This window comes from Cupriavidus consociatus (assembly GCF_017814975.1).
Lineage (GTDB): Bacteria > Pseudomonadota > Gammaproteobacteria > Burkholderiales > Burkholderiaceae > Cupriavidus > Cupriavidus consociatus.
Map to the genome: position 1 here is coordinate 55,339 of NZ_JAGIQA010000019.1, position 55,673 is coordinate 111,011.

At 67.8% G+C, this 55,673-nt stretch carries 54 protein-coding genes, 1 tRNA gene and 2 riboswitches (2 of these 57 only partly in view); of the genes, 33 read left to right on the top strand and 22 right to left on the bottom strand.

From position 1 onward, the window contains the following. From J8I82_RS24100 to J8I82_RS24120, 5 genes are all read right to left on the bottom strand, one after another. A protein-coding gene (locus tag J8I82_RS24100; protein WP_209761374.1) for an NAD(P)/FAD-dependent oxidoreductase crosses the window boundary here: on the bottom strand, window positions 1–730 show its 5' portion. The gene continues 536 nt to the left of window position 1, outside the view; 730 of the gene's 1,266 nt are visible here — the first part of the coding sequence; the start codon lies at window positions 728–730; its stop codon lies off the left edge, out of view. Between the two features lie 12 nt (window positions 731–742). Further along, complete coding sequence (locus J8I82_RS24105; RefSeq protein ID WP_209761375.1) at window positions 743–1,111, bottom strand: c-type cytochrome; 369 nt, start codon at window positions 1,109–1,111, stop codon at window positions 743–745. A 161-nt stretch (window positions 1,112–1,272) separates the two neighbouring features. Next, on the bottom strand, window positions 1,273–2,112 hold the full coding sequence (locus J8I82_RS24110) for a BON domain-containing protein (protein ID WP_209761376.1): 840 nt from the start codon (window positions 2,110–2,112) through the stop codon (window positions 1,273–1,275). A 63-nt stretch (window positions 2,113–2,175) separates the two neighbouring features. Then, window positions 2,176–2,763, bottom strand: coding sequence for a phosphoheptose isomerase (locus J8I82_RS24115; RefSeq protein ID WP_209761377.1), 588 nt, complete (start codon window positions 2,761–2,763; stop codon window positions 2,176–2,178). 53 nt (window positions 2,764–2,816) lie between these two features. Then, a complete protein-coding gene (locus tag J8I82_RS24120; protein ID WP_209761378.1) occupies window positions 2,817–3,212 on the bottom strand; it encodes a YraN family protein in 396 nt (131 codons plus the stop codon). A gap of 15 nt (window positions 3,213–3,227) precedes the next feature. On the opposite strand from J8I82_RS24120, the gene rsmI reads away from it, so the two are divergent. Then, window positions 3,228–4,136 carry a 16S rRNA (cytidine(1402)-2'-O)-methyltransferase gene (gene rsmI, locus J8I82_RS24125; RefSeq protein ID WP_209761379.1) on the top strand — a complete coding sequence of 303 codons (909 nt, stop codon included), beginning with the start codon at window positions 3,228–3,230 and terminating at the stop codon, window positions 4,134–4,136. A gap of 115 nt (window positions 4,137–4,251) precedes the next feature. On the opposite strand, the gene J8I82_RS24130 is transcribed toward rsmI, so the two are convergent. Further along, complete coding sequence (locus tag J8I82_RS24130; protein ID WP_209761380.1) at window positions 4,252–5,016, bottom strand: septal ring lytic transglycosylase RlpA family protein; 765 nt, start codon at window positions 5,014–5,016, stop codon at window positions 4,252–4,254. A gap of 295 nt (window positions 5,017–5,311) precedes the next feature. Here J8I82_RS24130 and J8I82_RS24135 point away from each other — a divergent pair, with 295 nt between their 5' ends. The 3 genes from J8I82_RS24135 to J8I82_RS24145 all read left to right on the top strand — a co-directional run bounded on the left by J8I82_RS24135 (window position 5,312) and on the right by J8I82_RS24145 (window position 7,065). Further along, window positions 5,312–5,962 carry an MBL fold metallo-hydrolase gene (locus J8I82_RS24135; RefSeq protein ID WP_209761381.1) on the top strand — a complete coding sequence of 217 codons (651 nt, stop codon included), beginning with the start codon at window positions 5,312–5,314 and terminating at the stop codon, window positions 5,960–5,962. A gap of 4 nt (window positions 5,963–5,966) precedes the next feature. Then, window positions 5,967–6,623 carry an exonuclease gene (locus J8I82_RS24140; RefSeq protein ID WP_209761382.1) on the top strand — a complete coding sequence of 219 codons (657 nt, stop codon included), beginning with the start codon at window positions 5,967–5,969 and terminating at the stop codon, window positions 6,621–6,623. A 208-nt stretch (window positions 6,624–6,831) separates the two neighbouring features. After that, window positions 6,832–7,065, top strand: coding sequence for a hypothetical protein (locus J8I82_RS24145; RefSeq protein WP_029046620.1), 234 nt, complete (start codon window positions 6,832–6,834; stop codon window positions 7,063–7,065). A gap of 81 nt (window positions 7,066–7,146) precedes the next feature. On the opposite strand, the gene arsC is transcribed toward J8I82_RS24145, so the two are convergent. Next, window positions 7,147–7,506: an arsenate reductase (glutaredoxin) gene (arsC, locus tag J8I82_RS24150; protein WP_209761383.1), complete on the bottom strand. Its 360-nt coding sequence runs from the start codon at window positions 7,504–7,506 to the stop codon at window positions 7,147–7,149. Between the two features lie 180 nt (window positions 7,507–7,686). Here arsC and J8I82_RS24155 point away from each other — a divergent pair, with 180 nt between their 5' ends. Beyond that, window positions 7,687–8,262 (top strand): GNAT family N-acetyltransferase, encoded by a 576-nt coding sequence (locus J8I82_RS24155; protein ID WP_209761384.1) that lies wholly within the window; start codon window positions 7,687–7,689, stop codon window positions 8,260–8,262. A gap of 110 nt (window positions 8,263–8,372) precedes the next feature. Here the strand turns inward: J8I82_RS24155 and J8I82_RS24160 are convergent, their stop codons facing one another. Beyond that, a complete protein-coding gene (locus tag J8I82_RS24160) occupies window positions 8,373–9,641 on the bottom strand; it encodes a M20/M25/M40 family metallo-hydrolase (RefSeq protein WP_209761385.1) in 1,269 nt (422 codons plus the stop codon). Between the two features lie 53 nt (window positions 9,642–9,694). Beyond that, window positions 9,695–10,972: an allantoate amidohydrolase gene (locus J8I82_RS24165; RefSeq protein ID WP_209761386.1), complete on the bottom strand. Its 1,278-nt coding sequence runs from the start codon at window positions 10,970–10,972 to the stop codon at window positions 9,695–9,697. A 399-nt stretch (window positions 10,973–11,371) separates the two neighbouring features. Here J8I82_RS24165 and J8I82_RS24170 point away from each other — a divergent pair, with 399 nt between their 5' ends. The 6 genes from J8I82_RS24170 to J8I82_RS24195 all read left to right on the top strand — a co-directional run bounded on the left by J8I82_RS24170 (window position 11,372) and on the right by J8I82_RS24195 (window position 18,437). Beyond that, window positions 11,372–12,778, top strand: a complete 1,407-nt coding sequence (locus tag J8I82_RS24170) for a C4-dicarboxylate transporter DctA (protein WP_209761387.1) — start codon at window positions 11,372–11,374, stop codon at window positions 12,776–12,778. A 48-nt stretch (window positions 12,779–12,826) separates the two neighbouring features. Continuing rightward, entirely contained in the window at window positions 12,827–13,519 is a 693-nt protein-coding gene (locus J8I82_RS24175; protein WP_209761388.1) for a GntR family transcriptional regulator, read from the top strand. Window positions 13,520–14,133: 614 nt separating this feature from the next. Then, window positions 14,134–14,937 (top strand): SDR family oxidoreductase, encoded by an 804-nt coding sequence (locus J8I82_RS24180; protein ID WP_209761389.1) that lies wholly within the window; start codon window positions 14,134–14,136, stop codon window positions 14,935–14,937. Between the two features lie 51 nt (window positions 14,938–14,988). Further along, the gene (locus J8I82_RS24185) at window positions 14,989–15,774 is read left to right on the top strand and encodes an enoyl-CoA hydratase-related protein (RefSeq protein ID WP_209761390.1); all 786 of its coding nucleotides are present in this window, start codon (window positions 14,989–14,991) and stop codon (window positions 15,772–15,774) included. Between the two features lie 98 nt (window positions 15,775–15,872). Next, window positions 15,873–17,534, top strand: coding sequence for a long-chain-fatty-acid--CoA ligase (locus J8I82_RS24190; RefSeq protein WP_209761391.1), 1,662 nt, complete (start codon window positions 15,873–15,875; stop codon window positions 17,532–17,534). A gap of 30 nt (window positions 17,535–17,564) precedes the next feature. Beyond that, complete coding sequence (locus J8I82_RS24195) at window positions 17,565–18,437, top strand: crotonase/enoyl-CoA hydratase family protein (protein WP_209761392.1); 873 nt, start codon at window positions 17,565–17,567, stop codon at window positions 18,435–18,437. Here the strand turns inward: J8I82_RS24195 and J8I82_RS24200 are convergent. The 3 genes from J8I82_RS24200 to J8I82_RS24210 all read right to left on the bottom strand — a co-directional run bounded on the left by J8I82_RS24200 (window position 18,401) and on the right by J8I82_RS24210 (window position 20,730). Further along, window positions 18,401–18,775 carry a DUF2784 domain-containing protein gene (locus J8I82_RS24200; protein WP_209761393.1) on the bottom strand — a complete coding sequence of 125 codons (375 nt, stop codon included), beginning with the start codon at window positions 18,773–18,775 and terminating at the stop codon, window positions 18,401–18,403. The genes J8I82_RS24195 and J8I82_RS24200 overlap by 37 nt on opposite strands. A gap of 20 nt (window positions 18,776–18,795) precedes the next feature. Beyond that, window positions 18,796–19,716 carry a LysR family transcriptional regulator gene (locus J8I82_RS24205; RefSeq protein ID WP_209761394.1) on the bottom strand — a complete coding sequence of 307 codons (921 nt, stop codon included), beginning with the start codon at window positions 19,714–19,716 and terminating at the stop codon, window positions 18,796–18,798. 63 nt (window positions 19,717–19,779) lie between these two features. After that, on the bottom strand, window positions 19,780–20,730 hold the full coding sequence (locus tag J8I82_RS24210; protein WP_209761395.1) for a LysR family transcriptional regulator: 951 nt from the start codon (window positions 20,728–20,730) through the stop codon (window positions 19,780–19,782). A 363-nt stretch (window positions 20,731–21,093) separates the two neighbouring features. On the opposite strand from J8I82_RS24210, the gene J8I82_RS24215 reads away from it, so the two are divergent. Then, the gene (locus tag J8I82_RS24215) at window positions 21,094–22,398 is read left to right on the top strand and encodes an MFS transporter (protein WP_209761396.1); all 1,305 of its coding nucleotides are present in this window, start codon (window positions 21,094–21,096) and stop codon (window positions 22,396–22,398) included. 41 nt (window positions 22,399–22,439) lie between these two features. Continuing rightward, window positions 22,440–23,654, top strand: coding sequence for a M20 aminoacylase family protein (locus J8I82_RS24220; RefSeq protein ID WP_209761397.1), 1,215 nt, complete (start codon window positions 22,440–22,442; stop codon window positions 23,652–23,654). A 28-nt stretch (window positions 23,655–23,682) separates the two neighbouring features. On the opposite strand, the gene J8I82_RS24225 is transcribed toward J8I82_RS24220, so the two are convergent. Then, on the bottom strand, window positions 23,683–24,429 hold the full coding sequence (locus J8I82_RS24225) for a hypothetical protein (RefSeq protein WP_336620908.1): 747 nt from the start codon (window positions 24,427–24,429) through the stop codon (window positions 23,683–23,685). Between the two features lie 279 nt (window positions 24,430–24,708). Between J8I82_RS24225 and gcl the strand changes: the two genes are divergently transcribed. The 7 genes from gcl to J8I82_RS24260 all read left to right on the top strand — a co-directional run bounded on the left by gcl (window position 24,709) and on the right by J8I82_RS24260 (window position 32,744). Further along, the gene (gene gcl, locus J8I82_RS24230) at window positions 24,709–26,493 is read left to right on the top strand and encodes a glyoxylate carboligase (protein WP_209761398.1); all 1,785 of its coding nucleotides are present in this window, start codon (window positions 24,709–24,711) and stop codon (window positions 26,491–26,493) included. Between the two features lie 86 nt (window positions 26,494–26,579). Next, a complete protein-coding gene (gene hyi, locus J8I82_RS24235; protein ID WP_209761399.1) occupies window positions 26,580–27,362 on the top strand; it encodes a hydroxypyruvate isomerase in 783 nt (260 codons plus the stop codon). Window positions 27,363–27,443: 81 nt separating this feature from the next. After that, complete coding sequence (locus J8I82_RS24240) at window positions 27,444–28,364, top strand: 2-hydroxy-3-oxopropionate reductase (protein WP_209761400.1); 921 nt, start codon at window positions 27,444–27,446, stop codon at window positions 28,362–28,364. A 67-nt stretch (window positions 28,365–28,431) separates the two neighbouring features. Continuing rightward, a complete protein-coding gene (locus tag J8I82_RS24245) occupies window positions 28,432–29,754 on the top strand; it encodes a glycerate kinase type-2 family protein (protein ID WP_209761401.1) in 1,323 nt (440 codons plus the stop codon). 74 nt (window positions 29,755–29,828) lie between these two features. Next, window positions 29,829–31,292 carry a pyruvate kinase gene (pyk, locus tag J8I82_RS24250; protein ID WP_209761402.1) on the top strand — a complete coding sequence of 488 codons (1,464 nt, stop codon included), beginning with the start codon at window positions 29,829–29,831 and terminating at the stop codon, window positions 31,290–31,292. Between the two features lie 256 nt (window positions 31,293–31,548). Further along, window positions 31,549–32,418 carry a KPN_02809 family neutral zinc metallopeptidase gene (gene ypfJ, locus J8I82_RS24255; protein ID WP_209761403.1) on the top strand — a complete coding sequence of 290 codons (870 nt, stop codon included), beginning with the start codon at window positions 31,549–31,551 and terminating at the stop codon, window positions 32,416–32,418. 86 nt (window positions 32,419–32,504) lie between these two features. Beyond that, the gene (locus J8I82_RS24260; protein WP_245180041.1) at window positions 32,505–32,744 is read left to right on the top strand and encodes a hypothetical protein; all 240 of its coding nucleotides are present in this window, start codon (window positions 32,505–32,507) and stop codon (window positions 32,742–32,744) included. Window positions 32,745–32,891: 147 nt separating this feature from the next. Here J8I82_RS24260 and J8I82_RS24265 read toward each other — a convergent pair whose 3' ends face one another. From J8I82_RS24265 to J8I82_RS24275, 3 genes are all read right to left on the bottom strand, one after another. Beyond that, window positions 32,892–33,305, bottom strand: coding sequence for a hypothetical protein (locus tag J8I82_RS24265; protein ID WP_209761404.1), 414 nt, complete (start codon window positions 33,303–33,305; stop codon window positions 32,892–32,894). Window positions 33,306–33,582: 277 nt separating this feature from the next. Beyond that, window positions 33,583–34,035 (bottom strand): nucleoside diphosphate kinase regulator, encoded by a 453-nt coding sequence (rnk, locus tag J8I82_RS24270; RefSeq protein WP_209761405.1) that lies wholly within the window; start codon window positions 34,033–34,035, stop codon window positions 33,583–33,585. A gap of 481 nt (window positions 34,036–34,516) precedes the next feature. After that, window positions 34,517–34,978 carry a Cd(II)/Pb(II)-responsive transcriptional regulator gene (locus J8I82_RS24275; RefSeq protein WP_209761406.1) on the bottom strand — a complete coding sequence of 154 codons (462 nt, stop codon included), beginning with the start codon at window positions 34,976–34,978 and terminating at the stop codon, window positions 34,517–34,519. Window positions 34,979–35,141: 163 nt separating this feature from the next. On the opposite strand from J8I82_RS24275, the gene J8I82_RS24280 reads away from it, so the two are divergent. After that, window positions 35,142–35,522 carry a hypothetical protein gene (locus J8I82_RS24280; RefSeq protein WP_245180042.1) on the top strand — a complete coding sequence of 127 codons (381 nt, stop codon included), beginning with the start codon at window positions 35,142–35,144 and terminating at the stop codon, window positions 35,520–35,522. A 147-nt stretch (window positions 35,523–35,669) separates the two neighbouring features. After that, on the top strand, window positions 35,670–36,548 hold the full coding sequence (gene htpX / locus J8I82_RS24285; RefSeq protein ID WP_135706121.1) for a protease HtpX: 879 nt from the start codon (window positions 35,670–35,672) through the stop codon (window positions 36,546–36,548). Between the two features lie 25 nt (window positions 36,549–36,573). Here the strand turns inward: htpX and arfB are convergent, their stop codons facing one another. Next, window positions 36,574–36,978 (bottom strand): alternative ribosome rescue aminoacyl-tRNA hydrolase ArfB, encoded by a 405-nt coding sequence (arfB, locus tag J8I82_RS24290; RefSeq protein WP_209761407.1) that lies wholly within the window; start codon window positions 36,976–36,978, stop codon window positions 36,574–36,576. 445 nt (window positions 36,979–37,423) lie between these two features. Then, window positions 37,424–37,499 (bottom strand) — tRNA-Arg (locus J8I82_RS24295). Between the two features lie 458 nt (window positions 37,500–37,957). Here J8I82_RS24295 and J8I82_RS24300 point away from each other — a divergent pair. Then, complete coding sequence (locus tag J8I82_RS24300) at window positions 37,958–38,842, top strand: c-type cytochrome (protein WP_209761408.1); 885 nt, start codon at window positions 37,958–37,960, stop codon at window positions 38,840–38,842. A gap of 66 nt (window positions 38,843–38,908) precedes the next feature. Here the strand turns inward: J8I82_RS24300 and hemN are convergent, their stop codons facing one another. Next, window positions 38,909–40,405 carry an oxygen-independent coproporphyrinogen III oxidase gene (gene hemN / locus J8I82_RS24305; RefSeq protein ID WP_209761409.1) on the bottom strand — a complete coding sequence of 499 codons (1,497 nt, stop codon included), beginning with the start codon at window positions 40,403–40,405 and terminating at the stop codon, window positions 38,909–38,911. 188 nt (window positions 40,406–40,593) lie between these two features. Here hemN and J8I82_RS24310 point away from each other — a divergent pair, with 188 nt between their 5' ends. Further along, window positions 40,594–41,667, top strand: coding sequence for an ABC transporter substrate-binding protein (locus J8I82_RS24310; protein ID WP_245180043.1), 1,074 nt, complete (start codon window positions 40,594–40,596; stop codon window positions 41,665–41,667). On the opposite strand, the gene J8I82_RS24315 is transcribed toward J8I82_RS24310, so the two are convergent. Beyond that, window positions 41,653–42,786: a sensor histidine kinase gene (locus J8I82_RS24315; RefSeq protein WP_245180058.1), complete on the bottom strand. Its 1,134-nt coding sequence runs from the start codon at window positions 42,784–42,786 to the stop codon at window positions 41,653–41,655. The two genes, J8I82_RS24310 and J8I82_RS24315, sit on opposite strands and share 15 nt — an antisense overlap. Window positions 42,787–42,791: 5 nt before the next feature. Further along, window positions 42,792–43,547, bottom strand: a complete 756-nt coding sequence (locus tag J8I82_RS24320; protein WP_209761411.1) for a response regulator — start codon at window positions 43,545–43,547, stop codon at window positions 42,792–42,794. 258 nt (window positions 43,548–43,805) lie between these two features. Between J8I82_RS24320 and J8I82_RS24325 the strand changes: the two genes are divergently transcribed. Further along, window positions 43,806–44,294, top strand: coding sequence for a hypothetical protein (locus J8I82_RS24325; RefSeq protein WP_209761412.1), 489 nt, complete (start codon window positions 43,806–43,808; stop codon window positions 44,292–44,294). 222 nt (window positions 44,295–44,516) lie between these two features. Here the strand turns inward: J8I82_RS24325 and J8I82_RS24330 are convergent, their stop codons facing one another. Continuing rightward, the gene (locus J8I82_RS24330; protein ID WP_209761413.1) at window positions 44,517–46,613 is read right to left on the bottom strand and encodes a UvrD-helicase domain-containing protein; all 2,097 of its coding nucleotides are present in this window, start codon (window positions 46,611–46,613) and stop codon (window positions 44,517–44,519) included. A gap of 280 nt (window positions 46,614–46,893) precedes the next feature. Here J8I82_RS24330 and J8I82_RS24335 point away from each other — a divergent pair, with 280 nt between their 5' ends. The 8 genes from J8I82_RS24335 to J8I82_RS24370 all read left to right on the top strand — a co-directional run. Then, window positions 46,894–47,121 carry a YMGG-like glycine zipper-containing protein gene (locus J8I82_RS24335; protein WP_209761414.1) on the top strand — a complete coding sequence of 76 codons (228 nt, stop codon included), beginning with the start codon at window positions 46,894–46,896 and terminating at the stop codon, window positions 47,119–47,121. A 104-nt stretch (window positions 47,122–47,225) separates the two neighbouring features. Further along, window positions 47,226–47,312: riboswitch (glycine riboswitch) on the top strand. Window positions 47,313–47,333: 21 nt separating this feature from the next. Then, window positions 47,334–47,458: riboswitch (glycine riboswitch) on the top strand. Between the two features lie 94 nt (window positions 47,459–47,552). Continuing rightward, a complete protein-coding gene (gcvT, locus tag J8I82_RS24340; protein ID WP_209761415.1) occupies window positions 47,553–48,680 on the top strand; it encodes a glycine cleavage system aminomethyltransferase GcvT in 1,128 nt (375 codons plus the stop codon). A 99-nt stretch (window positions 48,681–48,779) separates the two neighbouring features. Further along, entirely contained in the window at window positions 48,780–49,160 is a 381-nt protein-coding gene (gene gcvH, locus J8I82_RS24345) for a glycine cleavage system protein GcvH (RefSeq protein ID WP_133097832.1), read from the top strand. 99 nt (window positions 49,161–49,259) lie between these two features. Further along, a complete protein-coding gene (gene gcvP, locus J8I82_RS24350) occupies window positions 49,260–52,190 on the top strand; it encodes an aminomethyl-transferring glycine dehydrogenase (RefSeq protein WP_209761416.1) in 2,931 nt (976 codons plus the stop codon). A 150-nt stretch (window positions 52,191–52,340) separates the two neighbouring features. Continuing rightward, window positions 52,341–53,717, top strand: coding sequence for an L-serine ammonia-lyase (locus J8I82_RS24355; RefSeq protein WP_209761417.1), 1,377 nt, complete (start codon window positions 52,341–52,343; stop codon window positions 53,715–53,717). A gap of 120 nt (window positions 53,718–53,837) precedes the next feature. Beyond that, the gene (locus tag J8I82_RS24360; RefSeq protein WP_209761418.1) at window positions 53,838–54,575 is read left to right on the top strand and encodes an MBL fold metallo-hydrolase; all 738 of its coding nucleotides are present in this window, start codon (window positions 53,838–53,840) and stop codon (window positions 54,573–54,575) included. 26 nt (window positions 54,576–54,601) lie between these two features. Then, entirely contained in the window at window positions 54,602–55,075 is a 474-nt protein-coding gene (locus J8I82_RS24365; RefSeq protein WP_209761419.1) for an OsmC family protein, read from the top strand. Window positions 55,076–55,085: 10 nt separating this feature from the next. Next, window positions 55,086–55,673 carry the 5' portion of an alpha/beta hydrolase gene (locus tag J8I82_RS24370; protein WP_209761420.1) on the top strand. 246 nt of this gene lie beyond the right edge of the window, so 588 of the gene's 834 nt are visible here — the first part of the coding sequence; its start codon is at window positions 55,086–55,088; its stop codon lies off the right edge, out of view.

A 55,673-nucleotide genomic window follows, 5' to 3' on the forward strand; every position in this document is an offset into this window, starting at 1 on the left:
GGTATTCGACCATGCCGGCATACTGCCCCGCCCATACCTTGCGGAACAGGCCGGCCTTGGAGGTGATGTCCGGGTTGGCGTCCAGGACCAGCACCTTGCTGCGCGGCTTGTGCTGCTTGAAATAGTGCGCCACCTGGCAAACCCGCTCGTATGGGCCGGGCGGGCAGCGGTACGGCGCGGTGGGGATGGTGATGGCGTAGGTGCCGCCGTCGGGCATCGCCTCCAGCTGGCGGCGCAGCGCCACGGTCTGCGGGCCGGCCTTCCAGGCGTGCAGCACCTGGTCGCCGCCGGGCCGCTTCAGGCCGGGCAGCGCATCGCTCATCAGCTCGATGCCGGGGGACAGCAGCAGACGGTCGTAGGGCAACGTGCGGCCGCCCGCCAGCCGCACCGTGCGCTTGCCGGGATCGATGGCGACGGCCGTGTCGCGCACCAGCTTCACGCCGTGGCGGCGCACCAGCTGGTCGTATGGCAGCGTGAGGTCGGACAACTGCCGGCTGCCGCCAATCACCAGGTTGGACAGCGGGCAGGAAATGAACGCAGGATTGGGTTCGACCAGCGTGACCTCGATGGCGTTGCCGCTCCACTCGCGCAGGTAGCGCGCGGCGGTGGCGCCGCCGTAGCCGCCGCCGACCACCACCACCCTGGCCGGCGCCGCGGCCCTCGCCGCGCGCATGCCCATCGAGCCCAGCACCGCGGCGCCGGCGGCGCCCAGGAAATGTCGTCGTTGCATGGCGCTCTCCCCTCAACGCACGTTGACGAACCAAGCCGCGATCGCGGCGAGCTGTTCGTCGGTGTAGCCCTTGGCGATCTGGTGCATCACCGTGGCCGGTCGGGCCCCGGAACGGAACGCCTGCATCTGCGCCAGCAGTTCGGCTTGCGGGCGCCCTGCCAGCGACGGGATGGTGCTGCCTTCAGGCGCGCGGCCCGACGGACCGTGGCAACTGGTGCAGGCCGCGGCATGGATGCGCACGTACTGTGCGGCAGGGGCGGCGGGTGCTGCGGCAGGGGCGGAGGCCGCAAGGTCCGCCGACAGCGCGGCGTGGGCGCCGCATAGCGCCGATGCCAGCAATGCCAGCCGCACGAACACAGCGGGCCGGGGGATGGTTGTCATGGTCTCGCTCCGTGTGGGGTGCCGGGCGCTGGCATCGGCAAGATGCCGGCGGGCGTGGCAACCGTATCACATCGGAAGCGGACGGTGTGCGGTGGAAACCGCAGAAAGAAAAACGGCGCCCGCATGTGCGGACGCCGCGGCGCAATGGCGAGCCAGCCAGCTCAGGGCAGGCTCCGGCCCGGCGGCAGCGCAACCGGCGAGGCCACCGGCGAACTCACCGGGGTGGTGGTCGCCTGGCTGGGCGTGCTGGCCGGCGCATCGGCCGGTCCGCCCACGCCGGGCACGGACTGCACCGGCGCCGGCGTGCCGACGTTGCCATCGTAAGACGGGTTCTGCGAGGTCGAGGCCGAATCCAGGCGCGCGCGCTCGGCGTCATTGACGTAGTCGAACGCCTTGACCACCTTGGTCACCCCGGAGGCATTGCGCGCCACGTCGGTGGCGCGGTCGCCTTCCTGCTGGGTCACCACGCCCAGCAGGTAGACCACGCTCTTCTCGGTGGTGATCTTGATCGAGTTCGACGGCACGCCCTCCGCGGTCATCAGCAGCGTCTTGACCTTGCTGGTCAGGTACGCGTCCTGGCTCTGCGTCATGAAGCCGGGCGAACTGACCACCTCGAGCTCGTTGATTACCACGCGCGCATTCTGCAGGCCGCGCACGTACTGCTCGACCTGCTGCTTGACGCTGTCGTTGCTGGCCTCGCCGGTGAGCAGCACCTTGCGGTTGAACACGGTCACGTTGACGCGGGCCTGGCCGCTGTAGCGCGAGTTGATGGTGCTCTCCGCTTCCATCTGCAGGCCGCGGTCGACGGTCTGCGTGGCGGTCGGGCGCCGGTCGGTGGCCATGGCCACGCCGGTGCCCATGGCGCCGGCGATCACGGGGAAGCAGCCGGCCAGCTGCGTGGCGGAAACCAGCACCGCCGCCGCGGTCAGCGTGGCGCGAAGGATGCGGCCGGCGCCGGCGGCGCTGGTCCGGGTTTCAGGCGTAGTGGGCAGGTTGGTCATGCGGTCCTTGCTGTGGCTGGATGTTGGAAATGGGGGCGTCAGTGAGGGAGAAGACGAGCGGGCTCAGGCTTCCCCGAGCAATGCCTCGTCAATGCCGTCGCACAGGCAATGCAGCGTGAGCAGGTGCACTTCCTGGATGCGCGCGGTGCGCTCGCTCGGCACGCACAGGTGGATGTCGAATTCGTCGAGCAGGCCGCCGATGACGCCGCCGCCCTTGCCGGTCAGCGCAATCACGGCCATCTCGCGCTGGCGCGCCGCCTCGATCGCGGCGATCACATTGGCAGAGTTGCCCGAAGTGGAAATCGCCAGCAGGATGTCGCCGGGCACGCCCAGGGCTTCGACCTGCTTGGAAAACACCTTGCTGAAGTCATAGTCGTTGCCGATCGCGGTCAGGATCGAGCTGTCGGTGGTCAGCGCGATCGCCGCCAGGCCCGGGCGCTCGCGCTCGAAGCGCCCCACCAGCTCGGCGGCGAAATGTTGCGCATCGGCGGCCGAGCCGCCATTGCCGCATGCCAGGATCTTGTTGCCGCTGGTCAGCGCGCCCACCATGCGTTCCACGGCGGCGTCGATATAGGGGGCCATTACCGCCGCGGCCTGTTGCTTGGTCTCGGCGCTGTCTAGGAATTGTTGCTGGATACTCTCGATACTCATGGCTCTGTGGCCTTTCATTGGCAGTTGCACGCTCGGTTGCGCGCCAGCGCGCATTATGAACCAGCCGCCGCGGCGTCCAGGTCAAAGGCGTGCTGCAGCCAGTCCAGACGCCCCGGCTCCAGCGCCACCACGTCGAAGCGGCACGGTGGCAGCTGCGCCAGCGTCGCGAGGTAGTGAGCCGCGGCCAGCAGCACGCGGCGCTGCTTGGCCGGCGTGACGCTGGCCGCGGCGCCGCCGAAGCCGCGTCCGCTGCGCTGGCGCACCTCCACGAACACCAGTGTGCCGTCCGGCGCGCGCATCACCAGGTCGATCTCGCCGCCTTTGCAGCGATAATTGCGGACCACGGGCTGCAGGCCCTGGCGCCGCAGGTGCGCCAGCGCCCGGTCCTCCGCGCGCAGCCCGCGCGCCTGCGCGCTGCTCGGCTGCGTGGTGGATTTGAATGATGGCATCGACGGAAGTTCTCAATGAGTGACTGGATCTCGCTGGCGGCCAGCCAGTCGTACCCGGGTGGCACGCTGTATGTCGTGGCCACGCCCATCGGCAATGTCGCGGACCTGTCTCTGCGGGCGCTGCATGTGCTCGGCCTGGCCGACGCGGTAGCCTGCGAAGACACCCGCAATACCGGCCAGCTGCTGACGCGCGTGGGCCTGCAGCGGCCGCTGGTGGCCGTGCACGAGCACAACGAGCGCGAGGCCGCCGGCCGCATCGCCGCGCGGCTGGCCGCTGGCGAGCGTATCGCCTATGTCTCGGACGCCGGCACGCCGGGCATTTCGGACCCGGGCGCGAGACTGGTCGAGGCAGTGCGCGCCGCCGGCCACCCGGTGGTGCCGCTGCCCGGTCCAAGCGCGGCGGTGGCCGCGCTGTCGGTGGCGGGCGACATGCTCGATACCGGCGAAGGCCGCTTCACCTTTGTCGGCTTCCTGCCGAGCAAGCCCAAGGCGCGCGGCGAGGCCATCGCGCGGCTCGCCGCGCTGGACCATGCCTGGGTCTGCTACGAGGCGCCGCACCGCATTGCCGACACGCTGGCCGCGCTTGCCGCCGGACTGCCGGGCGAGCGCCGGCTGCTGATCGGGCGCGAATTGACCAAGCTGTTCGAGGACATCGCGGTGGTGACGGCGGCGCAGGCACAGGCATGGCTGGCGGCCGACCCGAACCGGGCCAAGGGTGAATTCGTGCTGGTGGTGGAAGGCGCCGGCGGCGACGCGGCCGCGGATGGTGCGCCCGATGCCGAGGCGCAGCGCGTGCTCGGGCTGTTGCTGGCGGAACTGCCGGCCAAGCGCGCCGCCAAGCTGGCGGCCGCGATCACCGGCGCGAGCACCAACGCGCTCTACCAGCTGGCGCTGGCGCAACGATCCGGCGATAGCGGCGACTGAAATTGCTGCTGAGGCGCCCCCTGGGGCCGCCCGGGCGACGACGCCGACGGGCCGGTGCGGGGAAAGTAACGGAGAGGTGTCAGCGCGCGGTGGCATGCATCGGGCGCTGCCGGTCTCAGCGGCGCTTGCGCTTGACCGTCTTGCCGCTGGCCTTGGTTGCCCTGCGCGCCTTGGCGGGCGCCAGCGAGTTGGCGAGTTCGGGCACTGAGACGTCGTCGTCACCACTGCCATCGCCGGCCTCGGTGCCGCCGGCATCGAACTGCGGGCCCAGCGCCGCGACTTCGGTGCGCGTCAGCCGGCGGATCTCGACGTTGACGGCGCCACGCTCGACGAAGCCGAGCCTGCGCGCGGCGCCGTAGGACACGTCCAGCACGCGGTTGCCGTGGTACGGACCGCGATCGTTGATGCGCAGCACAGCGACCTTGTTGTTGCGCAGGTTGCGCACCAGCACCCAGCTGTCGAGCGGCAGCGACGGGTGTGCGGCGGTCATGGCGCGCATGTCGAAGCGCTCGCCATTGGCAGTCTTGCGGCCATGGAAGCCCTTGCCGTACCACGAAGCGACTCCGCGCTGCTCGAACGTGCCGATGTCCGCTCGCAAGCCGTCAAGCGAGCTGCCACTGCGGGCATCGTCCGGTTCATAGCCGAACAGGTTCCAGCTGCCGCCTTCCGACGATGCGCGGGTGCTCTTGTCCGCGTCGTTGCGGGACTTGCCTGCGTTCTTCGCACCACGCGTCGGCACTCCGTTCGACGTATCGGCGACGTCCGCATTGTCGCCCCCTGGGGGCGTGGCACAAGCGGCCAGCACCAGGGCACATGCAGTGCATGTCCCGAGCTTGGCCAGCCGTTGCCAGCGCTTGGTGAGGGCGGTCAAATTAAGCATGGGCGCGAGTCTAGCATTCACTATTGCTGACTATCTCTTTCATTTTGTTACGAAATCTGTTCGATCTCGCACGAACGAGGGCGATCTCGCCCGCGATCGCCGGTGTGACAAGGGATTGCGGGTAATCTGGCAATTTTGTAACAGAGAGTACAATTGATCACATATGGATATGCGCCGCAACAATTTACCGCCCGGCGCTACAATGCAAAGCATGAATGCCGGGCGGTTTTCCGACGCTGTCCCGGTGTGTACGGCGGCTGTTTAAAGCGCCGTATCGATCACAAATACCCACCCGATGAAAGTCCTCCTTATCCCGGTCACCCCTTTCCAGCAGAACTGTTCGCTGCTGATCGACGAAAGCACCGGCACAGCCGCCGTCTGCGACCCGGGCGGCGACCTCGAACGCATCCGCGAAGCGCTCCGGGAGCAAGGGGTCACGCTGCAGAAGATCTTCCTGACGCACGGCCATGTGGACCACTGCGCCGGCGCCGCGGCGCTGGCGCGCGAATTCGGCATTCCCATCGAAGGGCCGCAGCAGGATGAACGCTTCTGGATCGAGCAACTGCCCGAACAGACGCGGCGCTTCGGCTTCGGCCATGCCGAGAGCTTCGAGCCTGACCGTTGGCTTGAAAATGGCGACACCGTGCAGTTCGGCAATGAGACGCTGGAGGTCTACCATTGCCCGGGCCACACGCCGGGCCACGTGGTGTTCTTCTCGCGCGCCAGCAAGCTCGCGGTGGTGGGCGACGTGCTGTTCGCCGGCTCGATCGGCCGTACCGATTTCCCGCGCGGCAACCATGCCGACCTGATCCGCTCGATCCGCACGCGGCTGTGGCCGCTGGGCGAGGACGTAACCTTCATTCCCGGCCACGGTCCGGTTTCGACCTTCGGCGAGGAGCGCCGCAACAATCCCTTCGTGGCCGACCACCTGATCGACGTGGGCTGACGCCATGGCCAAGCGACAGCTGCCTGACACCCGGCCGGAAATCTACGTCAGCACCGACGTCGAGGCCGACGGCCCGATTCCGGGTCCGCATTCGATGCTGTCGTTCGCATCCGCGGCCATGCTGGCGGACAAGACTGTAGTCAGCACGTTTTCGGCGAACCTGGAGACGCTCCCCGGCGCGGCCGGTCACCCCGTGCAGATGCAGTGGTGGCAAACCCAGCCCGAGGCCTGGAGTGCCTGCCGGCGCGACCTGCAGCGCCCGGAGGACGCGATGGTGCGCTACGTGGAGTGGGTCGAGCGCCTGCCGGGCAAGCCGGTCTTCGTGGCGTTCCCGGCCGGCTTCGATTTCACGTGGATGTTCTGGTACATGATGCGCTTTGCCGGCCGCTCGCCGTTCGGCTGGGCCGCGCTGGACATCAAGACGCTGGGCTTTGCGCTGACGGGGCGGCCTTACCGCAAGACCGTGAAAGCGGCGTTCCCGGGGGAATGGATGGATCCGCTGCCTCACACCCATGTGGCACTTGACGATGCACTGGAACAGGGCGCGCTGTTCTGTAACATGCTTGCGACGCTGCGAGAACGGGAAGCGGCGCTGGCAGGCCCGGCGCCGGCCGAGGGCCTTGGCGCAAGCGAGCCCTCACAACCTCATCCGGAGTCCTGATCCACTGCTGCGGCGCAGCGTGAGCCGCGGCACGCCCCTTGCAGGCCGCATGCTCGCATCCGGCGCCAGCCCGCCTATAGTAGAAGTGGATGTGGCGCACCGGGCGAAACGAGCCAACTGACTATTCGGCGCACTTGCGCAAACCCGCCATCATCCGCCTGACCGATGTGCCCGGAGCCGCGCGGCGCCTGCCGAGGAGGTGTCGATCATGCGTTTTCCTACCGACCTGCACTTGAGGGACCTGGCCGGCCGGATTCACTGGCCGCATGGGTCGCACGCGAAGGGCGCGACGCCCATCACCCATCACCACACCTCGGATGAAGACGCCGAAGTTGCCAAGGCCACCCTGTACGTCAGTACGGTGACGCTGGTGGTACTGCTGGTCGTGCTCGCGGCCATTGCTTTCGGTCAGGAGGCCATGCACTGGCTGGGTGTTCATTAGACGACCCGCCTGAAGCTGTTTGTCTCGCAGACCGGCCGGCCCCCACAGTTCGTGGGGGCCGGTTTTATTCCGGTGTCCGATTCAGGCCAGCAGCGGCACCACGTTCTCGGGCGGACGGCCGATGGCGGCGCGGCGGTTTCGAACGACCACGGGGCGCTGCAGCAGGATCGGATTATCGGCCACGGCGGCCAGCAGTTCGGCATCGGTCAGGCCCGGATCGGCCAGGCCCAGTTCCGCGTACGGCGCCTCGTTGTCGCGGATCATCTCGCGCACCGGCACGCCCAGCATCGTGTTGAGCTGGCGCAGCGTCGCCACGGACGGCGGGTTCTTCAGGTACTCGACGATTTCCACCGGCTCGCCCAGGCGCCCGGCGGCTTCCTCGACCATGGCAAGCGTCTCGCGCGACTTGGAGCAGCGGGGGTTGTGGTAGATCGTGATCATGGCAGGTGGTCCTTTCTTGTTGATGTCGCCCCACCCTGGGGCGGTGGCACTAATCCGGTGCAAATCCAACGGCACTATATACAACACATCGGGCGGCGCGCAGGTACAAGGGAGCAAGTGTCGGGCACGCATCCTGCGTTGCCGCAAGTCCATGCATCCGGCCACTGGCCCGCGCTCCCGATGACTTCCGCCACCGCATCCCTCCGACCTGTCGCCGCGCGCAAGCCGTTCACGCTGCGCGACGCCACCACCTCTGACGTCCCGGCCATCCACGCCATCTATGCGCACCATGTCCTGCACGGCCGCGCTTCCTTCGAGGAAGTGCCGCCGACCGTTGACGACATGCAGCTGCGCTTCGCCGAGGTGCGCCGCAAGCACCTGCCCTACCTGGTCGCCGAGCGCGATGGCGCGGTGCTGGGCTACGCCTATGCGTCGGCCTACCGCACCCGCAGCGCCTACCGCTTCGCCATCGAGGACTCGATCTATATCGACCACCGCTGCGTTGGCGAGGGCCTGGGACAGGCGCTGCTCGCCGGGCTGGTGGCGCGGTGCGAAACCGGCCTGTGGCGCCAGATGGTCGCGGTGATCGCCTGTACCGCCAGCGGTGAAGGCGCCGGCTCGCTGGCGGTGCATGAGCGGCTGGGCTTTCGCACCGTGGGACGGCTGGAAGCGGTCGGCTTCAAGCATGGGCAGTGGATCGATACGGTATTGATGCAGCGGATGCTGGGGGCCGGGGCGGATACGCTGCCGGAGTAGGCGGCAGCCGCCGCCGCGATTCCATCCCTTTCGCTTATAAAAAAAGCCACGGCCAAAGCCGTGGCTTTTTCTGTCGCCGATCCGTCACCGGCGCAGAGATTCCTGTCCGCTTACTTCATCAGGTCCGACAAGGCCAGCGCCACCACCTTGGTCGCACGGTTCAGGTCGTTCAGGCGCAGGTTCTCGTCCGAGTTATGGCCGCGCGCTTCCATCAGCGTGCGCGGGCCGGCACCGTACAGCACGGTCGGGATGCCGCGCTTGGTGTAGTGGCGGGCGTCGGTGTAGAGCGGCACGCCCTGCACCGGGATTTCCACGCCGAACACCGACTCGGCACGGCTCTTCAGCGCGCCGATCAGCTTTTCCACGCCCGGCAGTTCGGACAGCGGCTCGGCCAGGATGATGCGCTCGACCTTCACTTCGATGCCCGGGCGGTCCTTGGCGGCCTTCTCGACCACAGCGCGGATCTCGCCTTCGGCGTCGAAGCCGATTTCCTCGGGGATCATGCGGCGGTCGACGCGGAAGGTCACCAGGTCCGGCACCACGTTGGTGTTGATGCCGCCCTTGATCAGGCCGACGTTCAGCGTGGCGGTGTCGATGCCCGGCACCTTCGACTTGCGCGTGGCCAGCTCGGCGCGCAGGCCGTAGATCGCCTGCAGGATATGGGTGGCGGCCTCGATCGCGTCCACGCCTGTGTGCGGCATGGCAGCGTGGCCCTGCTTGCCCTTGACCGTCACTTCGACGTGCAGGCAGCCGTTGTGCGACGAGGTGATGCCGTACGAGAAGCCGGCCGAGATGGCGTAGTCGGCCTTGCTCAGGTTGTTGTCGAGCAGGAACTTGGGACCGATGTCGCCACCGGTTTCCTCGTCATAGGTGAACTGCAGCTCGACCGCGCCGTTGATCTTCGCGCCCTGCTTCTCGGCTTCCATCAGCGCCAGCACGGCGTAGGTGTAGGTGGCGAAGTCCGACTTGGAGACTGCCACGCCGCGGCCGTACATGACCGGGCCGTGTTCGCTGTCGGCGACCTCGCCGCCGTATGGGTCCTTGGTCCAGCCCAGGCCCGGGGGCACCACGTCGCCGTGGGCGTTCATGGCGATGGTCGGGCCGCCCGTGCCGAACTGCTTGCGCACGATCAGGTTGGTGGCGCTGATCATGCCGGCGGCCTTCACCTGCGCGTCGGGCACCTTGTGCGCCTCCACCGTGAAGCCCAGGCCCTCCAGCAGTTCCGTGGCGCGCTTGCCGTGGGCATCGCAATCGCCGGCGGGGTTGTCCGAAGGCACCTTGACCAGCTCGGCCAGGAAAGCTTCCTGCTGCGGGCGGTGCTGGTCGATGAACTGCGTCAGCGTGGTTTCGATGGGGTTCATATTGTCTCGTGCGGTCATGACTTGTTCTCGTAACTTCTCAGGAGGGTTCGGGTGGGGTTCCGGGCGCGGGCTTACTGCTGCCGGAAGTGCTCGACGAAATCGCTGAACACCCGCGCGGACAGTGCTGCGTCCTCGGCGGTCATGGTTTCGGTGGGATGGTGGCTGATGCCGCCGTTGCCGCAGCGCACGAACAGCATGGCGACATCGGCGATGGCGGCAATGGCCATGGAGTCATGGCCGGCACCGGACGGCAGATGGCGCACCGGCACGCCCTGGCGGGCGATGGCGGCGGCCCATTGCTCTTGCAGCCATGGGGCGCACGGCACGCTGTTCGCCTCGTGGGTCTTGCGTACTTGCACGCGCACGTTGCGGCGTGCGCACACGCTTTCGATCTCGGCCAGCACGTCATTGACGGCGGCCTCGCGCTCGGCGTCGATGCCCGAGCGAATGTCAATGGAGAACACCGCATGGCCCGGCACCACGTTGGTGGCGCCATTGGGCACATTGAACTGGCCGACGGTACCGACCAGGCCCGGCTTGCCGCCGCAGCGCTTCTCGATGAACAGGCCGATTTCGGCACCGGCCATGGCGGCATCGCGGCGCATGTCCATCGGCACCGTGCCGGCGTGGCCGGCCAGGCCTTCCAGCTCGACGATAAAGCGCGTGGCGCCGGAGATTGCGGTGACCACGCCGACCGGCAGGCCCTCGTTCAGCAGCACCGGACCTTGCTCGATGTGCACCTCGATGAAGGCCGCGACCTTGGTGCGCTCATGCCTGGCGGCAGGCAGCTCGGCGGCGTCGAAGCCAGCCTCGCGCATCACTTCACGCATGGTCTTGCCGCTGTCGTCGACGTTGTCCAGCACCTTGTTGTCGAAGGTGCCGGCAATGGCGCGGCTGCCGAGCAGCGTGGCCTTGAAGCGCACGCCCTCTTCCTCGGCAAAGCCGACCACCTCGAGCGCGAACGGGAAGCGCTTGCCCTGGCGGTTCCACTCGGCCACGCACGCGATCGGCAGGATCACGCCCAGATTGCCGTCATAGCGGCCCGCGTCGCGTACGGTGTCGAAATGCGAGCCGGTGAGCAGGGCCGGCGCGTCGGGCGTGGTGCCCTCGTAGCGGCCGATCACGTTGCCGGCGGCATCGCGCCGCACGGTCATGCCGGCCTGCTGCATCCATTCGGTCAGCTGGGCGGCGGCGCCGTGATGGGCCTCGGTCAGGTAGGTGCGGGTGAGCATGCCGGGTTGCTCGGTGTGGACGGCCAGGGCATCGGCCCAGGCCATGATGCGCGTGCCTACCTCTGCGGCTGCCGGCGCGGCTGTCGGCATACTGGCCGACGACGGATTTGCTGCCATGCGTGTCTCCTGCTGCTGGATATGCGTGAAAGCCGCGGCGGCGTGGCTGGCGGGGTGCCAGTGCGGGCGGGGCGCCCATGGCCGAAGCTCTATTCTGTGCGATTCATGGTAGCACAGTGAATTCAAAAATTGCATACAAAAATGATATGCACTATATTCGGTTCCACGTTCAGACAATCCGCTGCGGACAATCCGGTCCGGACAACGGATTGCGTGGGTTCCGCCCCAACAGGGGGCTGTCCGCGCGGTGGCGTGCTCCAGACCCGGAGCGCTGCCCGAAAGAACGTTAGGCCGGCAGCCCACCCAGCCGTCAGAGCAGTACGGGGCCGCCGGTGATTCCTGGATCGAAATGGGCCAGCCAGCGCACCTGCGCAGGACCGGTCCGGCACGGAGACAACCATGCAGCACGCAGTTCCCTCGCAGCACCGCCCGGGCACACCACGCCTTCACACCCGCTTTACCCGCTCGCTGTTCGGCCAGGTGCTGATCGCCCTGGTGATCGGCACGGCACTCGGCCTTGCCTTCCCCGAGTTCGCCGCCAAGCTCAAGCCGCTCGGCGACGCCTTTATCAAGCTGATCAAGATGCTGATCGGCCCGATCGTGTTCTGCGTGGTGGTGGCCGGCATCTGCGGCGCCGGCGAGCTGAAGAAGGTTGGCCGCGTCGGCATCAAGGCGGTGGTGTATTTCGAGATCGTCACCACCATCGCGCTGGCGCTGGGCATCCTGCTGGCTTATGTGTTCCAGCCCGGCGTCGGCATGAACGTGGATCCGCGCTCGCTCGACGCGTCGGCCATTGCCGGCTTTATCGACAACGCCACCAAGGTCAAGGACCAGGGCACCGTCGACTTCCTGCTCAAGCTGATTCCCAATACCGTGTTCGGCGCCTTTGCCAACGGTGACGTGCTGCAGGTGCTGCTGGTGTCGATCTTGTTCGGTTGCGCGCTGTCGCTGGTGGGCGAGCCGGGCCGGCCGCTGGTCAGGCTGATCGACACCTTCTCGCACACGCTGTTCAAGATGATGGGCTTCATCATCAAGCTGGCGCCGCTGGGCGTGCTGGGGGCGGTGGCCTTTACCGTGGGCAAGTACGGCATCGGCTCGCTCAAGCAGCTGGGCTTCCTGGTGTTCCTGTTCTACGGCGCGGTCATTATCTTCGTGCTGGTGGTGCTGGGCACGATCATGCGCGTGTGCGGCTTCTCGGTGATCAAGCTGATCCGCTACCTGCGCGCCGAGCTGCTGGTGGTGCTGGGCACGGCCTCGTCCGACAGCGTGCTGCCGCAGGTGATGAAGAAGCTGGAGTTCATGGGTATCAAGAAGTCGGTGGTGGGCCTGGTGATCCCGACCGGCTACTCGTTCAACCTGGATGCGTTCTCGATCTACCTGACGCTGGCGGCGGTATTCATCGCGCAGGCGACCAACACGCCGCTGGCGTTGGGCGACCTGCTCGGCATCCTGGCGGTGGCGCTGGTCACCTCCAAGGGCGCGCACGGCATCCCGGGCTCGGCCATCGTGATCCTGGCGGCGACGCTGTCGGCGCATCCGGCAATCCCGGCGATCGGCCTGGTGCTGGTGCTGTCGGTGGACTGGTTCATCGGCATCGCGCGCGCGCTCGGCAACCTGATCGGCAACTGCGTGGCGACCGTGGTGGTGGCGGCATGGGAAAAGGATATCGACCGCGAACGGGCGCGCGGCGTGCTCAACGGCACGATCGAGGCGACCGACCTGGATGCCGGCCTCGCCGCCATGGCGGATGACACTGCTGTGGCCGGTTCGCCCGCCGCCGTGCCGGGGGCTGCCGCGGGACGCTAGAATCACGGCATCTCCCCCAACGCGCAGCCCCTGCGCAAGTGCGCTGCCATGCCCGAGCATATCGATCCCGACATGACCGCTGAAGCGATCGCTGACGACATCGTCGCGGCGATCGTCTCGCACCGCCTCCCGCCCGGCACCAAGCTGCGCGAGGAGGCGCTGGCCAGCGTCTACCGCGTCAGCCGCACCAAGGTGCGCGCGGCGCTGCTGATGCTGAGCAAGGACAAGGTCATCCAGATCGTGCCGGACAAGGGGGCGTTCGTCGCCAAGCCCAGCGCGGAGGAAGCGCGCGAGGTCTTCGCCGTGCGGCGCATCCTGGAAGCGGCGCTGGCGCGCGAGTTCGTCGCCAGGGCAACCGCGGCCGACTACAAGCGCATCGACAAACACCTGGCCGCCGAGCGCAAGTCGCTCGGCGGCAACGACGCGCAGATCCGCACCCGGCTGCTCGGCGATTTCCATATCGTGCTGGCCGAGGTGGTCGGCAACGGCGTGCTGACCGAGATGATGCGCGAACTGTCCGCGCGCAGCGCGGTCATCACCATGCTGTACCAGTCCCGGCGCGATGCGGCATGCTCGTCGGACGAGCATCGCGAATTCATCGAGGCGGCGCGCGCGGGCGATGCCGAGCGCGCCGTCACGCTGATGGTGGACCACCTCAGCCATGTCGAAAGCGCGCTGCATTTCGAGGAAACGGCGCCGGTGGCGCGAGGCAAGGACCTGGTCGCGGCGCTGCTGGCGTAGGACCAGGGCTGGCCGTTGGCCAGCGCTTGACGTGAGTCAAAGCGGCCTGTGCCGCGCCCGGGCACACTTGTCCTCGCCATGAAGACGCGGGGGCGCACTTCATGAGCACTCCGCCTTTCGCGCATCATCGCCGGAAGGCCGCCCGCACGCTGCAACGGTGTGCGGGCTTTCTTTTTTCTGAGGGCTGGCTTTTGCGGCGCCGAGCATCGTTGGCCCGCGGGTCCTCGCGACCAATGCCGCAGCGCGGCAAATTCCCTTTCCCGCCAATCACTTGCGCAAGCGCGCGCGGCTGCAATGCCGTGCGGGATCGCGCACATTGACGCACGACTTCCCTCTCATCGCTGACGAAACGCGGTCATAACCGAATGCATGCTTCGGGTTAGGATCGCGAGGGCCCAACACAGAGGCCGGCGCCGCGGCATCGCCGCGGACGCGCACCAGAACAACCGTCATGGAGACCCATCATGCGTGATCGCACTGCGCCCGCGCGGCCGTCCGGCCTGCGTTCGCACCCTCTCCCGGTTTTCGTTTCCTGAGCGGCACCTTCGCAGGCACCCTGCCTGCGGATGCAGACGCCCCTCGCATTGCCTGACCATCGATCAAAAGGACGACCCATGCCCAGTGCCTTCCGCGCAGACGCCTTTGCCGGCAAAACCGTTTTCATCGCCGGCGCTTCTTCCGGCATCAACCTCGGCATCGCGCACGGCTTCGCCCGCGCCGGCGCGAAGCTGGCGCTGATCAGCCGCACCGAGGACCGCATCCGGGCCGCCGCCGACGGCATCGCCGCCGCGGGCGGGACCGCGATCGGCATGGCGGCCGACGTGCGCGACTATGCCGCGCTGGAGGCGGCACTGGCGCGCACGCGCCAGGAGCTGGGTCCGATCGACGTGGTGATCTCTGGCGCCGCCGGCAACTTCCTCGCGCCGGTAGTTGGCATGTCGGCCAATGCGTTCAAGACCGTGGTCGACATCGACCTGCTCGGCACCTTCAACGTGTTCCGCGCCAGCTTCGATTACCTGAGCAAGCCGGGCGCATCGCTGATCGCCATCACCGCGCCGCAGGGCGTCAACGCCATGATGTTCCAGGCCCACGCCTGCGCCGCCAAGGCCGGCATCAACATGCTGATCAAGTGCCTGGCGATGGAATGGGGCCCGGCCGGCGTGCGCGTCAACGGCATCTCGCCCGGCCCGATCGCCGATACCGAAGGCATGGCGCGGCTGGCGCCGACGCCCGAAGTGGAGGCGCGCTACAAGGCCCGGCTGGCGCTGCGCGACTACGGCACCAAGGACGATATCGCAGATGCCGCCATGTACCTGAGCAGCGACAACGCGCACTTCGTCACCGGCACCATCCTCGACTGCGATGGCGGCAGCAAGCTGGGCGACGCGTCGGCCGATGCGCTCAAGCCCATGCGCTGAGACAAGACCCAAACCACAAAAGCATCCACAACGATTCATGGAGATCCGACAATGACAGCTTCCGTGCTCTACCAATCCAGCGCAGGCGTGGCGACGCTGACCCTGAACCGCCCGGACGTGCTCAACGCGATGAACGCCGACCTGATGCGCGAGCTGCGCGAAGGCGTGGACCGCGCCGCGGCGGATGCCGAAGTGCGCGCCGTGCTGATCACCGGCGCCGGACGCGGCTTCTGTGCCGGCGCCGACCTCGCGGCGCGCCAGTCTGGCGGCAACGGCCTGCAGGATTCCGGCCAGATGCTGCGCGAGCGCTATCACCCGATCATCCTGGCGCTGCGCCAGATGCCCAAGCCGGTCATCACCGCGGTCAACGGCGTGGCCGCCGGTGCCGGCATGAGCCTGGCGCTGGCCGGCGACGTGGTGCTGGCGGGCCGCTCGGCCAGCTTCCTGCAGGCGTTCTCCAAGATCGGCCTGATCCCCGATGCCGGCAGCACCTACTTCCTGCCGCGCTACGCCGGCGAAATGCGCGCCCGCGCGCTGGCCATCCTGGCCGAGAAGATCGACGCCGAGGAAGCGCACCGCATTGGCCTGGTGTGGAAGGTCCATGACGATGCCGCGCTGCAGGACGAAGCCGGCAAGCTCGCGCACCACCTCGCCAGCATGCCGACGCTGGCCTACGGCATGATCAAGGAAGCGCTGAACCAGAGCTTCGGCAACGACCTCGCCGCGCAGCTGGAAGTTGAAGCCACGCTGCAGTCGCGCGCCAGCCGCAGCGAAGACTGCAAGGAAGGCGTCGCCGCCTTCGTCGAGAAGCGCAAGCCGCAGTTCAAGGGCCGCTGAGCAGCGTCCTCGCCCTTTCCGGCACATTTGCAACACATTTGCAGCACCCCGGCGACGGCCGTCGCCGGGGCATGGGAAACAGCACCTGGAGACGCATCATGCTTGGCCTCATGCAAGACCGTCCGTTGTTGATTTCTTCGCTGATCGAATACGCCGCGGCGTACCACCCGAGACAGGAGATCGTCTCGCGCACGGTCGAGGGCGATACCGTGCGCAGCAACTATGAAACCGTGCACCGCCGCGCACGGCGCGCCGCCAATGCGCTGGCCGCGCTGGGCGTGCGGGCGGGCGATCGCGTCGGCACGCTGGCCTGGAACACGCACCGGCACCTGGAGCTGTACTTCGGTGTGTCGGGATCGGAGGCGGTGCTGCATACCATCAATCCGCGCCTGTTCCCCGAGCAGGTCGCCTACATCATCAACCACGCCGAAGACCGCGTGCTGTGCTTCGACACCACCTTCGCGCCGCTGGTCGCGCAGCTCGCACCGCAGCTCGCCGGCGTGCAGCACTACGTGGCGCTGACCAGCCGGGCGCAGATGCCGGCAGTGGCCGCCGCCGGACTGCCGCAGGCGCTGTGCTACGAAGACCTGCTCGATGCCGCCGGCGAGCACTACGCCTGGCCGCAGTTCGACGAGCGCACCGCGTCGTCGCTGTGCTACACCTCCGGCACCACCGGCAATCCCAAGGGCGTGCTGTACTCGCACCGCTCGACCGTGCTGCACAGCCTCAAGGCCTGCGCGGCCGATACCTTCGGCGTCGGTCCCGACAGCAGCATCCTGCTGATCGTGCCGCTGTTCCACGCCAATGCCTGGGGCCTGCCCTATGCCTGCGCCATGAACGGCGCCAAGATGGTCCTGCCGGCGCAACACCTCGATGGCGAGAGCGTCTACCGCCTGCTGCGCGACGAGCGCGTCAACTACTCCACCGCTGTGCCCACGGTGTGGCTGATGCTGTTCCAGTACCTCGATGCGCATCCGGAGATCGATCCTTCGCAACTCGCGCTCAAGGTTGCGGGCGTGGGTGGCTCGGCCGTGCCCGCCGCGATGATCGAGCGCTTCGACAGGCAGTTCGGCGCGCGCCTGATGCAGGGCTGGGGCATGACCGAGACCAGCCCGATCGGCGTCATCAATACCCTGCTGCCGCAGCATGCGGAACTGGACGACGCCGCGCGCCTGAAGGTGCAGCTAAAGCAGGGCCGCGCGCTGTGGGGCGTGGACCTGCGTATCGAGGACGATGCCGGCAATGTGCTGCCACATGACGGCGTTGCCTTTGGCCGGCTCAAGGTGCGTGGCCCGTGGATCGCCTCCGGCTACTTCAAGGCGGAGCGTGACGCGCTCGATGCCGGCGGCTGGTTCGATACCGGCGACGTCGCCACCATCGACGCCGACGGCTATGTGCAGCTGGTGGACCGCGCCAAGGACGTGATCAAATCCGGCGGCGAGTGGATCTCGTCGATCGACGTGGAGAACGCCACCATGGGCCACCCGGCCGTGGCCGAGGCAGCGGTGATCGGCGTGCCCCATCCCAAGTGGCAGGAGCGCCCGCTGCTGGTCGCGGTGAAACGCCCGGGCCACGAGGTCAGCGCGGCCGAGCTGCTCGACTACCTGGGCGGCAAGATGGTGCGCTGGTGGGTGCCCGACGACGTCGTCTTCGTCGACGCGCTGCCCCACACGGCCACCGGCAAGCTGCTCAAGGTAAAACTGCGCGACACCTATCGCGACTATGTGCTGCCGACCGTCGACACGGCCCGCAGCGCCTGAACCGACAACACCAACCCAGGGAGCCCGCGCATGAGCGCCAGCAGCAATGAACGGATCATCGTCACTATCGAAGGCGGCGTCGCCGATGTCCGCCTGAACCGTCCCGACAAGATGAATGCGCTCGACCAGGAGATGTTCGACGCGCTGATCGAAACCGGCGAGCAACTGGCCCGCACGCCGGACCTGCGCGCCGTGGTGCTGTCGGGCGAAGGCCGCGCGTTCTGCGCGGGCCTGGACATGGGCCGCATGGCCGGCATGCTGTCCGGCGATGGCGGCAGCAGCGAAAGCGACAGCATTGGCGGCGGGCGGCTCGGCAAGCGCATCCACGGCATTTCCAATCGCCCGCAATATGCCTGCATGGTGTGGCGCGAGCTGCCGGTGCCGGTGTTCGCGGCGGTGCACGGCGTGGCTTTCGGCGGCGGCCTGCAGGTGGCGCTGGGCGCGGATGTGCGCTACGTCGCGCCCGATACGAAGTTATCGGTGATGGAGATGAAGTGGGGCCTCGTTCCCGACATGGCCGGCATGGTGCTGACGCGCGGGCTGGTGCGCCCCGACGTGCTGCGCGAACTGGTCTATAGTGCGCGCGTGCTCAGCGGCACCGAAGCGTGCGAGCTGGGGCTCGCCACCTACGTCGCCGACGACCCGCGCGCCGCGGCGCTGGAAGCGGCGCGCCAGGTAGCGCAGAAGAACCCGGATGCGATCCGTGCGGCCAAGCGGCTGATGGCGGTGGTCGAGCGCGGCGACAATGCCGCCATCCTGCAGGCCGAGTCGGACGAGCAGGACCGCCTGGTCGGCTCGCCCAACCAGCGCGAGGCGGTGCTGGCCAACATGGAGAAACGCGCGCCGCGTTTTGACCCGCCTTCGGCTCAACGGTGGCGCCGTCGGCGCCACCACCTCGCATAGACCGCCGCATAGACCGTCACGTTGACCACCAGCACAATCAGGCCAAGCCAAAGCTGCACGGCAGGCGTCAGGCCCGCCGGATAGATCAGCGGCAACAGGTAGCGCTCGACAAAGCCCTCGCTGTAGCCCGCCTCCCCCGCGGCACGGCGCAGCGCATTCTCCAGCGGCGTCAGCGGGCAGATCCAGCCGGACCACTCGATCACCACGCCCCACGCCGCGGCCGGCAGGTGTACCCATGCCAGCCGGGGCCAGCGCAGCACCAGCAGGCCGCCGGCCACCGCGAACACGATAAACAGGCCGTGCACGATGACGACGAGGTCGGCCAGCCAGGCTGCCATGGCATCGCGCGCAAAGGCCCTCAGTCGCCGTTGCCGCCGGCCATCCAGTAGCCGGGACGCGCGAACTGCGCTTTCAGGTGCTCGATAAAGAAGCGGATCTTGGCCGGCACCGGGCGCTGCTGCGGGTACACCGCGAGGATGTCATAGTCGGGCAGCGCGTATTCGTCGAGCACGGTAATCAGCTCGCCGCTCTCCAGCTGCGGCAGGATTTCCCAGGTCGAACGCCACCCCAGCCCGAGTCCCTCGCCAGTCCAGCGGTGCAGCAGCTCGCCGTCGTTGCAGTCGAGGTTGCCGTTGACGCGCACCGTCACGGCCTTGCCGTTCTGGCTGAAATACCAGCCGCGCTGCTGGCCGCCCTGCAGGTTGAAAGCCAGGCAGTTGTGGTGCTCGAGATCGTCCAGCGTCTGCGGCACGCCGTATCTGGCAAAGTACGCGGGTGTGCCACACACCACGCGCTTGTTCTGCGCCAGCTTGATCGCGACGAAGTTGGGGTCGATCGCGCCGCCGATGCGGATGCCCACGTCATAGCCCTCGCGCACCAGGTCGACCACGCGGTCGGTCAGGTTGAACGAGATCTGCACTTCCGGGTTCGCGGCCAGGAAGGCCGGCGCGTGCGGCGCCACGTGCTTGCGGCCGAACGCGGCCGGCGCCGACACGATCAGGTGGCCGGTGGCCTTGTGCTTGCCTTCGGCGATCAGCATCTCGGCGCGGTCCAGATCGGCGAGCGCCTTCTTGCATTGCTCCATGAACACCGCGCCCTGCTCGGTCACGGCGATGCGGCGCGTGGAGCGGTGCAGCAGCTTGACGCCGATGCGCGCTTCCAGCGCGTTGATGCGGCGGCCGATCATCACCGGCGTGACGTTCTGCGTCAGCGCCGCGGCCGCCATGCTGCCGTGCTCCACCACGGCGATAAAGGCTTCGATTTGCTTGAGTTTGTCCATCGGATATCAGTCTCCCGGGCGCCATTGTGCGGCATCGGCGCCGCCGTGGCATCCCGGCTGCGCTTATGAAGCGGATCGGGCCCGGCGCATGGCGGGCGGCGCATCGCGGCGCTTGCGGGCACAATGCCGCACTTCACGGCTGAATTCTGCACACGCGTGCGTCATCAGGTCGACCGAGCGATAGACCAGGAATACGCGGAAATCCGGCAGCTCGTCCTGGATCGGCAGCGGCACCAGCTGGTCGCTGGCCAGTTGCAGCGGGCCGCCGGTGCCGTGGAAGACAAAGTCCGACCACATGCTGATCAGGTCGGTGCGCGTGGCCAGCTGCAGGCCGAGCAGGTTCGATGCGCTCTGCACCACCCGGCGCGGCATCTCCATCCGGTGCAGCCGCATCAGGCTGGCGAGCGGGCTGCCGGCATCGTCGACCGGGTCCAGCACCAGCCAGTCGGCGTCCAGCAGCGGCCGCAGCCGGCGCGTGCGGCGCAGCGGGTGGCCGGCGCGCACGGCCAGCTTCATGCCGACCGAGAACAGCGGCTCCCATTGCAGCGAGGCCGAGCCGGGGCCGCTGTTGGTCGAGATCAGGCCGAGGTCGAGCCGCCCTTCGCGCAGGCCTTCCTGGATCTGCTGGGGGCGCAGCTCGAAGCCGCGCAGCGCGACATTCGGGAAGCGCTGCCGGAACGCCGCGATGGCCGCCGGCAGCGGGCCGCTGGAGGCCACCGCGGTGAAACCGATGTTCAGCTCGGCCTCTGCATGGCCGCGAATCGATTCGATGTCTTCCAGTGCGTGCCGCAGCTCCTGCTCGACCACGCTGGCGCGCTTGACCAGCGCCAGGCCGTAGGCGGTCAGGCTGACGCCGCGCACCGAGCGCGACAGCAGCGTCACGCCGAGCTCGCGCTCCAGCTCGGCGATGGCCTTGGACAGCGCCGGCTGCGAGATATGCAGCGCGCGCGCCGCTTCATGGATGCTGCCGTGCTCGGCCACGGCCAGCAGGACCCGCAGTTGGTGCAGCTTCATCGTATCCGTTTCCTGTTCCAGCATGCTGTGCGCAATGCCCCGGCGCGGGGCGATACGCCCCATCCGCGGGCGCAAACCCGACGCGCGTCGCAGCCCGCACTTCCTGCCCTTCCCCGCTGCGGCCAAGGCTATACCGGCATCCTTCAGTAGTTTTACCGATACCCGAACGACACCGGTTATGACGGTGATTCGATCTGGTTATCAGGATGAAAATATATGATTTTTTGTCCCGGTCCGTTTGCCTGAATACTCAGCGCCACAGGTTGCCAACCTGACTGCCGCGCGAGCCGCTCCTGCTCACCGGGCCCCGAAAACACCGGTCCGCCGTGCGTGCAGCCCCCCACCAGTTCGTGGAGACCTTGCATGAACGACGCCACCTTCGCGACGCCTGCCAGCGTCACGGCCGCCCCCGCCAGCACACCTCGCAACCAGAGCCAGTTCCGCCTGATCGCGGCCTGCTCGCTGGGCAATGCGCTGGAGATGTTCGATTTCACCGTCTACAGCTTCTTCTCGCTGCTGATCGGCAAGCTGTTCTTTCCCTCCGACAGTCCTTACGGCTCGCTGCTGCTGGCCGTGGCCACCTTCGGCATCGGCTTCGTGATGCGCCCGCTCGGCGGCGTGGTGATCGGCAGCTACGCCGACCGGCGCGGCCGCAAGGCGGCGATGACGCTGACCATCGGCCTGATGGTGCTGGGCACGCTGTGCATCGCGCTGGCGCCGCCATATGCGTCGGCCGGCATCGCCGGCTCGCTGATGATCGTCGCGGGCCGCTTGCTGCAAGGTTTTTCGCTCGGCGGCGAGATCGGTGCCTCGACCGCGATGCTGATGGAGGCGGGCGGGGTCAAGGGCCGCGGCTGGCGCGTCAGCTGGCAGCTCGGCAGCCAGGGGATCTCGGCGCTGCTGGGCGCGTTGACGGGCGCCACGCTGTATGCCGTGCTGCCGACCGCGTCACTGGAAAGCTGGGGCTGGCGCCTGCCCTTCCTGGTCGGCCTGCTGATCGCGCCGGTGGGGCTGTATATCCGCGCGCACCTCGACGAAACCCACCAGGCCGACGCCCACGCGCCGAGCCCGCTCGGCGAGCTGTTCCGCAACCACTGGGCCACCGTGCTCAAGGGCATTTTTGCAACCACGGCCGGCACCGCGACGATGTATCTGGTGGTGTTCTTCATGCCGACCTACATGATCCGCGTGCTGCATATGCCGGCGTCGCTGTCGTTCCTGTCGGGCTGTGTCACCGGACTGACGCTGACGGTGGTGTCGCTGCTCGCCGGCCGCCTTGCTGACCGCCTGGTCGCGCGCAAGCCGCTGGTGGTGGCATCGCTGGTGCTCAGCATGCTGGCGGTATACCCGGCGTTCTGGCTGATCAATGCCTATCCGAGCGTGCCGCTGGTGCTGTGCGTGTCGGCGCTGCTAACCGCACTGGTCAACCTTGGCACCACGCCGATGTTCCTGATGATGCTGGAGATGCTGCCCGCCGGCGTGCGCGCCAGCGGCCTGTCAGTGATCTACAGCGTGGGCGTGACCGTGTTCGGCGGCTCGTCGCAATTCATTGTCACGTGGATGCTGGCCCGCACCGGCAACCCGATGTCGCCGGCCCTTTACATGCTGGCCTGCGGCGTGATCACGCTTCTCGCCGTGCTGCGCATCCGCGAGATGCGCGCCCACTGAGCCGCGCCCACTGAACCCCTTCATTTTCGGAGACCGATCCCATGACCCGCGCACCGACACTCCAGCCATTCCAGTACCTGCCGCACCTGCTGCCGGCCATCGGCATCGACGCCGAGACTTTCGTCGGCATCCGCCGCCAGATCCATGCGCAGCCTGAGCTGGGTTTCGAGGTCGGCGCGACCAGCAGGCTGGTGGCAACGCTGCTGGCCGAATGGGGCTACGAGGTCCACACCGGCATTGGAAAGAGCGGCGTGGTCGGGCAACTGAAGCGCGGCAGCGGCTCGCGCCGCCTCGGCATCCGCGCCGACATGGACGCGCTGCCGATCACCGAAGCGACCGGCCTGCCCTACGCCAGCAGGGTAGCCGGAAAAATGCATGCGTGCGGCCACGACGGCCATACCGCGATCCTGCTGGCGGCGGCCAGGGCAATTGCCGACAAGCCCGATTTCGACGGCACGCTCAACCTGATCTTCCAGCCCGATGAAGAGAACCTGTGCGGCGCGCGCGCGATGATCGAGGACGGGCTGTTCGAGCGCTTCCCCTGCGATGCAATCTTCGCGCTGCACAACATGCCGGGCGTGGCGGCGGGTTCGTTCCGCGTGCTGCCAGGGCCGGTGAGCCTGTCGTCGGACGTGGCCGACGTGACCGTGCGCGGCGTGGGCGGCCACGGCGCGATGCCGCACCGCGCGCGCGACCCGATCGCCGCGGCGGCGGCCATCGTCACCGCGCTGCAGACGGTGGTGGCGCGCAACGTCGCGCCGGACGATACCGCGGTGGTGTCGGTCGGCTTTATCCGCGGCGGCGCCACGCACAACGTGATTCCGGAAGCCGTGACGCTGGGCCTCAACGTGCGCGCCGCGCGGCCAGAGACGCGCGCGCTGGTCGAACAGCGCATCCGCGAGATCGTTGCGCTGACAGCACAGGCGCATGGCGTGGAAGCGGAGATCGACTACCGCCAGCTGACGCCGCCGATGGTCAACGCCGAAGCTGAAACGCTGCTGGCACAGCGCGTCTGCACCGAGCTGGTCGGCGCGGACAACGTGGTCACGCAGGCGCCGAAGGGACTCAACGGCAGCGAGGATTTCGCGTGGATGCTCAATGCAGTGCCGGGGTGCTACCTGATCCTTGGCAACGGCGAAGGCGAGTTCGGCGGCTGCATGGTGCACAACCCCGGCTACGACTTCAACGACGCGGTGCTGCCGCTGGGCGCGGCAGCCTGGGTGCGGCTGGTGCAGAGCTATCTCGCCGCGGCCTGATGACACGCGCCTGATCGCGCCCGCCTGGTCACGCTTCCTGCCGGGCGGCGGCGCGTTGGGCGCGCCGCGCATCCAGTTCGGCATTCATCCGCGCGGCTTCTCCCAGCACGTAGGCCAGCCGCCGCAGCGGCCGGCTGCACTGCACATGCAGGTACAGGTAGCTGGCGCCGCCGGCTACCAGCATCACGCCATAGCTCCACAGCAGCATCGGCACCATCTGCTCCGGACGCGGCAAGGTGCGCCACGCGCTGGCCAGCACCACCGCGGCGGGCGCCAGCGCCAGCAGCAGGCCCACGGTACGTGCCGCCCCTTCCCAAAGTCGCAACTGCAGGGCCACGCGCCGCTGGCGCGCTTGCAGCTGCGCCGGCGGAATGCGCGCCAGTTGCCGCAGCAGCGCGTCTTCGGCCGCGCGCTGGCGATCCATTTCCCGGGCTTGCCAGCGCAGCGGGTTGCGCAGCCTGGCCAGCAGCGGGCGCGTGCGTGCCAGCCCGGTGCCCACATAGCAAACTGCCGCCGCGGCCAGGAACGCCTCGAACGCGCGCAGCGACCACGGCGGCACCGGGTGCTTCAGCCATAGCCGCCACACGGCAAGCGCCCCGCCGCCGAGCAGGGTCGCCACCAGCGCGACGATAAAGCCGATCCACAGCAAGCGGGCCGGCCCGCCGGCCAAACCGCCCGTGCTTTCCGCTGGCGGCGCTGGCGCGCTGGAGGCGTCGAGCGCTTCAAGCAGTTCGTAGGTGGGCGGCAGCCTGGAATACATGGTCGGCGTGGGCAACGGGATGGCGCCATTTTCGCCGCTCCGGCACGTGCCGGATAGTCACCGCGACCGGCGGCGCCAGCGCGTACCCGCTGCTGCGCAGCGTGGCCGCTTCATCACACCGTATATCCAATTGCATACGCTGGCGTGCCATCGACGACCGTCTCATCAGGCTTCCAAGGCCACATTCCATACCCGAAGTATCGAATCAACTGATCGTCCTTCTGTTTATCCCGGCCGGGTTGGGGGAATAGGATCGACTCCAATGCGAATCCCACCACCATTGGAGACAAGATCATGGCAAAGATGAGAGCAATCGACGCGGCCATCGCGGTTCTGGAGAAGGAAGGCGTGACCACGGCGTTCGGCGTGCCGGGCGCGGCGATCAACCCGTTCTACTCGGCGATGCGCAAGTCGGGCAACATCAGCCACGTGCTGGCCCGCCACGTCGAAGGCGCCTCGCACATGGCCGAGGGCTACACCCGTGCCGAGCCGGGCAATATCGGCGTCTGCGTCGGCACCTCGGGCCCCGCCGGCACCGACATGATCACCGGCCTGTATTCGGCCTGGGCGGATTCGATCCCCATCCTCTGCATCACCGGCCAGGCCCCGCGCGCCCGCCTGTACAAGGAAGACTTCCAGGCCGTTGACATCGAATCGATCGCCAAGCCCGTGACCAAGTGGGCCGTCACCGTGCGCGAGCCGGCGCTGGTGCCGCAGGTGTTCCAGCAAGCCTTCCATATCATGCGCTCGGGCCGTCCGGGCCCCGTGCTGATCGACCTGCCGTTCGACGTGCAGGTTGCCGAGATCGAATTCGACGTCGACACCTACCAGCCGCTGCAGCCGTACAAGCCGGCCGCCTCGCGCGCCCAGATCGAGAAGGCCATCTCCATGCTCAACGCGGCCGAGCGCCCGCTGATCGTGTGCGGCGGCGGCGTCATCAACGCTGACGCTTCGGAACTGCTGGTCGAGTTCGCCGAGCTGGTCAACGTGCCGGTGGTGCCGACACTGATGGGCTGGGGCGTGCTGGCCGACGACCACCCGCTGCAAGCCGGCATGGTCGGCCTGCAGACCTCGCACCGCTACGGCAATGCCACGCTGCTGGCCTCGGACTTCGTGATGGGCATCGGCAACCGCTGGGCCAACCGCCACACCGGCAGCGTCGACGTCTACACCAAGGGTCGCAAGTTCGTGCACGTCGACATCGAACCGACCCAGATCGGCCGCGTGTTCGGCCCGGACCTGGGCATCGTCTCCGACGCCAAGGCCGCGCTGGAGCTGTTTGTCGAAGTCGCCCGCGAAATGAAGATGGCCGGCCGCCTGCCGTGCCGCAAGTCGTGGGTCGCCGACGTGCAGAAGCGCCGCCGCACCATGCAGCGCAAGAGCGACTTCGACAACGTGCCGGTCAAGCCGCAGCGCGTGTACCGCGAGATGAACCAGTACTTCCCGCGTGATGTGCGCTACGTCAGCACCATCGGCCTGTCGCAGATCGCCGCGGCGCAGTTCCTCTCGGTCAACGAGCCGCGCCACTGGATCAACTGCGGCCAGGCCGGCCCGCTGGGCTGGACCATCCCGGCTGCGATCGGCGTGAAGACGGCTTCGCCGAACTCGGACGTGGTGGCGATCTCGGGCGACTACGACTTCCAGTTCATGATCGAAGAGCTGGCCGTGGCCGCGCAGTTCAAGGTGCCGTATATCCACGTGGTGGTGAACAACTCCTACCTCGGCCTGATCCGCCAGGCCCAGCGCGGTTTCGAGATGGACTACTGCGTGCAGCTCGCCTTCGACAACGTCAATTCGCCTGAGCTGAACGGCTACGGCGTGGACCACGTCAAGGTTGTCGAAGGCCTGGGCTGCAAGGCGATCCGCGTGTTCAAGCCGGAAGACATCGCCCCCGCCTTCGCCGAGGCGCGCGACCTGATGGCCGAGTTCTCGGTGCCGGTGGTGGTCGAGGTGATCCTGGAGCGTGTGACCAATATCGCGATGGGCACCGAGATCGACAACATCAACGAGTTCGAGCCGATCGAAGACATCGAGGATGCCGACGAGGCCATCCTGACCGAAGAAGTGGAAACGGCGTAAGACCCTTCCGGCCCCCTGCAGGACCAGAACGCCATCCCCGCGCCAGCGGGGATGGCGCACAAAAACCAAGTCACAGGAGATGACAAATGACCAAACTTGCGGCCAACCTGACCATGCTGTTCAACGAAGTGGGCTTTCTCGACCGCTTCGAAGCCGCCGCGCGCGCGGGCTTCCGCGGCGTTGAGTTCCTCTTCCCGTATGCGTTCCACGCGGACCAGATCGCTGACCGCCTGAACCGCTTCCAGCTGGACCTGGTGCTGCACAACCTGCCCGCCGGCAAGTGGGACGCGGGCGAGCGCGGCATTGCCTGCCACCCGGACCGCGTCGGCGAGTTCCAGGACGGCGTGGGCGAGGCCATCAAGTACGCCGAGGTGCTGGGCGTGCGCCAGCTGAACTGCCTGGTCGGCATCCTGCCGCAGAACGTCAAGCGCGAGCAGGCGCAGGAAACGCTGGTGGAAAACCTGCGGTTCGCCGCCGGCGCGCTGGCCGCCGAGCATATCGACCTGCTGGTCGAGCCGATCAACACCTTCGACATCCCCGGCTTCTTCCTGTCGCGCACGCAGCAGGCGCTGGATCTGATCAACCAGGTCAACGCGCCCAACCTGTACGTGCAGTACGACATCTACCACATGCAGCGGATGGAGGGCGAGATCGCCAACACCATCAAGGCCAACCTGCCGAAGATCAAGCACATCCAGCTGGCCGACAACCCGGGCCGCAACGAGCCGGGCACGGGCGAGCTGAACTACCAGTACCTGTTCAAGTTCCTGGACGATATCGGCTACACCGGCTGGATCGGCTGCGAGTACAAGCCGAAGACCACCACCGAAGCCGGCCTGGGCTGGCGCGCCGCGCACGGCGTGCAGTAACCGCTACGGTATTCCCGGTGGTAACCCGTTACCACCTACGCGAACCAAGACAGACTTACTCTCAAGCAAGGAGACATCAATATGGCAAACCAACGCAACGTCGGCTTCATCGGCCTGGGCATCATGGGCGCGCCGATGGCGGGCCACCTGCGCGCCGCCGGCCACACGCTGTTCGTGCATGACGTCAACCCGGCCCCGCAAGCGCTGGTCGATGCAGGCGTGACCGTCTGCACCAGCGCCGAGGAAGTCGCCAAGCGCGCCGACATCATCGTCATCATGGTGCCGGACACGCCGCACGTCGAAGCCGTGCTGTTTGCCGACAAGGGCGTTGCCGCCGCGCTGAAGGCCGCCGGCAAGGAGGCCAGCTACAGCAAGATCGTGGTCGACATGAGCTCGATCTCGCCGATCGCCACCAAGGACTTTGCCGCGCGCATCAACAAGCTGGGCGCTTCGTACCTGGACGCGCCGGTGTCGGGCGGTGAAGTCGGCGCCAAGGCTGCGTCGCTGACGATCATGGTCGGCGGCCCGCAAGAGGCCTTCGACCAGGTCAAGCCGCTGTTCGAGCTGATGGGCAAGAACATCACGCTGGTGGGCGGCAACGGCGACGGCCAGACCACCAAGGTGGCCAACCAGATCATCGTCGCGCTGAACATCCAGGCCGTGTCCGAAGCGCTGCTGTTCGCCTCCAAGGCAGGCGCCGATCCGGCCAAGGTGCGCGAGGCGCTGATGGGCGGCTTTGCGGCCTCGCGCATCCTGGAGGTGCATGGCGATCGCATGGTCAAGCGCACCTTCGATCCGGGCTTCCGCATCGAACTGCACCAGAAGGACCTGAACCTGGCGCTGCAGGGTGCCAAGGCGCTGGGCGTGGCACTGCCCAACACCGCCACCGCGCAGGAGCTGTTCAACACCTGTTCGGCCAACGGCCTGGGCAAGCAGGACCACTCGGCCCTGTGCCGCGCCATCGAGATCATGTCTAACCACCAGATCGCGAACGCCAAGTAAGCAGCAGCTCCCGTCGTCCCCGCCTAGCGGGGACGAATCGCTTTCCCCGTCAGTACCAGGATTCTTCATGCTTGCCACCGAACCACAAGCCGCCCTGCTGTCGCCTCAGCCCGCAGCAGCCACTCCGGGACAGCTCGCGCCGCGCGCCCTGCTGCGCGACCTGTTTGACACCGCGGTCGCTTCCGTCAGCGCCAGCCACTGCCTGCCGCCGCACCTGCCCGCGCCGCCCAGGGGCCGCACCGTGGTGATCGGCGCCGGCAAGGCCGCCGCCGCGATGGCGCAGGCGGTGGAAGCGAACTGGCAAGGCGAGCTGTCGGGACTGGTGGTAACGCGCTACGGCCACGGCGCCGAGTGCAAGCGGATCGAAGTGGTTGAAGCCGCCCACCCAGTTCCCGACGAAGCTGGCGCACGCGCCGCGCAGCGCATGGTGGAACTGGTGCAGGGCCTGACCGCCGACGACCTCGTGCTGTGCCTGATTTCCGGCGGCGGCTCCGCGCTGCTGGCCGCGCCCGCGCCGGGCCTGACGCTGGCCGACAAGCAGTCCGTGAACAAGGCGCTGCTCAAGAGCGGCGCGAGCATCGGCGAGATGAACTGCGTGCGCAAGCACCTGTCCGCGCTCAAGGGCGGACGCCTGGCGCTGCACTGCGCACCGGCGCGTGTAGAGACGTTGCTGATTTCCGATATTCCCGGCGATGACCCGACCCTCATCGCCAGCGGTCCGACGCTGCCCGATGCGACCACCTGCGCCGATGCGCTGGCCGTGATCGCCAAGTACGGCATCGACGTGCCCGCCAACGTGCGCGCGCACCTGGAGAGCGGTGCCGGCGAAACGCCCAAGCCCGGCGATGCGCGCTTCAACGGCCACCGCAGCGTGACGCTGGCGACCGCGCAGCAATCGCTGGAAGCCGCCGCGGCGCGCGCGCGCGAACTGGGCTTCGAGGCACACATCCTGTCCGACTGCATCGAAGGCGAAGCACGCGAAGTGGCCGAAGTCCACGCCGCCATCGCGCGCCAGGTCGCCCAACGCGGCCAGCCCTTCAGCAAGCCGTGCGTGCTGCTGTCCGGCGGCGAAACCACCGTGACCGTGCGTGGCAAGGGCCGCGGCGGGCGCAACGCGGAGTTCCTGCTGTCGCTGGCGGTGGCGCTCGACGGCCTGGCCGGCGTGCATGCGATTGCCGGCGATACCGATGGCATCGACGGCTCCGAAGACAACGCCGGGGCGCTGCTGTCTCCCGACACGCTGACCCGCGCCGCCGCGCGTGGACTGAACGCGCGCGCGCACCTTGAGAACAACGACGGCTACGGCTTCTTCGCCGGCGTGGACGACCTGATCGTCACCGGCCCGACCCGTACCAACGTGAACGACTTCCGCGCGATCCTGATCGTCTGACGATCGCCGCCCACGTAGTACCGACTGATTCGCGGCGCCGACGCGCCGCTACCGAGAATGGAAGAGGAGACATCATGAGACGCCAGCGCAAAGCGAAGATCGTGGCCACGCTCGGCCCCGCCAGCACCGACATCGCGTTGATCCGCGCGCTGTTCGAGGCCGGCGCGGACGTGTTCCGCCTGAACTTCAGCCACGGCACGCACGACGACCACCGCGCGCGCTACGACGCGGTGCGCCAGGTCGAGGCCGAGACCGGCCGCCCCATCGCCGTGCTGGCCGACCTGCAGGGTCCCAAGCTGCGCATCGGCACCTTCGCCGCGGGCAAGGTCGCGGTGCGCACCGGCGACGTGTTCGTGCTCGACAGCGATCCCACGCCGGGCGACGGCACCCGCGTCCATCTGCCGCACCCCGAGCTGTTTGAAGCCGCGCAGCCGGGACAGTCGCTGCTGATCGATGACGGCAAGGTGCGCCTGGCGATCGAGTCGGTCACCACCGGCACCATCACCACGCGCGTGGCCAACAACGGCACGCTGTCCGACCGCAAGGGCGTGAACGTGCCCGACGCGGTGATCCCCATCCCCGCGCTGACGGCGAAGGACCGCAAGGACCTGGACTTCGCGCTGTCGCTGGGCGCGGACTGGATCGGCCTGTCGTTCGTGCAGCGTCCGTCCGATATCGTCGAGGCGCGCGAGATCGTCGGCACCCGTGCCGGCATCCTGTCCAAGATCGAGAAGCCGGCCGCGCTGCAGCAGCTGGAAGAGATCGTGCGCGTGTCCGATTCGGTGATGGTGGCGCGCGGCGACCTGGGCGTGGAACTGCCGCCCGAGCGCGTGCCCGGCGTGCAGAAGCGCATCCTGCGTGTGTGCCGCCAGCTGGGCAAGCCGGTGGTGATCGCCACGCAGATGCTGGAATCGATGATCGACTCGCCGGTGCCGACGCGTGCCGAAGCGTCGGACGTGGCCAGCGCGATCTACGAAGGCGCCGATGCGGTGATGCTGTCGGCCGAGTCGGCCAACGGCCGCTACCCGGTGCAGGCAGTGTCGATGATGAACCGCATCGTCACCGAGGTCGAACGCGACCCGCTGTACCGCAACCTGCTCGACGCGCAGCACGAGATCCCGCTGAACACGCGCCAGGACGCGATCTGCGCCGCGCTGCGCGAAGTCACGCAGATCATCGGCGCGGCGGCGACGGTGACCTATACCTCGTCGGGCGCCACCGCGCTGCGCGCCGCCCGCGAGCGGCCGTGCGCGCCGATCGTCAGCATCACGCCGAACCTGGACATCGCGCGCCGGCTGGCAATCGCGTGGGGTATCCACTCCACCGTGAGCCCGGACGTGCAAAGCGTCGACGAGATGGTCGAAGCCGCGACGCGCGCGGCGCTGGTGGAAGGCTACGCTGCACCCGGCGACCAGATCACCATCGCGGCCGGCATGCCGTTCGGCCAGGGTGGGACGACCAACCTGCTGCGCGTGGCGGAAGTCGGTACCAGCGCGGTGGCCACGGCTTCCTCCACGCGGGAAGCCGCATTGGCCTAGCCTACGCACCAGCGTCCCTTCCCGGGACGTTCACGCAGTGACCGGACCGGGCGCAAGCCCGGTTTCTTATGTTTGCCGCACACCGCCCGCGTTGCCCGTCTCCAGGGCGATCGGGTGGTGTTTTTTTGTGGCGCAGGAGAGTACAAAAAGGGGGAGCGGTTTTGGGCGCACCCGGGCCGCCCGAGCCCATTGCTATACTGACTTTCAACCCGGTAACTCCCGGATCCCCCTCACATTGCCCCCAGGAGCCTGCAACATGCGCCTCGATGACGAAGCCGAAAGCCAGCACGTAGAAGACCGCCGCGGCGGATTCGGCGGGCTGGGCGGCAAGTCGATCGGCATTGGCACGGTCATCGTCGCACTGGCCGCGTCGTATTTCTTCGGCATCGACCCGATGCTGATCATGCAGGGCGCATCGGTGCTGCAAGGCTCCGGGCAGCAACAACAGCAACAGCAGGCCAACCGCCCGCCCGCCACCGACCAGATGACGGTCTTCACGCGCAAGGTGCTGGGCAATACCGAGCGCACCTGGCAACACATCTTCGAGACCGAGCTGAACCGCCGCTACGCGCCGCCGACGCTGGTGCTGTTCTCGGGCGCCACGCCTACCGCGTGCGGCACCGGCCAGTCCGCGATGGGTCCGTTCTACTGCCCCGGCGACCAGAAGGTCTATATCGACCTGGCCTTCTATGACGAACTGCGCAGGCGCTTCGGCGCCAGCGGCGACTTTGCCCAGGCGTATGTGATCGCGCACGAGATCGGCCACCATGTGCAGAACCTGCTGGGCGTGTCCGAAAAGGTCGACGCCGCGCGCCGCCGCATGGGCGAGGCGCAGGCCAACCAGCTGTCGGTGCGCATGGAACTGCAGGCCGATTGCCTGGCCGGCGTGTGGGCCGCCACCGCGCAGCGCGCCAACCAGCAACTGCTGGAACCGGGCGATATCGAGGAAGGCCTGAAGGCCGCCGCCGCGATCGGCGATGACCGGCTGCAACGCCAGTCGCAAGGCTATGTCGTGCCGGAAGCCTTTACCCACGGCTCCAGCGAGCAGCGCGTGCGCTGGCTGCGCCGCGGCATCGACTCGGGCGACATCCGCAAGTGCGATACCTTCGCCGCGCGCGAGCCCTGAAGCCTCGGCCCACGGGGGCACCGAACGTAGGAGGGGTGCAGCGATGCGACGCTTGCGTTGTCCCGCGCCCGCTTCCGTGTCTGCCCATGCTGTCGCTGGCGGCCTTTGCCTCGATCGATTGGGGACATGGCGAGGTCACGCTGGAGCGCTTCGACGGCTTCAGCTCGGTGCGCACCGATGCCGAGGTCGCGCCGGGCCACACCACCGGCGCTGCGATGGCACGGCTGACGGAACTGGTGCGCGGGCTCGGGCCGAAGTATGACGTGCGACATGAGACGCGCGCAGGCTATCGCAGCCGTGGGCGTGCAATCAGCGCAGTCGGGTAATCGGGTAAGGGGAGAAAAACGCCTGCCAGGCTAAGAGAGAAGGAGGAGGAGGTCGGCCGGGCAGGCGGGAGAGAAAACGTGCGGCCACCGTGGTGGCCGCTTCAGGTCGGGTGAAGACCGGAAAGGTCAGGCGTTCGGCTGCGCAGCTCAGACGCGATAGCCGTACAGCGAGCCGTCACCGGTGCGCGAGTTGTCGAGCGCACGGTCAGCGATATCGCCGCTGAAGGTGTGCGTCCCTTCGCTGAAGGTATCGAACTTGCCTTGCTTGGAGATCTCGCCGCTGAAGCTATGCGTGCCTTCGGTGAAGGTGTCGAACTTGCCACCCTGGCGCGAGCCTTCCGAATACACATCGAAGCGGCCGGTGCGGGCGCCATCGGTGTATGTATCGAACTTGCCTTGCTTGGCGCCGTCCGTGTACACGTCGTACTTGCCGGCGCGCAGCGCATCGGCATACACATCAAACTTGCCGACCTTGCTGGTGGCGGGGGCAGCCAACGCCGCAGCGGACGCGGCCACTGCCGCGAACACAAGCGCGCCGCCAAGGATACGTCTGGCGATCATTTCGGGACTCCTTCAACTGATTTCGTCTGTCTTATTTTTTGGCCGGGGTGAAACTCCGACCGCCCGGCAATCTATGTTGCGATGCGAGCACGGACTGAAGATTAGTCACAGTGTGCGCAAGCAGAAATGCCGCTGCGACGAATGGTGCGTTGCGAGTCGTGAAACGACTCGCTTGCCGATGAACGGTGTCCACGGATCGCCAGTTGCACGCGCGCGGCGCGGCGTGCGAGTAGCCCGTGCTGCACGCCCTGCCAGGCCAGCTCGGGCGCGCCGGCGCTCAGAGCGTGTACTGGCCGCTGGCTTCCGGCTGGAAAGCGATCTCCCCGATCGTCACCTGCTGCTCGCGGCCGTCCGGCAGGCGGTAGCCCACGGTCTGTCCGGCACGTGCGCCCAGCAACGCCTGGCCCACCGGCGACAGCACCGACAGCAGCCCGGCGTCGAAATCGGCCGCATCCGGGTAGACCAGGGTCCAATTGCGCGGCGACGGATCGCCCGGCAGCGTGCACACCAGCCGGGAGTTCATGGTGACCACATCGGTCGGGATTTCGTCCGGCGCGACGATGGTGGCACGCGCCAGCAGGCTGTCGAGCATGTCCTCGAGCTGCGCCGAGCCGGCGCGGCTGGCGATGCGCTCCAGGCGCGTGATGTCGAGTTCGGTCAGGTACAGCGACGGCGTCGCCACCTGGGTGGATTGCGTGGATTTGGCGGATTGCTTCTTGGTGGGCTTCATGGCGGATCCTCCGGCAGTCATGGATTGGCGCGGCCCGGCCGCATGACAAGTGGCAGGCGGCAGCGCGGTCGGGTCTTGGCTTTGCGCAGCAGCGCAGATATCAACGGTTGCTGCGACGGCGTGTCAGCCGGCGGCAACCATGGAGAGGCTGGCTCGGGCCCGGTTCGGCCCGGGCCCCGTGTGGGGGAGAGTCAGGCTGGGAACCGGGCGGATGCAGGCGGTGCGCTGATCCGGCGGGGAGACATGGCGAACGCGCGCGCGCGCGGGCGGCCGGTCCGCTGCAGGCGGACAGGCGCGTCGGTCATCGGCGTCAAGCGTTCGTTCACGATCATGCGGAAAAGATTGATGTGTGGCGGCGATCTGGTCACAAGGCCGGCAAGGTAAGTCGTCGCTTACTATGCAAGGCGCCGCCGGGGCTCGTGCACCGCTGTGGTGCGATCACGGTGACAGCCATCGTAGCACAGCGGTGCGGGCGCGTACCTCACCCATTGGCGGCATGCCCGGCATCGTGCGTGCCAGCATGGCATTCGCAGGCGGCCCCGGCGGCGGCCTGCTGCAGGTTCTGCAGGATGCCGCATTCGCTGGCGGGCTGGTGGTGGTGATGGTGGCAGGTCTCGCGCAGTGCGCGCAGCTGCCCTTCCAGCACTTCAAGCGCCACCCGCTGCGCATGGATCTGCGCGATCTGGCGGTCCAGCAGCGAGTTGATATCGTCGCAGTCCTGCGACGGGTTGCGCTCGAACTCGCGCAGCCTGCGCACGTCCGACAGGCTCATGCCGAGCGAGCGGCAATGGCGCACGAAGTTCAGCTGCACCAGATGGCCGTCGTCATAGCGCCGGTAGCCATTGGCCTCGCGCCGCGGGGCGTCGAGCAGCCCCTCGCGTTCGTAATAGCGGATGGTCTCGATATCGCAGCCGCTGGTACGGGAAAGTTCGCCGATACGCATGGTGGAAATCCTGTCATGGATGGCCAAATCCCTGTAGTCGCTCCAGGGTTTTGCTTAGTGTAGGGCAGTCTGGGCAACCTTGCAGCGGCGTGCGCCAGCCGGCGCCGTCGTCATGGCGCATCCTGTAGAATCCCTCAACACCTACCGATAAGTCGTCCCCCAATTGCGTTCGCTCCGGCTTTTCCTGCTGGTCATGATGCTGGCCTTCCTGCCCCTTCCGGGCTGGGCGGGCGCGCTCGCGCATGCCGCGGGTACGATCGGCGACGGGCTGGCGGCGTCCGCCACCGCACCGGCGGCAAGCGCGTCCGAAGACATGGCCGGCGATGCCGTGCAAGCTGAGCAGCCCGCCCTCGCGGAATCTGCGCCTGCCCCCGAATCCCCCGAGCCGCAACCGCAGCCCGGCGGCGACCTTGCCGAGCAGCTGCTGCCGGCATCTCCGCTGCGCCTCGCAGCGTGGGCGGGCCGCACCGGCCCGCCGCGCTACGCCGGCGACCCGCTGCCCGAACCCGACCTGCCGCTGCTGCCCCGCCCGCCGCGCGCCTGAGCGTGCGTGGCCGCGGTTGTCCGCGTCCGCCGTTTTTTGCGCGCCGTGCCGTGGGTGCGGTGCGCGCTTGCGGCTTGTCCGCATCCCTGCTGTAGTTGCCCCACCGTTGCTCGACTTCGATTGCACTCGACTGCATTCCACACACACATGAAACGCGTACTGCTTTTCCTGGCGACCAACATCGCCGTCATGATCGTCCTCAGCATCACCGCCAGCGTGCTCGGCGTGAACCGGTTCCTGACCGCCAACGGCCTGAACCTGGGCATGCTGCTGGCTTTTGCGGCGCTGATGGGCTTTGGCGGCTCCTTTATCTCGCTGCTGATGTCCAAGACCATCGCCAAGTGGTCCACCGGCGCGCAGGTCATCACCCACCCGAGCACCAGCACCGAGCTGTGGCTGGTGCAGACGGTAGAAAAGCTGGCGCAGCGCGCCGGCCTGCCCATGCCCGAAGTGGCCATCTACGACGGCGAGCCCAACGCCTTCGCCACCGGCGCGACCAAGAACAGCTCGCTGGTGGCGGTGTCCACCGGTTTGCTGCAATCGATGTCGCACGAGGAAGTGGAGGCGGTGCTGGCGCACGAGGTCGCCCACGTGGCCAACGGTGACATGGTCACGCTGACGCTGATCCAGGGCGTGGTCAACACCTTCGTCATCTTCCTCGCGCGCGTGGTCGGCTACTTCGTCGATTCGATGCTGCGCAAGAACGACGAGGAATCGAGCGGCCCGGGCATCGGCTACATGGTGACCGTGATCGTCTGCGAGATCGTGTTTGGCATCCTGGCCAGCATCATCGTGGCGTGGTTCTCGCGCCAGCGCGAATTCCGCGCCGATGCCGGCGCCTCGGGCCTGATGGGGTCGCCCACGCCGATGGTCTCGGCGTTGCGCCGCCTGGGCGGCCTGGAGCCGGACGGACTGCCGCAGAACATGCAGGCCATGGGCATTGCCGGCGGCAAGTCGTGGATGGCGCTGTTCTCGAGCCATCCGCCGATCGAGGAACGCATTGCCGCGCTGCAGTCGGCGCGCTGACCTGAGGCTGGCCTCGCAAGCGGGGCTAGTCGAACACCCTGCCGCGCAGTGCCTTGACCTGGCTGCGCTGGCTCTTGCCTTCCAGCCTGCGCTGGCGCGATGCCAGCGTCGGCCGCGTGGCACGCCGCACGCGCGGCGGCGCGGCCACGCTGCGCACCAGCTCATGCAGGCGCCGCACCGCTTCGTCGCGGTTCTGCTCGAGGCTGCGGAATTGCTGCGCCTTGATCACCACCACGCCGTCGCGCGTGATGCGGTGATCGTGCAAGGCCAGAAGTCGTTCCTTGTGGTCAGGCTGCAGCGACGATGCCCGCACGTCGTAGCGCAGGTGCACGGCGTTCGATACCTTGTTGATGTTTTGCCCGCCCGCGCCTTGCGCGCGGATCGCGGTGATCAGGTATTCGTGGTGGGGAATGACTAACTCATCGACCATGGCTGCATCATAACAAGCCGGCCACGCACCGTGCCCGCGCTAGTGCCATGCATAAGCCAGGCCGATGCCTGCGCGTCCCGCGCTGCGTGACGATGGTCACGCGCAGGCTTATGTACGTCTCCAGCAACGGTTTCTTCGTCGCCCATCCGCCCGTGCCGCCGGCACGCGCGACGTCAGGAGTGACGAGAAATTTGCCGCGGTCGTCCCACCCGCCTGGCGCGAAGCGACGCCCCAGGAGATGTTCAGTCGCGGTTCCGGCACGCTGCGCGACGTCTCTACGCTGCCAAGAACGCGGGCCGAAACCGGGTAGTCAGCGACGGCCGCGTGCCTCAGCCGATGAGCGATAGCGGGCCCACCCTGCGCCGACGGCCTGAGTGCCGCGAGAACGTGGCTGTTCTGTTCGTTCAGCAGTTCATTCGCGGAAAAGCGGGAATCCGGATGGGATTGGCGCGCCCGGCTGGGATCGAACCAGCAACCCCTGCCTTCGGAGGGCAGTACTCTATCCATTGAGCTACGGGCGCACAGAGACGGTTTTTCAACCGGTATTGCGGGTACAGCGGTGCAGCGCGCGAATGCCGCCGCAGGAAAGTCGCATAGGATACCGCGTTTGCCCCGCGCCGTCCATGCGGGGCACTCCGGAGGATCCGCAATACGTCTCGCAACCGCCGCTTTTGGCACTGGCGCAGGGTGGAATGGGGCTATAATCGCCAGCTATTTGCGTCAAACCGTGCCCCTCACGCAGTCGACCAGGATCAAGGCTTTGCGGCCTGGATTCGGCGACAATCCGGGGCCCGGCCCGGGAGACAGTCCGAAGTGCGCAAATGGCGACAGACCCAAGTCAGGCAATGGCCACGAGGCAGCAGCATGGGGCGGACTTCTGTCGGGCCCCTTGCGGGCCAGCTAGTGGTCAGACGAGGGCCAGATAAAGCAAGCCGAGGGTGAGCGGCAAGAAGGTTTCCTGCAAAACTGAGAGTTCTGTATGAGCGACGTCCACAACGAACACCACGAACACGAGTCTCCCATCAAGACACCGAAGCAGCTGATCGCTGTGGTGATCGCGGCTTTCCTGGTACCGATCATCGTGATCGCCCTGCTGGTCAACTTTGTGGGACACGGCTCCACTGAAAGTGCCGGCGCTGTCACCACCGCGGAAGCCGTCAACGACCGCATCAAGCCGGTCGCGTTGCTCGAAATCAAGGATCCCAACGCACCGCGCGTGTTCAAGACCGGCGAACAGGTCTACAAGGAAATCTGCGCCGCCTGCCACGCCACCGGCGCGGCGGGGGCGCCCAAGTACGGTACTGCCGGCGACTGGAGCGCGCGTATCGGCCAGGGCTTCGACGGCCTGATGAAGTCGGTGCTGGCCGGCAAGGGCGCAATGCCGCCGCGCGCCGGCAGCACACCTGACGACTACACCGATTACGAACTGGCCCGCGCCGTGGTCTACATGGCTGACGCCGGTGGCGCCAAGTTCCCCGAGCCGCCCGCACCGGCTGCCGCGGCACCGGCCACCGCCGCGGCGCCCGAGGCCGGTGCCGCGCCGGCTGCTGCCGCTGCGCCGGCACCGGCCGCACTGGCTGCTGCTCCGGCTGCTCCGGCGGCCGCGGCACCGGCTGCTGCGTCGGCCGACGTTGGCAAGAAGGTCTATGACCAGGTCTGTGCCGCCTGCCACGCCGCCGGCGTGGCCGGTGCGCCCAAGTTCGGCGACAAGGCCGCCTGGGCGCCGCGCCTGAAGGAAGGCATGGACACGGTCCACAACTACGCGCTGAAGGGCAAGGGCGTGATGCCGCCCAAGGGTGGCTACGCCGGCCCGGACGCCGACGTGATCGCCGCGTCGGACTACATGGCGAACGCTGCCAAGTAAGACACGACTGCGCCGCAGACAACAACGCCCGCGAAATTCGCGGGCGTTTTTTATGCCTGGCGTCGGTTACACGACGCGCGAGTAGCGCGCCCGCGGCACGAAGCGGATCGGTTGCGTGCCGTCGTTGGCGGCCTGGGGCGTGTCCTGGCTTTCGGGCCCCGCCACTGCGGCGCGGGCGGCATCGTCGCGCAGGTAGCGGTCGAACACCATCGCCACGCGCCGCACCAGCAGGCGTCCCAGCGGCGTGACCGTGATGCGGGCGGGCTCGACCTGCACCAGGCCATCTGCCGCGAGCGCCCCAAGGTCAGCCAGTTCGGCCGCGAAGCCGGTGGCGAAATCGATGCCGTGGCGCCGCTCCAGCGCGGGGATATCCAGCACGCCGTTGCACATCAGCGCGCCGATCAGTTCTCGGCGCAGATGATCGTCGGCAGTCATCGCCACCCCGCGCGCCAGCGGCAGGCGGCCGTGGTCGAGCGCGCCGTAGTACTCGTCCAGCGTGCGCGCGTTCTGCACGTAGCGGCCCGCCACCGCGCCGATCGCCGAGATGCCGAGGCCGAGCTGGTCGTAGCCGGCGTGCGTGGAATAGCCCTGGAAGTTTCGCTGCAGCCGGCCTTCGCGCTGCGCCACGGCGAGGTCGTCGTCGGGCAGCGCGAAGTGGTCCATGCCGATATAGACGTAGCCCTCGGCGGTCAGCCGTTCGATGGTGGAGACCAGAATATCGAGCTTCTCGCCGGCCGGCGGCAACGCGCTTTCGTCGATGCGCCGCTGCGGCTTGAACACATGCGGCAGGTGCGCATAGCTGTAGACCGAAAGGCGGTCGGGCCGCAGCGCCAGCACCTGATCGATGGTGCGGCCAAAGCGTGCGGCAGTCTGGTGCGGCAGGCCGTAGATCAGGTCGAGGCTGACCGAGCGGAAGCCCAGCAGGCGCGCGGCGTCGACCACGGCACGAGTCTCTTCGTACGGCTGGATCCGGTGGATGGCCTGCTGCACCTCGGGATCGAAATCCTGCACGCCCAGGCTGACGCGGTTGAAGCCCAGTTCTGCCAGCAGCGCCATGCGCGCGTCATCGACGCGGCGCGGATCGATCTCGATCGAATGCTCGCCATCTGGCGCCAGTTCGAAGTGCTCGTGCAGCAGCGCCATCACGCGGCGCATTTCGTCGGGGTCCAGGAAGGTCGGCGTACCGCCACCCCAGTGCGACTGGAGCACGCGCCGCCGCGTGCCGAGCTGTGCGGCCAGCAGCGCCATCTCGCGGCCCAGATACGTGACGTAGCGAGCACTGCGGCCGTGGTCGCGCGTGATGATCTTGTTGCAGCCGCAGTAGTAGCAGATGTTCTCGCAGAACGGGATATGCAGGTACAGCGACAACGGCGCGGGCGCATCGGCACGGCAGGCGGCCAGCGCGTCGTGGTACAGCGACAAATCCGGGCCGTTCCTGAAGCGGTCGGCGGTGGGGTAGGAGGTGTAGCGCGGGCCGTTGCCGTCGATGCGGCCGGCGAGAGCGCGAAAGTCCGACAGCGCGCGGCGGTCGGGCGCAGGGGTAGTCATGGCAAGCGGGTTCATGGGGGCGCGGGGGAACGGTATTTGACAGCTCATGCTAGGACCGCACGGCGCGCGTTGCGTTGATCGCCGTCAAGCGCAACGTCGTTGCGGCACGGACGCGCGGGCGCCCCGCGTCACACGGCTGTCATACGTGGCGCATACGCTGCGCGCCAGCGCGAGTTGCGCGCCTTTTCTATTGCACGATGCCGATGCCGGACACCCTGCCCCCGACTTCCCTGCCGTACCTGACGCTGCCCGCTGCACCGCTGCTGGCCCAGTCCTCGGTGCGTCGCACCGTGGTGGTGGGCCACCTGATCGACCGCGGCAGTGCGCAGGCGGACCTGGCGCGCGACTACCTGGCCGGCGCCAAGGTGCTGTTCGACGCGGTCAATGCCGCCAATGGCCCGGTACGGATCTCCCACGTGGTGCGCGACGCCGACCCCGATCCGCGCCGTGCGCTGGCACAGGCGGTGACATTGGCGGACAGCGAGCGTGCCGAGCTGCTGTTCGGCGCCGGCGACCGCATCCTGCCGGCGCTGGCGTCATCGACAGAGCTGGCCCGGCGCGGCGTGCAGATTGTCGCGCCGCTGTCCGGCCTGGCATTGGCTGGGGACAACATCTGGTTCACCCGCGCCGACTACCAGGCCGAGCTTGACGCTGCGGTGCGGCAGTTGCGCAGCTATGGCCTGAGCGCGATCGCGCTGGCGGTGGCGCCGGACTTCGCTACGCCGTCGCTGGCCCGGCTGGAGGCCCAGACCGGCACGCGCGCGGTGCCGCTCGATCCCAAAACCGATCCGGGTGCCGATGCCGCGGCACGCCGCATTGCAGCCGCCCGCCCCGGCGCAGTGATCGTGGCGGGCGATACGCTCGCCTATGCCGGACTGGGCCGAGCGCTCGCGGCGCAGGGCTGGTATGGCTTCCTGGTCGGCCTGTCGTCGGTCAGTGCCACGGCCGCGCGCGAGATCCTGGGCCCCGGCTATGCCGGCGGCATGGTGCTGACGCAGATAGCGCCAGGTCCGCAGCAGGCCACGCTGCGCGTGGTCAGGGAGCACGTGGCGCGCATGAAGCGATACCTGGATGAGCCGCCGTCGTCGGCGACGCTGGCCGGCTATATCGGCGCCGCTTGGCTGGCGCGGGCGCTGGCCGGTGTGCGTGCCGGCGGTGCCGCCGAACTGCGCCGCGCGCTGCAAGGCCGTGTCGACGTGGGAGACTTCACCCTCGACTTCAGCCACGGCCAGCGCGGCTCGCAATACGTCACGCTGGCGGTATCAGGCGAGCGGTAGCCGCGGTAGCGACAGGCGCGCGCGCAGGCCACCTTCGGCACGGTTGGACAAAATCAGCTCGCCGCCATGCCGTGCGGCAATGTCGGCGGCGATCGACAGGCCCATGCCGACCCCGCCGGTGGCGCGGCTGCGCGACGATTCGAGCCGGTAGAACGGCTCCATCACGCGCGCCAGCTGATCTTCCGGAATGCCGGGTCCGTCGTCGCAGATATCGATCAGCACCCGCGCCGGGCTGTCGGTCAGCACGATGCTGGCCGCGCCGCCGTAGCGCCGCGCATTCTCGACCAGGTTGACCACCGCGCGCCGCAGCTCAGACGGCCACGCCAGCAGCGGCTGCGCCTGGCCGCTGAGGGCGACCTCGTGGCCGGTGTCGGCGGCGTCGTCGACCACCGCCTGCAGCAGGGCGAGCACGTCCACGCGCTGGCGCGGGCCGCTGGCTTCGTCGCGGTCGCGCAGGTAATAGAGCGTGGCGTCGATCAGGCCGTTCATTTCGGCGAGATCCTGGCGCAGGCGATAGCGCACCTCGCCGGCATCGATGCGTTCGATGCGCAGGCTCATGCGCGTCAGCGGTGTGCGCAGGTCGTGCGAGACTGCGGCCAGGAAGCGCGATTGCTGGGCGAGCTGCGTGCGGATGCGCTGCTGCATCAGGTTCAGCGCCTGCGCGGCGGCACGCGCTTCGGCAGGGCCGCCGGTCTCGTCCAGCGGCGGCGCATGCACGTCCTGCGCCAGCCGGCCGGCGCCGCTGGCGAGCTGCTGCACCGGGCGCGCCAGCAACCGTGCGCCGACCCATGCTGCCGCCACCATCGCCGCCACCTGGATCACCATGCCAAGGTGCGGTGGCCACGGCCAGCGCGGTGGCGGGCGGTGCGTCGCAGCGCCCTGCTCTCCGGGCGCTCCCCGCTCCGCCGGCCGGCCGGGAGCGCTGTCGGGCCGTGGCCCGCCGTGCCAGGCTTCGGGCGGCGGCGGCCCCCCGGGACCATCACGCAGCACGCGTTCCATGCCGGGCCGCGGGAACAGGCTTTCGATTACCGTCATGCCGAGCAGGTGGACTACCAGCATGATCGCGGCCATCGCCACGAACAGCCGCAGGAACATCGAGTCGTAGCGCGCCAGGCGCATCGGGCTCACCCTTCAAGCGTCGCGGTGAAGACGTAGCCTTCGCCGCGCACGGTGCGGATCAGCGCCGGATCGCGCGGGTCATCGCGCAGTTTCTGGCGTAGCCGCGAGACCAGCAGGTCGATGCTGCGGTCGAACACGTCGAGCCCGCGCCCGCGTGCCTGGTTGATCAGCAGCTCGCGGTCGAGCACGCGGTTGGGCTGCTCGACAAAGGCCAGCAACAAACGGAATTCGGCATTGGACAGCGGCACCACCACCTCCTCGCGGTCGACCAGCTGGCGCAGCGTGGTGTTCAGGCGCCAGTGGCCAAAGCGCAGTTCGTGGCCCGAAGGCGAAGCGGCGCGGCGGCCATCGACACCCGGTCCACCGCTGCCGGCATGGACACGGCTGCGGCGCAGCACGGTGTGGATGCGCGCCACCAGCTCGCGCATCTCGAACGGCTTGGTGACGTAGTCGTCGGCGCCAACCTCAAGCCCGACCACGCGGTCTGCCAGTTCGGCGCGCGCGGTCAGCATGATGACGGCAACATTGGTTCGCGCGCGCAGTTCGCGGCACAGCGCCAGGCCGTTCTCGCCGGGCAGCGACAGGTCGAGGATGACGAGGTCATAGGCCGTGGCGGCCATCGCCTGGCGCATCGCGGTGCCGTCCTCGACCCCGTCGGCATGCATGCCGAAAGTGGAGAGGTACTCGGCCAGCATGGCGCGGATCTGCGGATCGTCGTCGACGATCAGCAGGCGGATGGGAAGCGGGGGGGTGAATTCCATAAGCGAAGAGAACGGCATCTGGCGAGGCGGTCGGGGCGGACCCAGGCGACGATGTGTCGATGCCGGAGGCGTGCGGTGCCCCACTTTACCAGCGGCGGGTGGCGGCACTATGCCGGCTTTGTATCCGGCCTGATACGCAGTGTTGCCGAAGGGGCCGCCATGTACGCCATTGCAATAGGGCGCAGACCAAGTGCTCAAGCAATGCAACGCGGCCTTCCCTAGCATGGACCGGCTTCGATATCACTACAGGAGAACTCCATGTCCATCATGTTTTCACGGCTGCGGACCAGCCTGTCCGGGCTGGCGCTGTGCGGCGCCGCGCTGGTGGCCACGCCGGCCAGCGCCCTGCAAGCCGGCCCCGGGCCGCATGGCGCCATGCCGCCGCCCATCCCTGCCCCGGCAACGGCCGAGTCGCTCGGACTTAACGCGGCCCAGGCCAGGCTGTGGCGGGCCGCGCGCGGCGCCGCGGCAGAGGCGGAAGCGCATGCGCTGGAACTGCGCGCCCGCTTCCTGCGCGAGACCGCCGACATGGCGGCGGATGGCCCGCTGCGGCCGCGCGCCGAGGCCATGGACCGCCTGCACCAGGCGCTCGAGCAGGACCGGCACGCCGTGCGCGAACGGTGGCTGGCGCTCGACGACAGCCTGGACGCGACCCAGCGCCAGCGCCTGCATGGTGCGCCCGGTGCCGCGCGCTGGCTCGGCCTGCCGCCAGGACCGATGGTGGCGCCGCCGCCGCAGGGACGCTGAGCGCCGCGCCAAAAAAATTGCCCCCGCACGCTGGCGCGGCGGGGGCCAATTACAGGGAAAAACCAGACGTGATGTCTGGAGCGGCACGACCCGGGCAGGCCGTGCCGCCGCAACAGCCGCACAGCGGTGAAAGGCGCAGGCGGCACAACCGTCATGCTAAGGACCGCCGCGTGCGCGGTCTTGTCGGCCTGGTAGGGTTTTGTATCGGCCTTGTACCGAACGTCAGCCTGCCGCCGCCTTGCCGGGGCCGCCGAGCAGCGCCTTGAGCGCGCCGAGCCGGTCCTTGGGGCTCATTGCCGGGGTTTCGTCCTTGGGCGCCGGCGCTTCTTCCAGCTTCATCTCGCCGATAAAGCGCGACGGCTGGCACGAGTAGGTCTCGCGCGCACGCTTGCGCTTCTTGCACCAGCTGATCTGCAGGCTGCGCTGCGCGCGGGTGATGCCGACGTACATCAGCCGGCGCTCTTCCTCGATCTTCTCGTCGGTCATGTCGTCGTCTTCGCGGCAGTGGGGCAGGATGCCCTCTTCCACGCCGACCAGGAATACGTGCGGATATTCCAGCCCCTTGGACGCATGCAGCGTGGACAGCCGCACCGCGTCCGGGTCTTCCTCGCGCCCCTCGAGCATGCTCATCAGCGCCACGGTCTGCGTCAGCTCGAGCAAATTCTTGCCTTCGCTGCCGAAACCGTCGGCGTTGTCATAGCCGGTGGCTTCCTCGCCCTCGGCCGCTTCCGGCTTGGTGCCCTTGCGCTTGAGCCACTCCAGGAATTCAAGCGTATTGGTCCAGCGCGACTGCGCCTGGCGCTCGTCGAAACTGTCGTACAGGTAGGCCTCGTAGTGGATGCCGGCCATCAGGTCGTCAAGCACTTCGGTAGCCGGATCCTTGGCCGCGCGGTCGGCCAGCCGCACCATCGATTCGCAGAACACACGCAGCGGCTCCAGCTGGCGCGGCTGCAGCTTGCCCTCGATGCCGCCCATCATCGCCGCTTCGAACAGCGACACCTTGGCCTGCCCGGCGAAGGTGCCCAGCACTTCTAGCGTGGTGTTGCCGACGCCGCGGCGCGGCGTGGTGATCGCGCGGATGAAGGCGGGATCGTCGTCGGGATTGGCGATCAGGCGCAGGTAGGCGCAGATGTCCTTGATCTCGGCCTTGTCGAAGAAGCTCTGGCCGCCCGACAGCACGTAGGGGATGCGCTCGCGCCGCAGGATCTGCTCGAACAGCCGTGCCTGGTGGTTGCCGCGGTACAGGATGGCGTAGTCGCGGAACTGCGCGCGGCGCTCGAACTTGTGCGCCGACAGGCGGAACACCACCGACTCGGCCTCATGCTCCTCATCGTTCATCGGATGGATGGCGATGGGATCGCCCATGCCGTGCTCGCTCCACAGCTTCTTGTCGAACAGCTTGGGATTGTTGGCGATGACCGCGTTGGCCGCTTCCAGGATGCGCACGGTGGAGCGGTAGTTCTGCTCCAGCTTGATCACCTTGAGGCCGGGGAAGTCGGTCTGCAGCCCGCGCAGGTTGTCGAGCGTGGCGCCGCGCCAGCCGTAGATGGCCTGGTCATCGTCGCCCACCGCGGTGAAGGCTGGTGCTCGCAGGTGCGAGCCGCCCGCCAGCAGCTTGAGCAGCTGGTACTGGCAGGCGTTGGTGTCCTGGTATTCGTCGACGAGGAAGTAGCGCAACCGGTTCTGCCACTTGAGCTGTACCGCTTCATTGCGCGCGAATAGTTCCGCAGGCAGGCGGATCAGGTCGTCGAAATCCACCGCCTGGTATGCATTCAGCGTGGCGACGTAGTTGCGGTAGACCAGCGCGGCCTGGTGCTCGTCGGCATTGGCTGCCTGCGCGATCGCGGCCTCGGGATCGACCATGCCGTTTTTCCACAGCGAGATCGTGCTCTGCACGCCGCGGATCAGCTTCTTGTCGGTGGTGCCGAGCTGCTCCTGGATCAGGCCGAAGCAGTCATCCGAATCCATGATCGAGAACTGCGGCTTCAGGCCGACGTGCTCCGCCTCCATGCGCAGGATCTGCACGCCCAGCGAGTGGAACGTACAGACCGTCAGCTGCTTGAGCGGAATACGCTTGCCCTCGCGCGTGGTCTTGCCTTCCATCAGCTTGCCGATGCGTTCCTGCATCTCCTTGGCAGCCTTGTTGGTGAAGGTGACGGCGGCGATATGGCGCGGCTCGAAGCCCTTGTCTTCGATCAGGTGCGCAATCTTCTGCGTGATCACGCGGGTCTTGCCCGAACCCGCTCCGGCCAGCACCAGGCAGGGTCCGTCCAGGTAGCGGACAGCTTCGGATTGGGCGGAATTCAGGCCGTGGGTCATGCGCGTGGGTGAGCCGTGGGTGTGCGTTCGGGGACAGTTGTTTCCGCGGAAGGCGGAAATGCGGGCGCGGACGGCAAGGCATAGGTGCCAGTCCGGCATAACCAACCATGCTAACACGCTGGCCACCCGGGGGTCAGTCAGCGCCAGCCGCATTTTCGGGACTGCCAATGTCACTGGCGTAACACTTAGTAAAGACCGGAGCGGACAGCTCCCGCCCCGCTCTAACAAGTACGGGCCAGGCGACAGGCCGGGCCGCCAATTCATCACATCGGAGCCGATAATGAAAACCCTGCAAGCCCTTACCAAGGTGACCTTGATTGGTGTAACGGTCGCGGCATTTGCCGGTTGTGCCGACATGACTCCCAAGCAACGCAATACGGCGATTGGCGCGGGCGCCGGTGCGGTGGGCGGTGCGGCGCTCACACACGGTAGCGCGCTCGGCACGCTAGGCGGCGCGGCGGTCGGCGGCGTGATCGGTAACGTCGTGACCGACGACCACCACAAGTAAATTGCAACGCCCGAGCCCGCGGTCGCGGTCGCGGTCGCGGTCGCGGTCCACTGTGCGGCTTCCCGGCCAGGTTTGACAAAGGCCGGGGCCTCCCGTACATTGCGCGCATCCGACCGGGAGAGCGCGCAGATCTGCGCCGCCGAAGGGGTATCACCCGAAAACTCTCAGGCACCACGGACCGGTCGGATCGGCATGCAACATGCACACGATGCATGCCGCACTCTGGAGAGCGGCACCCGCCATTCGTGGCGAGCGTGCCCACCGAAGGGGCGCGCGAGGACGGGGTCCACCGGATCCGCTTCGTAATCTCTCAGGTATCGAGGACAGAGGGGTCATCCGCTGCAGCGGATTGCTCGCCTATTGGCGTAGCGATCGCTGCGGCGGATGACCCTTTTTTGTTTTTGCAACCCGATATTGCCCCCGAGGATTCCATGACGCTCCAGGCCACGCCCCTCAACGCCATCCACCGCGCCCTCGGCGCCCGCATGGTCGATTTCGGCGGCTGGGACATGCCGGTCAACTACGGCTCCCAGATCGAAGAACACAACGCCGTGCGCACCGACGCCGGCATGTTCGACGTGTCGCACATGTGCGTGGTCGATCTCGGCGGCCCCAATACCCGCACCTTCCTGCGCGGCCTGCTGGCCAACAACGTCGACAAGCTGCAGACGCCGGGCAAGGCGCTGTATTCGTGCATGCTCGACGAAAAAGGCGGCGTGATCGACGACCTGATCGTCTATTTCTTTGCCGAGGACCGTTTCCGCCTGGTGGTCAACGCCAGCACCGCGGTCGGCGATATCGACTGGATCCGCGCGCGCAACGATGCCACCGGCAGCGGCGTGACCATCACCCCGCGCCGTGAAGATGTTGCGCCCCCCGGCACGGAGCCGCTTGCCATCGTGGCGGTGCAGGGGCCCAACGCCCGTGCTAGGGTGTGGAGCACCTTCCCGTCGACCCAACCTTCTGATGCGCTCAAGCCGTTCAACGCTGTCGTGGTGCAGGATCCCGCACTCGGCGAGGTCATGGTCGCGCGCACCGGCTACACCGGCGAAGACGGTTTCGAGCTGGTCGTGCCGGCCGCCAGCGTTGCCGGCCTGTGGGAAAAACTGAATGCCGCGGGCGTGCGCCCGGCCGGCCTGGGCGCGCGCGACACGCTGCGCCTGGAAGCCGGCATGAACCTGTACGGCCAGGACATGGACATCAAGACCTCGCCGCTCGACGCGGGCCTGGCCTGGACCGTCGACCTGCAGAGCGAGCGCGACTTCACCGGCAAGGCGGCGCTGGCCGCTGCCGGTTCGCGCCAGCAGTTCCTCGGCCTGATCCTGCGTGACAAGGGGGGCGTGCTGCGCGCCCACCAGAAGGTCATCACCCCCGCGGGTGACGGCGAAATCACCAGCGGCACCTTCAGCCCATCGTTGTCGCAATCGATCGCGTTCGCGCGCCTGCCGCAGGGCGTGAACGTCGGCGACACCGTGCAGGTGGAGATCCGCGACCGCAAACTCAACGCGACTGTGGTTAAACTGCCGTTTGTGCGTAATGGCAAGGCACTCGTGAGCTGAGGGAAACACTCGCTTACCCAACGGTCGCCCTCGCCTGCCGGCAGCGTTGCCGGGCAGGCATCACCCAACAAGAAACAGATCTGAATCCGGAGAACCTTCATGAATTTCCCCGCCGACCTCAAATACACCGAGTCGCATGAGTGGGTGCGCGTCGAAGCCGACGGCACGCTCACCATTGGCATCACCGACCACGCGCAAGATGCGCTGGGCGACATCGTCTTCCTGGAACTGCCCGAAGTGGGCAAGTCGGTCGGTGCCGGCGACGCGCTGGCAGTGGTGGAATCGGTGAAGGCCGCTTCCGACATCTATGCACCGGTGGCCGGCGAAGTGATCGCAGTGAACGAGGCCGCCACGGCCGAGCCGGAAAGCGTCAATGCCAATGCCTTCGACGCCTGGCTGTTCAAGCTCAAGCCGGCCAACAGCGACGACGTCAACGGCCTGATGTCGGCCGACGCGTACAAGGCCAGCGTCGGCGCCTGATCGCCCCGTCGATCCCGCACGCGGGATCGACACACAGCATTTGCAGCGCCGCGGCACGGCTGACCACCTGCCGCAGCGCTCCCCACGAGGTTCTTGCCAATGAACGCCCCGCTTCCCATGAACGCCGCCCAAGGTAACCGGCCCACGCTGGCCGAACTGGAGGCGCGCGACGCCTTCGCCGCCCGCCATATCGGCCCCGATACCCCCGAACAGCAGCACATGCTGAAGGTGCTCGGCTATGACAGCCGCGCAGCGCTGATCGATGCCGTCATCCCCGCCGCCATCCGCCGCCGCGACGGCATGCCGATGGGCGAATTTACCGAGCCGCTGAGCGAGGAAGCCGCACTCGCCAGGCTGCGCAGCCTGGCGCGCAAGAACCGCGTGCTGAAGAGCTTTATCGGCCAGGGCTACTACAACACCGTCACGCCCGCGGTCGTGCTGCGCAACATCTTCGAGAACCCCGCCTGGTACACCGCCTACACGCCCTACCAGCCGGAAATCTCGCAAGGCCGCCTCGAAGCGATGCTGAACTTCCAGCAGATGGTCACCGACCTGACCGGGCTGGATATCGCCAATGCGTCGATGCTCGACGAAGGCACCGCCGCCGCGGAAGCGATGACGCTGCTGCAGCGCGTGAACAAGCACGACTCGAACATCTTCTTCGTCGCCGACGACGTGCTGCCGCAGACGCTGGAAGTGGTACGCACGCGCGCGCTGCCGCTGGGTATCGAAGTCAAGGTCGGCCCCGCCGCCGACGCCGCTGCGGCAAGCGCCTTCGGCGTTCTGCTGCAGTACCCGGGCGTCAATGGCGACGTCAATGACTACCGCGCCATCGCCGACGCCGTGCACGCCGCCGGCGGCCTGGTGGTAGCCGCCGCCGACCTGCTGGCGCTGACGCTGATCGCCGCACCGGGCGAATGGGGTGCCGACGTGGCCGTGGGCAACTCGCAGCGTTTTGGCGTGCCGCTGGGCTTTGGCGGCCCGCACGCCGGCTACATGGCGGTGAAGGACGCGTTCAAGCGCTCGATGCCGGGCCGCCTGGTGGGCGTGACTGTCGATGCGCAAGGCAACAAGGCTTACCGCCTGGCGCTGCAGACGCGCGAGCAGCATATCCGCCGCGAAAAGGCCACCTCGAACATCTGTACCGCGCAGGTGCTGCTGGCCGTGATGGCGTCGATGTACGCCGTGTACCACGGCCCGCAGGGCCTGAAGCGCATCGCGCAGCGCGTCCATCGGCTGGCCGCGACGCTGGCCGCCGGCCTGGAGCAACTCGGCTTCGCGCGCACCAACGCCACCTTCTTCGACACGCTGACGCTGGAAACCGGCTTCAACACCGAAGCCATCCACGCCGCTGCCACCGCGCGCGGTATCAACCTGCGCCATGCCGGCGCCACGCGCGTCGGCATCTCGCTGGACGAGACCGCTACCCGCGACGACGTGGTTGCGCTGTGGGAAATCTTCACGCAAGGCAAGCCGCTGCCGGCGGGCCTCGATTTCGACAAGCTCGAAGCAGCCACCAATGATGCCTTCCCGGCCGAACTGGCGCGCGCCAGCGAATACCTGACGCACCCGGTGTTCAACACGCACCACGCCGAGCACGAGATGCTGCGCTACCTGCGCATGCTGGCCGACAAGGACCTGGCGCTGGACCGCACCATGATCCCGCTGGGCTCGTGCACGATGAAGCTGAACGCCACCAGCGAGATGATCCCGGTGACCTGGCCCGAGTTCAGCCAGATCCACCCGTTCGCGCCGCTGGACCAGACCGTGGGCTACCGCGAGATGATCGACCAGCTCGAGGCCATGCTGTGCGCCGCCACCGGCTACGCCGCGGTCAGCCTGCAGCCCAATGCCGGCTCACAAGGCGAGTATGCCGGCCTCCTGATCATTCATGCGTATCACGCCAGCCGCGGCGAAAGCCATCGCGACATCTGCCTGATCCCGTCGTCCGCACACGGCACCAACCCGGCGTCGGCGCAAATGGCCGGCATGAAGGTGGTGGTGGTGGCCTGCGATGAAAACGGCAACGTCGACCTGGAAGACCTGGCGAAGAAGGCCGAGCAGCACAGCAAGAGCCTGGCTGCGATCATGATCACCTACCCGTCCACGCACGGCGTGTTCGAGCAGGGCGTGCAGCAAATCTGCGAAATCGTGCACAAGCACGGCGGCCAGGTCTATGTCGACGGCGCCAACATGAATGCGATGGTCGGCACCGCCGCGCCGGGGCAGTTCGGCGGCGACGTGTCGCACCTGAATCTGCACAAGACCTTCTGCATCCCGCACGGCGGCGGCGGCCCGGGCGTCGGCCCGGTTGCGGTCGGCGCGCACCTGGCGGACTTCCTGCCCAACCAGGACAGCGTCGGCTATCGCCGCGACGACCGCGGCATCGGCGGCGTGTCGGCGGCACCGTTCGGCTCGGCCAGCATCCTGCCGATCTCCTGGATGTATATCGCGATGATGGGTTCGGCCGGCCTGACCGCCGCCACCGAGAACGCCATCCTGGCCGCCAACTACGTGGCCAAGCGCCTGGCGCCGTACTACCCGGTGCTGTACACCGGCCAGCACGACCTGGTCGCGCACGAGTGCATCCTGGACGTGCGTCCGCTGCAGAAGGAAACCGGCATCAGCAATGAAGACGTGGCCAAGCGCCTGATGGACTACGGCTTCCACGCGCCGACCATGAGCTTCCCGGTGCCGGGCACGCTGATGATCGAGCCGACCGAGTCCGAAGCACTGCATGAGCTGGACCGCTTCATCGACGCGATGATCGCGATCCGCCAGGAAATCGGCCGCGTCGCCGACGGTACTTTCGATCGCGAGGACAACCCGCTCAGGCACGCGCCGCACACCGCCGCGGTGGTGACCGCCAACGAGTGGACCCACAAGTACACGCGCGAGGAAGCCGCTTACCCGGTGGCATCGCTGCGCACGCAGAAGTACTGGCCGCCGGTCGGCCGTGCCGACAACGTGTACGGCGACCGCAACCTGTTCTGCAGCTGCGTGCCGGTCAGCGACTACGTGGTCGACTGATAATGCACACAGGCCGGTGCCGCCGCGTCCGCGGAGGCCCGGCCGTCGCACTATCCTCAGGATGACGGGCCAGCCAGCGGCGTGCCCGTTGCCGTACTTCGACCGCCTAACAAGAGCCTCTGCGGGCCACCCCATTGCTGGAGACATTCCGTGGCAGTCAGCGTCTTTGATCTGTTCAAGGTGGGCATCGGCCCGTCGAGCTCGCATACCGTGGGCCCGATGCGCGCGGCCCTGATGTTCGCGCAGGGGCTGGAGCGCGACGGCCTGCTGCCGCAGGTGGCAAGCGTGCGGGTCGAGCTGTACGGCTCGCTCGGCGCCACCGGCAAGGGCCACGGCACCGACAAGGGCGTGATCCTCGGCCTGATGGGCGAGTCGCCCGACACCATCGATCCCGATTCCATCGACAAGCGGCTCGCGGCGTTGCGCAAGAGCCGCGAGCTGTCGCTGCTGGGACACCATCTCGTACCCTTCGTCGAGAAGGAGCATATCGCGTTCTATCGCCGCGAGGCACTGGCCGAGCATCCCAATGGCATGAAGTTCCATGCCTTCGACAACAGCGGCGCGAGCCTGCGCGAGGCGCGCTACCTGTCGGTGGGCGGCGGCTTCGTGGTCACGGCGGGCGCGCCCAACACCCAGGTGCTCAACGCCGCGCAGCAGCTGCCGCACCCGTTCCGCAGCGGCAAGGACATGCTGCAGATGGCACAGGCCAGCGGCAAGAGCATTGCGCGGCTGATGCTGGAAAACGAACTGACCTGGCGCAGCGAGCAGGAAGTCAACGACGGCCTGCTGCATATCTGGAACGTGATGCAGGCCTGCGTCGCGCGCGGCTGCCGCACCGATGGCGAACTGCCGGGGCCGTTCAAGGTGAAGCGGCGCGCGCCCGAGCTGTACCGCAGCCTGACCGAGCGCGCCGAGCGCGCCTTGTCGGATCCGCTGTCGGTGATGGACTGGGTCAACCTGTACGCCATCGCCGTCAATGAAGAAAACGCGGCGGGCGGGCGCGTGGTGACAGCGCCGACCAATGGCGCCGCCGGCATCATCCCCGCCGTGCTGCATTACTACGACCGCTTCGTGCCTGGCGCGAACAAGCAGGGCGTGGTCGACTTCCTGCTGACCGCGGGCGCGATCGGGCTGCTGTACAAGCTCAACGCGTCGATCTCCGGGGCCGAAGTCGGCTGCCAGGGCGAAGTCGGCGTGGCCTGCTCGATGGCGGCCGGCGCGCTTGCCGCGGTACTCGGCGGCAGCCCGGCGCAGGTGGAGAACGCGGCCGAGATCGGCATGGAGCACAACCTCGGCCTGACCTGCGACCCGGTCGGCGGGCTGGTGCAGATTCCGTGCATCGAGCGCAATGCGATGGCGTCGGTCAAGGCGGTCAACGCGGCACGCATGGCGCTGCGCGGCGACGGCACGCATTATGTATCGCTCGATTCGGTGATCAAGACCATGCGCGAGACCGGCGCCGACATGAAGACGAAGTACAAGGAAACGGCGCGCGGCGGACTGGCGGTGAATATCGTGGAGTGCTGAGCTCCCATAAACAAGCGAGAGGTGCCGGAGGGCACCGATTGCGGACCCAACGCACCCAATGGGCCTCCATTGCGGCGTATCATGGCGGCGTTCCCCGACTGCAGAACAAGAGGGCCCGCCATGCAGACCTTCCACCAGCTCTTTGACGATTCCTCGTCGACCTTCACTTATCTGCTGATCGATGCGGAAACGAAGGACGCGCTGCTGATCGACCCGGTCGACCACCAGCTCGAACGCGACCTGGCGCTGGTCGAGGATACCGGCGCACACCTGGCCTGGGTCATCGAGACACACGCCCACGCCGACCACATCACCTCCGCCGGCCATCTCGCCATGCAGACCGGCGCGCACACCGCGGCGCCATCGGGCTGCGATATCAAGCCGGCACAGAAGCAGCTGATCGACGGCGACACTGTCGCATTCGGCAAGCAGGTGCTGCGCGCCATCCATACGCCCGGCCATACCGCCGGCAGCATGAGCTACCTGTGGGAAGAGCCCACGGCTGACGGCATCGTGCGTCGCGTCTTTACCGGCGATGCGCTGCTGATCGACGGCTGCGGCCGCACCGATTTCCAGTCGGGCGACGCCGGCACGCTTTACGACAGCCTGACCCGCAAGCTCTTTGCGCTGCCCGACGATACCCGGGTCTACCCCGCGCACGACTACAGGGGCCAGACCTCGTCGACCATCGGCCATGAGCGCGCGCACAACAGCCGCGTATCCGGCCGCACGCGCGAGGAGTTCATCGACATGATGCGCAACCTGAACCTGCCCCGGCCCAGGCTGATCGATATTGCGGTGCCGGCCAACCAGCGCCTGGGCCTGCGCGACGGCGAGAGCGTGCCGCACGGCGCCTGAAGCATTCCAATCTTAGGAGTCACCGCATGTCCGTATATACCGCCGAAGTCCTGTGGCAGCGCGACGGGCAGGATTTCACCGGCAACCGCTACAGCCGCAGGCACCTGCTGCGCTTCGACGGCGGCGCCGAAGTCCAGGGCTCGTCGTCGCCCCATGTGGTGCCACTGCCGATGTCGGACGCCAGCGCGATCGATCCGGAAGAGATGTTCATCGCCTCGCTGTCGAGCTGCCACATGCTGTGGTTCTTGTCGCTGGCGGCGAAACAGCGCTTTGTGGTCGACCGCTATGTCGATGCCGCCACCGGCGTGATGGAAAAGAACCGTGAGGGCCAGACGGCGATGACGGTGGTGACCTTGCGTCCCCAGGTCACTTTCTCCGCCGGGCGCGAGCCCACCCGCGACGAGCTGGAGCGCCTGCACCATGCCGCGCACGATGCCTGCTTTATCGCCAACTCGGTCCGGACCGAGGTGCGGTGCGAACCGCTGGTCGCCGGCGCCTAGCCGCCCCCCCATGCCGGTACCTGCGCTGCCCGCGGCACGGCCCGCGTCGGCGCGGCGCCTGCTGCGCTGGCTGCTGGCTGGCGTGGTCCTGCTTGGGTCCGTCCTGATGCTGCAGGATCGCTTCCTCTACTTTCCCGACAAGGCCTCGGTCGACGACATGGTCGCGCCCGGATTGCGCGCATGGCCGGGCCCGGATGATTTTCGCGGCCTGCTGGCCGAGCCGCACGGCCCCGTCCGCGCTACCGCCATCGTCTTCCACGGCAATGCCGGACACGCCGGCCATCGCGGCTACTACGCCAGCGTGCTGACGCGCCTGGGCATCCGCGTGATCCTGGCCGAATACCCGGGCTATGGCCCGCGCGGCGGCACGCTTGGCGAGCGCAGCTTCGTCGACGATGCCGGACAGGCGATTGATCTGGCCCGGCGCCAATTCGACGGCCCGCTGCTGCTGGTCGGCGAATCGCTCGGCGCCGGTGTTGCGGCGGCCGCCGCCGCGCGCCAGCGCGAGCACGTCGATGCCGTGCTGCTGATTACGCCGTGGGACAAGCTCGCCCACGTCGCCGCACACCACTATTCATGGCTGCCGACCGGATGGCTG

Coding starts and splice junctions, on each gene's coding strand:
- J8I82_RS24135 (WP_209761381.1), top strand. CDS start 5,312: ATGAAAGTCCTCCTTATCCCGGTCACCCCTTTCCAGCAGAACTGTTCG.
- J8I82_RS24215 (WP_209761396.1), top strand. CDS start 21,094: ATGAACGACGCCACCTTCGCGACGCCTGCCAGCGTCACGGCCGCCCCC.
- J8I82_RS24205 (WP_209761394.1), bottom strand. CDS start 19,716: ATGGACAAACTCAAGCAAATCGAAGCCTTTATCGCCGTGGTGGAGCAC.
- htpX (WP_135706121.1), top strand. CDS start 35,670: ATGAAACGCGTACTGCTTTTCCTGGCGACCAACATCGCCGTCATGATC.
- J8I82_RS24120 (WP_209761378.1), bottom strand. CDS start 3,212: ATGCCATCATTCAAATCCACCACGCAGCCGAGCAGCGCGCAGGCGCGC.
- J8I82_RS24180 (WP_209761389.1), top strand. CDS start 14,134: ATGCCCAGTGCCTTCCGCGCAGACGCCTTTGCCGGCAAAACCGTTTTC.
- J8I82_RS24320 (WP_209761411.1), bottom strand. CDS start 43,547: ATGGAATTCACCCCCCCGCTTCCCATCCGCCTGCTGATCGTCGACGAC.
- J8I82_RS24240 (WP_209761400.1), top strand. CDS start 27,444: ATGGCAAACCAACGCAACGTCGGCTTCATCGGCCTGGGCATCATGGGC.
- hyi (WP_209761399.1), top strand. CDS start 26,580: ATGACCAAACTTGCGGCCAACCTGACCATGCTGTTCAACGAAGTGGGC.
- pyk (WP_209761402.1), top strand. CDS start 29,829: ATGAGACGCCAGCGCAAAGCGAAGATCGTGGCCACGCTCGGCCCCGCC.
- gcvT (WP_209761415.1), top strand. CDS start 47,553: ATGACGCTCCAGGCCACGCCCCTCAACGCCATCCACCGCGCCCTCGGC.
- J8I82_RS24165 (WP_209761386.1), bottom strand. CDS start 10,972: ATGGCAGCAAATCCGTCGTCGGCCAGTATGCCGACAGCCGCGCCGGCA.
- J8I82_RS24145 (WP_029046620.1), top strand. CDS start 6,832: ATGCGTTTTCCTACCGACCTGCACTTGAGGGACCTGGCCGGCCGGATT.
- J8I82_RS24200 (WP_209761393.1), bottom strand. CDS start 18,775: ATGGCAGCCTGGCTGGCCGACCTCGTCGTCATCGTGCACGGCCTGTTT.
- J8I82_RS24190 (WP_209761391.1), top strand. CDS start 15,873: ATGCTTGGCCTCATGCAAGACCGTCCGTTGTTGATTTCTTCGCTGATC.
- ypfJ (WP_209761403.1), top strand. CDS start 31,549: ATGCGCCTCGATGACGAAGCCGAAAGCCAGCACGTAGAAGACCGCCGC.
- J8I82_RS24110 (WP_209761376.1), bottom strand. CDS start 2,112: ATGACCAACCTGCCCACTACGCCTGAAACCCGGACCAGCGCCGCCGGC.
- J8I82_RS24325 (WP_209761412.1), top strand. CDS start 43,806: ATGTCCATCATGTTTTCACGGCTGCGGACCAGCCTGTCCGGGCTGGCG.
- J8I82_RS24170 (WP_209761387.1), top strand. CDS start 11,372: ATGCAGCACGCAGTTCCCTCGCAGCACCGCCCGGGCACACCACGCCTT.
- J8I82_RS24195 (WP_209761392.1), top strand. CDS start 17,565: ATGAGCGCCAGCAGCAATGAACGGATCATCGTCACTATCGAAGGCGGC.
- J8I82_RS24130 (WP_209761380.1), bottom strand. CDS start 5,016: ATGCTTAATTTGACCGCCCTCACCAAGCGCTGGCAACGGCTGGCCAAG.
- J8I82_RS24275 (WP_209761406.1), bottom strand. CDS start 34,978: ATGCGTATCGGCGAACTTTCCCGTACCAGCGGCTGCGATATCGAGACC.
- J8I82_RS24265 (WP_209761404.1), bottom strand. CDS start 33,305: ATGATCGCCAGACGTATCCTTGGCGGCGCGCTTGTGTTCGCGGCAGTG.
- J8I82_RS24115 (WP_209761377.1), bottom strand. CDS start 2,763: ATGAGTATCGAGAGTATCCAGCAACAATTCCTAGACAGCGCCGAGACC.
- J8I82_RS24365 (WP_209761419.1), top strand. CDS start 54,602: ATGTCCGTATATACCGCCGAAGTCCTGTGGCAGCGCGACGGGCAGGAT.
- J8I82_RS24175 (WP_209761388.1), top strand. CDS start 12,827: ATGCCCGAGCATATCGATCCCGACATGACCGCTGAAGCGATCGCTGAC.
- rsmI (WP_209761379.1), top strand. CDS start 3,228: ATGAGTGACTGGATCTCGCTGGCGGCCAGCCAGTCGTACCCGGGTGGC.
- gcvP (WP_209761416.1), top strand. CDS start 49,260: ATGAACGCCCCGCTTCCCATGAACGCCGCCCAAGGTAACCGGCCCACG.
- arsC (WP_209761383.1), bottom strand. CDS start 7,506: ATGATCACGATCTACCACAACCCCCGCTGCTCCAAGTCGCGCGAGACG.
- hemN (WP_209761409.1), bottom strand. CDS start 40,405: ATGAACCCGCTTGCCATGACTACCCCTGCGCCCGACCGCCGCGCGCTG.
- J8I82_RS24210 (WP_209761395.1), bottom strand. CDS start 20,730: ATGAAGCTGCACCAACTGCGGGTCCTGCTGGCCGTGGCCGAGCACGGC.
- J8I82_RS24315 (WP_245180058.1), bottom strand. CDS start 42,786: ATGCGCCTGGCGCGCTACGACTCGATGTTCCTGCGGCTGTTCGTGGCG.
- J8I82_RS24310 (WP_245180043.1), top strand. CDS start 40,594: ATGCCGGACACCCTGCCCCCGACTTCCCTGCCGTACCTGACGCTGCCC.
- J8I82_RS24220 (WP_209761397.1), top strand. CDS start 22,440: ATGACCCGCGCACCGACACTCCAGCCATTCCAGTACCTGCCGCACCTG.
- J8I82_RS24185 (WP_209761390.1), top strand. CDS start 14,989: ATGACAGCTTCCGTGCTCTACCAATCCAGCGCAGGCGTGGCGACGCTG.
- J8I82_RS24260 (WP_245180041.1), top strand. CDS start 32,505: ATGCTGTCGCTGGCGGCCTTTGCCTCGATCGATTGGGGACATGGCGAG.
- J8I82_RS24155 (WP_209761384.1), top strand. CDS start 7,687: ATGACTTCCGCCACCGCATCCCTCCGACCTGTCGCCGCGCGCAAGCCG.
- J8I82_RS24330 (WP_209761413.1), bottom strand. CDS start 46,613: ATGACCCACGGCCTGAATTCCGCCCAATCCGAAGCTGTCCGCTACCTG.
- J8I82_RS24160 (WP_209761385.1), bottom strand. CDS start 9,641: ATGACCGCACGAGACAATATGAACCCCATCGAAACCACGCTGACGCAG.
- J8I82_RS24360 (WP_209761418.1), top strand. CDS start 53,838: ATGCAGACCTTCCACCAGCTCTTTGACGATTCCTCGTCGACCTTCACT.
- rnk (WP_209761405.1), bottom strand. CDS start 34,035: ATGAAGCCCACCAAGAAGCAATCCGCCAAATCCACGCAATCCACCCAG.
- J8I82_RS24300 (WP_209761408.1), top strand. CDS start 37,958: ATGAGCGACGTCCACAACGAACACCACGAACACGAGTCTCCCATCAAG.
- J8I82_RS24140 (WP_209761382.1), top strand. CDS start 5,967: ATGGCCAAGCGACAGCTGCCTGACACCCGGCCGGAAATCTACGTCAGC.
- gcl (WP_209761398.1), top strand. CDS start 24,709: ATGGCAAAGATGAGAGCAATCGACGCGGCCATCGCGGTTCTGGAGAAG.
- J8I82_RS24335 (WP_209761414.1), top strand. CDS start 46,894: ATGAAAACCCTGCAAGCCCTTACCAAGGTGACCTTGATTGGTGTAACG.
- J8I82_RS24105 (WP_209761375.1), bottom strand. CDS start 1,111: ATGACAACCATCCCCCGGCCCGCTGTGTTCGTGCGGCTGGCATTGCTG.
- J8I82_RS24245 (WP_209761401.1), top strand. CDS start 28,432: ATGCTTGCCACCGAACCACAAGCCGCCCTGCTGTCGCCTCAGCCCGCA.
- gcvH (WP_133097832.1), top strand. CDS start 48,780: ATGAATTTCCCCGCCGACCTCAAATACACCGAGTCGCATGAGTGGGTG.
- arfB (WP_209761407.1), bottom strand. CDS start 36,978: ATGGTCGATGAGTTAGTCATTCCCCACCACGAATACCTGATCACCGCG.